Genomic DNA, 57,671 nt, shown 5'->3' on the forward strand with positions numbered 1-57,671 from the left:
TACCAACTCGTGGCTCCGAAGATCTCCCCAGGTAATGGCATCTTCTTTCACTCAATTCCTGCCGTATCTACATTTATGCACTTTTGTAATCTTAGGGCGTTACAATGATGTGCTTGCTTACCCATGCATAAATGCCTCTTATACGGTTCCTGTTCGTCAGTACCGAGTTTTGTAGTCTCGCTTCCTTCAGATGTAACCTCACGGTTACCACCCTTGCGACTTACTAATGGTTCAAGGCGTTACCCTCGCCCATAAGGGACTTGCACCCTCTAGATTAATTTCCTACTTTCGTAAGAGAAAGATGCCCATGCTGGGCACACACAAAGTATTTCTTCAAGCGGGTATGAAGTTATCATCGAAGATTTTAGTGATTAATTAAGTTTTTAGCAAGTAGAAAGTTTTCGTATTTTTATCCCGCCTGCAGAAATACCCAACCGTTATCGGCAATCCCCCCTATACCACCGAATTGACTTCTCAAGCTAACGTTTGGTAGTTATGAGAAATATTTTCTAATTTTATTATGCTCTTTGCAAGGCCGATTTTAAAACTGTTGCGTAATAGCACGGGTGCAATCCTGGTTGAGATGTATGTGATGACTTCAGTGGCGGTCTGATTGATCAGAACCCCGTTCAGAATATTTTTTTTAGCCTAAAGAACATCTCCTTAGAGTATTTTTAATCATTAATTTTTGAAAATATGAATGAGAACAAAATTTCAATGGAAATTGTCAATTCAAATGCAGCAGGAATTGATATTGGAAGTCGCTCACACTGGGTTGCGGTTGGCCAAAAAGAGGAAGATATTAAAGAGTTTGGTGTTTTCAATGAGGACTTGAAAAATTTGTCAAATTGGTTGAAAGATAAGAACATTCAAACAGTTGCAATGGAAAGCACAGGAACCTATTGGCAAGCACTTTATGCTATCTTATTGGCTGATGGATTCCAGGTTATTTTATGTAATGGTAAATTTACTAAAAACATAAAAGGCAGAAAAACAGACGTTCAAGACTGTCAATGGATTCAAAAACTACACAGTATTGGATTGTTAACAGGTAGTTTTCTGCCCGATGAAACTACCGAAAAACTCCGTACCTATTGTCGTCATCGAGCAAACTTATTAGATTCTGCAGCCAGCACTTCTAAAAAAATGCAAAAATACTTACGCCTACTCAACCTCCGATTGGATGTGGTGGTAAATGACATTTGTGGTTTAACCGGACTTCTCATTATTCATGCAATTTGCAACGGAGAAACAGATGCCTTAAAATTAGCAGAATTAAGACACGGTAATTGTAGAAAAACCGAAAAAGAAATTGCAAAAGCACTTCATACCAATGGAAGAGAAGATTATTTATTTGCCCTGAATCAAGAGCTTGAAATGTATGAAGTCTTGCAAAGTAAAATTGCACAATGCGATGTAGAAATTGAGAAAATATTAAATACAACAATTGATCAAGACAACAATAAAAAAGAACACCACATAGAACCTAAAAAGCACAAAAAAATCAATAAGAATACTCCTAAGAATATCGACTTAAATTTAATGGCCTATCAATATTTTGAAGGCGTAGATTTACTGGCAATAGAAGGAGTTTCCTATTCAACCGTACTTTCTATAATGAGTGAAGTTGGATTGGAAGGCATCAAGAAATTCCCGACGGCAAAACACTTTGCAAGTTGGCTAAGATTGACTCCAAACAATAAAATAAGCGGAGGTAAAATACTGTCCAATAGAATCCCAAAAGGAAGTAACCGTTTAAAAATCGCCTTAAGAAATGCAGCAAATGCGATTGGTAATTTAAAGGATTCGACACCATTATCGGATTTTATCAAGCGAATCAATTTTAGAAAAGGCAGAGTGTCTGCAATCTCAGCAACTGCAAGGAAATTAGCAATCATCATTTGGAATATGGTCGTTAAAAATCAATCCTACGTCAATCATGAAGGTTACTTATTTTTGGACGAAAAAAGAAAGCTAGGTTTAGTAAAAAGGATTCAAAAGCAAATCACTAAATTTGGTCTGACTAATGAAGATGTCAGTTTCGCAACTAGCTGATTGTAAGAAAGAAAGAAAAACGTTAGTCAGAATTTTAAGACAATTAATTTTTTTATTTAGTATTTTCAAAATTCCACTATTTTTATGAAACTAAAAATGCAATTTATTTTCTTCTTATTATTATCTTTCTTTTTAGCTAAATCTCAAACCATTATTCAGGGGGTCATAAAAAACGAGGAAAATAAAACTTTATCGTATTGTGCTATTGGAATTAAAGATACAAATGTAGGTACAATTACAGATGAAAAAGGATTTTACAAAATAATTATTCCAAATGAATTTCAAAATAAAAATGTTATCATTAATGCAGAAGGTTATTTGGAGCAAAGTTTTAATTTGTTAGAGTTAAAAGCAAATCCGAACGTTATTCTAAAATTTAAAACTGAGAATATTAAAGAAGTTATTTTAACGGCAAAAAAATTAAAAGAAAAAACGATTGGTCAGAAATCCCGTCCCATTATAACTTTTTCAAAAATGTTTGATAAGAATGTACCAACCATTGAACAGGGAAATATTTTTGAAATTTATAAAAAAACAAAATTAAATTATTTCAGTTTCCACATAATACCAAGTTCGAAGTATGAACAAATAACTTTAAAACTAAATATCTATAGCGTAAAAAACTCATTGCCAGATGAATCAATTTTGAATGAGAATATAATTTTTAAAACTTCATCAACAGGTTGGCAAATCATTGATTTATCAAAATATAAATTGATATTCAATAACTTAGATGAAATTGCAATAACTTTACAATTGGTAGATTACACCCCTTTAAAAGACACCGATTTTGTATTTGGAATTTCTGCTAAAAAGTCTCTTTCAAAAAATTTGATGTTCAGATTTCAGAGCCAATCCCAATGGAAAAAAAGTGAAGGTACATTTCTTACAAATATAAATGTCGGTTATGACAAGAAAGGAAAAACAAATATTGATCATAAAATAATGAATGATGAGCCAACAGAAAATCATATTGAAAAAGAACTAATTAGTTTTTATAAAGGCAGAGAAGAAGGCTTAAAAACAATTTATGGTAAAAACCCTAATGGAAAATACATTGATCTTGAGGACGCTAAAATTTATTTTGAAGAATACGGGAGCGGTGAACCATTAATTTTGTTAGAAGGAAACAATGGATTAATATCAGATTTTTATAATCAAATTTCATTTTTTTCTAAACAATTCCGTGTTATTGCTATAGATACTAGAGGACAAGGTAAAAGTTTGGACTTTGCCAAAAACGATTATGGCTATGAGAAATTGTCAGATGACTTGCAGCAAATTGTTAAGAGGTTAAAATTACAAAAAGTTAATATTATTGGTTGGAGCGACGGTGGAATTACAGGTTTAATATTCAATTCCAAAAATCCTAATCTCGTCAATAAATTAGTTACAATTGGCGCAAATACAAATCCTGAAGGCGTGAAAGATGCACTATTGCAATCAATCAAGCAAGGCTATGAGAATTCCAATGATGAAAGGGAAAAAAGAAGATTAAATTTAATGATCAACTATCCAAACATTACAATTGATGATTTAAGAAAAATTAAAAATCCAGTATTAATTGTTGCAGGTGACGAAGATGATATAAAACAAGAACACACTGCGCAAATCGCAGAAAGGATTGATAATGCAAAATTAGAAATAATTGAGAACAGCACACATAATATTCCTTTCGAGCAACCTAAAATTCTAAATAAAAAGATATTGGATTTCTTAAAAAAGTGAAAAACATCAGATAACAGCGGTTTTGCAATAGTGCAGAATTTTCGCTCATTTAAAGATTTTAGATATTCCGAAGTTTAGTTTATAATAGATAGATTTGGAATATTAAGCCGCACCATCGCAAAGCGGCAAAACATCCAATTTTTTGACTTTCCAATTTATTTTTAAAGAAAATATTTTCGTCGGTGATTTACCACTTTTCGTCGGTAAACTTTTTAGAAGAAGTGATGACAGAGTATTTTTGATAAAAATTAAAAGATATGTCATTATTAACACCCCTCATCTGGATCTTAGCGATCACACCTTTGGTCATTATTGCTTTGATTAACGCTAAAAAAGGAAATTTAAAATTTTTATTTTTTTTTATTCTCTATTTTCTTGCTGATAGTTATTTGCAATTTTTAAGTCATCACTTCTTCAGTTTGGAATTTATAGGATTAAAATTCGCCTGGCTCAGTAAATTTTTGAGTCTTCTGTTATCGCTGATTATCATTTTCACTATCAATAAAACAGATCGGGAAGAGATCGGTTTTACTACCAACACTAATAATAAGAAACATCTAAAATTAGGAGTTTTAATATTCCTAGGATTCTTGGTTTTCGATATTATATTTAAATTAATTCTTTTTCCGAAAGGAGGATTTTTCGACATCGAAACCTTTGCATTCCAAGCAACTCTTCCCGGTTTAACAGAGGAGATTGCTTACAGAGGAATTCAACTTTGGATGTTAGACAAGGTTTCTCCACCAAAATGGAATGTTAAAGGAATAAAATTTGGCTGGGGTTTCATTATTGTGACCATTCTTTTTGGTGTGGCACATGGCATGGCGTTGACAGCAGATTACGAATTCAAATTTGATATTATTACTATCATTTATCTAACCTTAATTTCATCTCTAAGTTTAGGACTGTTGAGGAAATTTTCGGGAAATCTTATCTATCCCGTGCTTGGTCATAATGTTATTAATATCCTTAACGCCATTATCAGAATACTATAGAATCACTTTTAAAAAGCAACTTTAAAAACTATCTTTGAGGTTGCTTTTCATATTAATGCTCATTAAATGCAAAATACAAATATCCCTTCAAGTTACTTCATCAATAAAATTATTAGATTTGATTTTGATCATTTTTTTACTCAACAAAATCGAATTTTCCTACACTTCTTGATGTGGATAAGCTTTTCAATTCTTTTATTTTTGAGTTACAAACTTGCTTATCACTTGTCGAATTTCAATTCATTTATCTTGACATTAAGAATGGCGTTAGTTAATGCGTCGGTCTTTTATCTTTTCTTCTACTTCCTTTTACCGAAAATTATTTCGGGTAAAAGGCTGCAAAGCATTGGCTTGTTTATTTTTAGTCTGCCATTTTGTATATTTATGTGGACACTTCTAACGTACGCCTTTTCTTTGCTTTATCATCAATTGGGATTTGAAATTCAAAACGGTGAATTGAAAGGGGCAATTTCGAATGCTGCTGCACAAACGATTTTTCAGACTATTTCTCTAAAAAGAATGTTATCTCAAACGATCATCATCATTTCACTTTTGTCTCCCTTTTTCTTTATTAAAATCCTCTACGAAATATCTAAACTTTATAGGAAAAATTTAAAGATCCAAAGTGAAAAATCAGCATTAGAAATTGAAAATATTAATATTGAGAGAGACTTTTTAAAGTCACAACTTAATCCACATTTTCTTTTTAATACCTTAAATAATCTTTATAGTTTGGCCCTTAAAAAAGATCATATGCTTCCAGAAGTAATCCTAAATCTTTCAGAAATAATGAGTTATACCTTGTATGAAAGTAACAGTGACAAGGTGTCAGTAGAAAAGGAATTCGCGTTTTTAAAAAACTATTTCGAACTTGAAAAAATGAGATATCCAAAAGGAAGTGAAATTCAGTACGAAATTGAAGGTGAAGCTCATTTTAAATCACTGAAGATTGCTCCCTTACTGACATTTATATTTATTGAAAATGCTTTTAAATATGGATTAAAAAGCAACCATAAACCGTATCTTAAAATGCATATTAATATTCATAACCGTATATTTGAGTTTAGCTTAATAAATGATTTTGAGCAAGTTCTTAAAACTGATAAAGTAGGCGGTATTGGAATAGAAAATATAAGGAAACGTCTTCAACTTTTGTATCCTGGTCAATATGAATTGCAAATAAAGAATGATGATTATAAATTTGAAGTTATTTTAAAAATAAATCTAGAAAACCAATGAAGCCGCTAAGTTGTATTATTATTGACGACGAACCACTGGCAAGAGAAGTTATTGAAACTTTTGTGAGAGACATTCCTTTTCTGCGACTTATTAATTCTTTCGGTGATTCTCTGGAAGCGCTATTATATATACAAGATAACGAAATAGATATTGTTTTAAGTGATATTCAAATGCCAAAGATTAATGGGATAGAATTAGTAGAATCTCTTTCAAATCCTCCAGTGATCATTTTTATTACCGCTCATCGCGACTTTGCAATTGATGGTTTTGAAAATGGTGTTACCGATTATTTGGTTAAACCTGTTCGTTTCGAAAGATTTTTAAAATCAGTAAATAAAGCAAAAAATTATATTGAATTAAAACGAGTTTCATCTAAGACTCAAATTAATTCTGACCGTTTATTTATAAAATCAGATGGAAAACTGATAAAGATCTTAAAAGACGAGATTGAGTTTGTAGAAGCTCAAGGTGATTATATAAATGTTGTGATTTCTGATGAAGTTTATATGACTCAAATGACTTTAAAATCAATGGAAGCAATTTTAAATCGTCCAAAATTTTTAAAAGTTCAACGATCATTTATTATTAATTTAGAAACAGTTAGAAGTGTAAAGGGTAATGTTGTGGAATTAAATTCTGGTAAAAAAATAACGATCTCTCCTGATAAAAAGGGAGAATTGTTTTCACTGTTAGGATATAGGGAAAAGTGAATTATATATGATCATAACGGAAAAATGAATTATACCAACCTATTACCTTCTAACAAAAAACCTATTTTTCTCATTATTGGAAATGCCTAATTTTATGTCAGTTAATACCTTCTCATGTTTAGGGTTACCTATTATATTATCAATAAATTTGATTTTAAACAAATTTTCATTTTCAAGGTTTCTATCTTTCACATAATCTATATCCTCATTCAGTTTCCGTCGCACTTTTTTTTCTTTTTCATATTTTTCAATTAAATCAATTTCTATTAAGGGCAATGCTTCTAATTTCGCCTCAATTGTAGAAATATTCTCTGCAGTTACTTTATGTTGCTTTTCTATCTCCGTTACATTCACTCCTTTCTCAGATAATTTTAAAATCGTCTTATGAACTTCTGCGTTGGCTAAATTTATACTTTTTTGGTAAGACACCAGTTGTGTTTCCCAATAAGTTGCATTTACGTCATCGCTATTTTTTGAATATTCTAAAATCCTCTGATAAGCATTTTGCGCTTTATGAACTTCAGACTGTACTTTTGTATATTCCTCATATTTACGCAAAACGAAAGCACTGTCAGCAAGAAATTTATTTTTCTCACTCTCTAATTTTTTTTTCAGCAACTCAATTTCAATTTTTGCTCTTGTTTCAGGATTGGTGATGATGGAAGTTTTCAATTCTTGAGTGCTTATATCCGAGATGTCTAAAACATCTGCACCTCTTTTCATTGCTTCCAAATATCTCGCTTGTTTAGCCTGCAATTTTTGCAACATGAAAACATCAATACTATCATTGGTCAGCATAAAATTGATGCGCACGTTTTCATTTTTGTTTCCCTGTCGCCATGCTCTCCCTTCAACTTGGCGCAAAGAAGTAAAATTGTAGGGCAATGTTAACAAATACACATCGGTCGTGTTTTCCTGCAAATTCATCCCTTCCTGAATGGCTTCACTACCAATTACTATTTTTATTTTACCAGAATTGAAATCATCCTGAATCGCAACACGGTGTTTTTTGGGAGTATTTCCTGTAATGATTCCTACTTCGTCAGGGTTATAATTCAATTCTTTTATTAAATATTCTTTCAACTTTGGAAATTGTGCAACGGCTAATTCAGAATAAATAATCTGTCCAGAATCTGGAAGGTCATTTTTATTTTGCCGAATTAGGTTCATTGTTTCTTTTAATTTCGGAGAGTTTTCAATAAATTCAGACAAAGGTGGTTCTTCTCCGTCATAATAAATTGATAGGTAAGGAGAAAATGCGATCAATCTGGCGTTGAGAATATGCGTTAATATCGCTCCCTTTTCTGTGTTATTAAAATTTTGAGTCAATAATTCATATTGCTCTTTCGTTAAGTCATTTTGCTCAATTTTATATTCTTTATTAATTTTGGTCGGACGAATTAATTCCAGATTATCCTCCCCTCCTTTTATATCAATGAATTCCGAAAGCAATTGCTGAAATAACTGATTGTTTTTAAATCGTCGCACATTTGGTTTGAATTTCACATCGCCTTTAGCATCAATCTCCATATCATTATCCGCTTCCATAAAAGTTTCGAAGAATGTATTCACGTTAAAATATCCCGAATCTTCCAATCTTTTGTTGGCTATTAATGATAATATGGAATAATACTCCAACGGTTTGTTAGTGAAAGGTGTGGCTGAAAGAAGCGTTACATTTCTACCGTTTTGTCTATCCTGAATATATTGTGCTGCCATCCAAGTATTGATTCCTAATTTAGAAGTCTGTTGATTTTGATTTCTGAAATCTGATGAAAACCTACGGTCTTCAATTTTTACTTTTCCTACAATATGATTGGCATTGTGAACTTCGTCGTACGTTAAATGGTCAAAACCAAAATCTTCCCAATCGTAAATTTTGCCGCGTTTCATTTTGCCTTCAACTTCTTTTTCTTTCTGGAGTTCAATCTGTAAATCCCTTTCTGTGTTGGTAATACTTTTCAGTTCATTAGCAGAAATGTAATTGAATTTTGAAGACAACTCTTCAGTAATTTCATTGGAGAAACCGATATTATTAAACCCTTCATAAGTAACAATTGTGATCTCACCGTTTTTATTATCAAACTTTGATAGGTCATAATCTCTTCCAAGATTACCTAAAACATTAACTCTAGCATTGGGAATGGTTTCAAATATTGTTTCTACCCATTGTTTCAAAATACTGTCATTAGGAACTACGATCAATGGTTTTATTGAATTTCCTCTGTGCATTGCTTCATGTAAGGATAGAATTCCGGATAATGTTTTTCCGAAACCCACTTCATGCGCCAAAAGCCCTACTCCTTTTGTCGTCTGCCGAGCAATGCCAGACTTCTGAACTTCTGTTAATCGAAGTTCTGTTCCTTTAAAGTTTTGATAGATTTTTGAGAAAAGTGGAAATTTTAAATAATCCGGAACGTAAATATGATTATAGTTTCGATTAAATTCCTTTACGAATCGATCTCTTAGATCATCAGACAATTCCTCTCTGATAAACTTGGAGAACAAATCATTTGCTGCCATTTTTCTCCTTTCACGAATTAGAGCGTTTCTTTCTTTGTCACTTCCAGTTACGGTTTCGTTATCTACAAAACTTCGAACTTCCCACGAAGATGAACCTCCAAAAGCCTCGCTCGGTAAATTACTGACAAAATCTTTGAATTTTTCTGCAAGATTATATTCAACAATTACCGTTTCGGTCCCTCTTTTTTCGTAATTATACTGTTCTTTTTCTATAGTACCTAATCTAAATTTATGCACGAATTCGTGGTTGGGATTGATAGAAATTTCATCTAATGTTTTTAGTTTGGGCAGTACATTTAATAAAAGAGTCTTCTGCTTTTCATAATATTTCTTTTCCAATCCCAAAATTCCCCAATCTTCTTTAAAATCCTTTTCCAGTTGATCTAATTTCTCATAAATATTTCCTTCTGCATAATAAAAATCGTGAACATATTTTCCGTTTTGATAGTTGGCGTAAGCAAAATGTCTGGAGTGATTAGGAATCGTTCCGTCATAGGAAGTGGCTTTAAATGCTGCTATTTGTTCCTCAGTAATGTCCGAACTATTCTGCAGTGATGCATTGACAACACGATCTTCTTTCGCAAATTGGTATTTCAAAATACCTTTTTTAATTACTGGCTGTGACTGAATTTCATATTCAAAATTTTTAATGTTCCCCGACTGAAGTATTTTATCTGCTTTCTTTAACAGATCTCTTAACTGTATATTAGAAATGTTCTCCTGTTTATCAGATATTTGACCTTTCGACTTTGCGAATTTTTCAATTTGTGCAAGAATTGAAGGAGATTTAAACTTGACGGTATTTAATATTAATAGGACTTTCTCTAAATTTTCTAAAACCGATTTTCTAAGCGTTTCATTTTCAATTTTAGATTTCTGACGAATATCTTTTTGTGAACTTTCAGGAATTATATTCTTTAGCGGAACGATCTTGTCAAAATCCTGGTCATTGATTTCCAGATCCTCGAAAAGATTGCCAATTCTTACCGTTTCTTTTTTATTTCGAAGATTATTAAGTAAGGTGATTGCTTCATCTAAATTGCCATGCACGTAAAACTCCAAACGTCCAAAGCGATTGGTTTTTTCTCTAATTTCTCCTAAGATATTTTGTGGATTTCTATCAAAATAATCAGAAATATTTTGATTGATAGAATTTTTATCTTTTTTAAGAATTATAATGTCCGTGCCGATTTGTGTTCCCGCAAAAGCACCATTTGGCAAACGGTAAGCACTTAACAATTCAGCATAGTTCAACTTTTTCTGGTGGTTTAACCAACTTGAAGGGACAACCATCGCTAAAATTCCAGCCTGTTTTAAAGAATCTATACCACGCTTTATAAAATAATCCTCGTATTTGGAAATTTTTCTTTCTTCACCTAAACCTTTGTATAAACCTCTATGCTCACCATAAGGCGGATTTCCAATTACCAGATCATATTTTTCAGAAAAATCTTTTGTATTTTTCTTGATGCCCTTTTCGTCAATAAATTCCGTTTCAAAAGACCGAAGATTGATTTCTGCTTCCGGATAAAAGATCTTCGCTATTTTTGCCGTGGTTGGATTTATTTCAAATCCTTTTACATCTGCTTTGATGCCTAACTCAGCAACAGCATTGATGAAATTACCTGTTCCAACACTTGGTTCTAAAACTGATATTTCCTTCTTATTTTTAAATTGTTCGGATATTAAATTACGAACTGCATCGACAATTTTGTGATCTGTGTAATATTCATCAAGAATTCCGCGTCCTTCTTTTGCAGTTCCACCGCTTTTAAATTGGTTACAAATATCTTTCAGTTCATTGGTAATGGTAACATTTTCCCTAATTAATATTTTGCCAGTTTCTGAAACAAAACAAGCCGCAGAAACTATTTCTGCGACTTGTCGATTGGTCAATTTTTGACCCTTATATTTTTCTATTAAGCTGTTTAATTCTATTAACTCTGCGGAAGTTGAAATTATTTTTCCGTCCAGGATAGTTTCTCCGCTTTCATTTTTTGAAGCATTTTCTTGTTGTGCATTTCTAATAGATTTTGCGACTGTTCTATCTGAGAAATTGATCCGCTTTGATTCTGCAAATCTATCTCCAGCATTTTCGCTGCCCAATTTGTGTCCGCTTGAGATATCTCTTTTTTGTTTGGATTCGAGAGTTTTGCTAAATTCTCCACTACTGTTTCCATTGATTTGGATTCTAAAGTTTTCATTTTCGACTGTATTTGCTTCTACTAAATTACCATTTTTATTTTGAAGTTTTAGTTTATGTTGCAAATACTCATTCAGGTCATTGTGCCCCTTTTCTGAAATATTATACAAGGCGCGAATGTCTTTAATACTACTGGTAGTGAACGAGTCTAAAATTTTTCTGGTCGCTTCGTTTCCGGCCTTATCGCCGTCCAGACATAAAAATATTTTACCATTGTAATCCGAATATTTATTTAAAAATTTGTCAAGATTTGTGATAGAATTAAGGGTGATGAGGGTTCTGTTATTTTTTTGATTATTAATTTTTAGAAGTTGTGCAAAGGATAACATATCGGTCATTCCTTCAAAAACGATCACCTCATTTTTTTCACCAATTATTTCTGAAATATTATTTTCCCCAACCTTCGATTTCATAAATGAGTTTCGAATTTCAAACCCGCCAGATATATTTTCGATTCCGATTCCGAAGTAATTTTTCCCTGCAAGTTCGTAGTGAATTTGCCTGGTGTGATCAACTAAAATCTGTTTTGATATACCGCGAGCCTCAAAATAGGATATCAATTTTTCGTTATTGGGTATTAGTGAATTTGTAATCTGAAAAGTTGCTGACTTACGCTCATTTTGCAACAAATTTGTTTGTTGATTTTTAATACTATTATCGTACAGCATAAAATTTTGATTAAAGTTTTTAACAAATTCCAGGGCATTTCTCCAATCTACATTTTCGAATTCCATTACTGCTTTTATAATTTGACCACCTTCACCAGTTTTAAAATCATAATAGCCATGGTCTGAAACTGAAAATTTATTATGGTCTGTTTTAAAATAATACTCGCTTCCGATTTTACGGTCGAAGTTCAATTCACCTTTCTTCTCGAGATAAAGAAAATAATCAAGTAGGGAAAGACCTTTAGAAATAGTTTCAATTTCAGAATTAGAATAGTAGAATGAATCTTCACGCATTATTTTTTCTTTTTTACAAATTCATTAAATTCAAATATTTCTTTGGCTTCATCGTCCCAATCCTTTCTGGGCAACAATTGAAGCGTCACGAAAATATCTTTGTCTTTATTGTAAGAATCAATTCTTTCAAGTCTTCCTCCATAATCAATCTCTGCATGTTTATAAATTGAATAAGGCAAAATGGTGTCGGTTGGATAAATGTAAAAGCGTGAAAAACTTTTTGCAGAATTTATTTCGAAGCGTTTATAATTTTTATTGAAAAGCACGGTGTCGCTAATGTTTTTTCGATGGAGGTAATTTGGAATCCACTCGTCAGAGAAAAGTGCACCTTCTTTCTTTTTAGAAACTAAAACTGACTTTTGATGTTTTGAAAGATCTGAAAGAATTTCACTGCCACTATTCTCCATTCCAACTTTAAAATAAATTGAATCCTTGATATAGTAAATTTTATCAGTTACCTCTGGAAAATTCAAATCCGGTATTAACTCTAACAGATAAGAATCAGAGTAATTCATTCTTGAGATGTGAAAATTCTGCACTTTATCCAATCCTTTTGAGGCATTTAAATAAACATTCGAGATAAGATCTATTCCTCCTTTATCAGGCCTAATTTCTTTTTTACACGAGTACGTTGTCAATAATAAAAATATTGCCGGTAGTAATACAGATTCGCTCCGGAACATGAATTTATTTCTACTAAAATTCCAATTTTCTTGTACCATATTCTTTACTTTTAAAAGAGAAAAAACGGTTAATTATAGTCAATCAACCGTTTTTAAAATTTATTGATTGACGTTTTTATCTTTTAATACTCTGTTCCTTGACGTTACTTTTATCGTGCTTATTGTCATTGTCCAGACCTTCTAAAGGCTTATTGGTATTAATTCGGTTCATATCCTGATCATAAATACTCAAGTTTTTGTATTGCGGATTGAGAACTGCTTTTCCTTCAACAACTTGGTCGTCGATTTCAAATTTAACTTTGACCACATTTCCTTTTTCCAGAGATTTGATCGTGCTTTCTCTGTACTCCGGCTTGTCGAAAATCAAATTAGATTTCTCTACAATTTGATTAGTATCCACTCCATAATTCTTGTAGAAATTTTGAAAATTATAATTCCCTTTTTCGGTTTTAGGTTCCGCAAAGTTCAGTTTCACAAAAGCCGGTTCTAGTTGTTCCGTTTTGGGATTAGTAAATTCAATTTTTACAGCTCTCCCTTCTAATAAATTAATTGCTTCCTTCGCAGTAAATGTGTTCTCTCTGTTTACCGGGAAATTCTGTGATATTTCTTCCGATTTATCGTTGTTCAAAACAGCCTTGTAGGAATTAAGAAAAACTCCTCCACTTTCTGTTTTATTAAATTTTAAAGTGAAATCCACCTCATTACCCGCTGATGCTTTGTCTGAACTGGTTTTAATTTCAAATTGCTGTTCTGCCGAATTAAGTCCAGTTTCTAAATCCTTGTGAAGTTTCTCACCTTCACCAAAACCAAGGTATTTCATTTGATTTCTTAAATAATCTTCTTGATTAAATTCTTTTTGTGTTTCCATAATTTTTGATTTTTGATTTTGTTTGTAATTAATAATATTTGAATATTCACGTACTTCACTATTCATTTCTTTTGGACTTTTCAACTCTCCACTATCAGCAAAAGATTCATATAATTTTCGTCCATTTCCACTGTTGAATCGAATTGCATCTAAAATTTCAATCCCGGAAAAATGAAGTTTTTTATTGTAGGTATTGACTTGCTCTGGAGTGATATTATTACCATATAAAATACATTTTGACCCACCGAACCTTGCAACTTTTCCAATGATAAAATCAAGTTGATTATCAGGAGGCATAATGAATTTCCCAACGATATTCAACTGATTGTTGAGTACCAATAATTCCGTCTTATCGGATATCCCAAATTTTTGAGAAGTAATAAATTTTGCGATATCTGTTGAACTCGTAATTTTAACGGGTTGATAATTTTCCACCAGAACCTGTTTACTAAAAGAATAGGGCTGTATTTCTTTGAAAGATTCTGGATTAGATTTCATGTAAATATGAGCGGTTTCATTTTCGTCAAAAACGACATACTTTCCACTTCTCAAATTGATAATGACTCCACTATTGACCTTTATATCTGAATCTTCCAATGCCATCTTCAACTTTATAATGCAATCCACATCTGCTTTTGAAACTTTCAAATTTCCGCTTGGATGATTATGTACCAAAGTAATTGCTGAAGGGTTTGCTTCAAGAACATTTCCTATCAAAAGCCGGTTATCTACAAATGCCGCATCAAATGTTCCGGTGGAAATATGCTGAACAAAATATCCTTTATCTTTAAAATCATAAACTAAAAAGGCATGCTCTACAGCTTCATCCTCTAGGGCTTTAAATAACCAGGCAACATCATCAATACTACCAATTTTTTCATTTCCAAAAAGCTGAATTGATTTGTTTTCAGCGAAACGTCTTTCCACTAATGCAAAATCGTCGGATTGCAAAGAATCTTGCGGTTCCCGTAGTAAATTGGATCCGGCACCAGTTTCATTGGGATTAAACAATTTAAAGGGTAATTTTTCACCTGACGATGTCTTTGCATACCTTGTTGTTTCATCTTCTTCAAAAGTAAAGTTTGAGTTTGCTGATATTTTCGTTTTTCCTTCTGCTGTAATCGATTCGATTTCTTTTTCATTTCGAGTTAATTTTGGATGGTATTTATCTTCGAGTTCTTTTCTAATTTCTTGGATCGGAATAACTGCATCGTAATCAATTAAATGTGACTTTTGTCTTTCATCTAATCTCACGACCAAAGATTCCCCCGTTTTAAAATAATTGAATCCCATTTTCATAAATTCCAGATTGGCAATCGCTTCATCAATATCAGAAAATTCCATTTTTTGAAAACCCGCAGATTCAATTTGTTCGTTGTACTTACCTATTTCTAATGTTATATTCATATTCAGTTTATAGTAATGGTGGGATTTTTAACTGATTATCGTCTGAAACCTCTTGATTTTTCAAAATTCTCATTTTGGTCAAGATTTTCCTCTTTGATCCGATTAGCATCTTGATATAAATCAGGATCATTTACAGTAAGTTGAACCTCTGACTGTTCTTGTTTCGTAGAATTATTTTGATTTTGAGCAATTGAGTTGATGCTGCTGATTTCTTTTGATACAATATTCAAATCGTTGGTTATTTCTTTTGCTATCTCTGGAAACTGATCAATTTTATCCTGCAGAAAACTTTTCAGTTTTAGCAATTCTGTTGTATATCTGTTCATTTCAGATACCTCTTTTTTATCTTCTATAATCGCAGTCAGTTCCTGTGCATTTTTCACTAAATCAAACTCTACCACAATATTGGTTTTCTTGTCATATACAAAGGCTTTCTTTTCAAAATTTAATTGGTTGTCGCCTTTCGACAGATCCTTTATTTCTGAATATTCTATCCTTTCTTTACTTTTTGCCAAGATGGTAGCAATATTTTTATCCCTTTCCAGAAAAATCACGTTTAAACGGCTATTATTTTCAACAAGTTGAAATGTTGCCCTGTTCTTTTTATTATCGACTACGATAGTGTAACCTTGCAGAAATTTCTGGATATCCTGAGCAGATAGTTTTTTTGAAAAAGAATTGTCAGGTTCTACAATTCCATATTTCTTTAATTCGTCTGTAGGTAAATTGTTAGTTTCCATAGTGTGTTGCTATTAAATTATTTGCTTTTATGAGATCATTTAAAAAATGAATTGGGTTGATGTAGTTTCCATTTTCACTTACAGAAAAATGGAGATGTGGACCAGTTGAATTTCCAGAATTACCACTTTTCGCAATTATAAATCCTGCCTTTACAAATTCGCCTACTCTATAATAGATTTCAGATAAATGCAGGTAGGAAGTGACAAATGAATCAGAATGTTTTATTTTTATATAATTTCCTCCACCTTTGGAATCCCAACCTGAAGCAGTTACAATGCCGTCCATTACAGAATACACCTTTTCGTAATTTGCTTTCAAATCTGCGCCGTTGTGCATTTTCGCAATTCCAAAGATTGGATGATTTCGCGATCCAAAAGGAGAGGTAATTGCTATTCCATTTTTTACAGGCATATGAATCTTGGATGTAAAGCTTACTTCTCTGTCATCTATAAAATTGAAGGTCTTCACAGATTTGTAATTTTCTTTCAGTGATGCGTTTGCTTTCAAAATGAGAATTAATGAATCTTCAATCCTTTTAAAATCAAAATCTTTATTATTTATTTTTGGAGAATTATTTTTCATTATTGCAGATTTCAGAGAATCAATTTCTCTTTTCAGTTCTGCTTTTGAAGTAGAACTAAATAGTTTTACCCCTCTCCTTTTCTTCATACTTTGATCTTCCTTCTGACTTTCAACTTTTTGAATTTTCAAATCCAAAGGTGCAACTGGCTCTTTTTTAATTGGCGTTCGCGTTAACGTATTGAATTGTGCATTCATCAATTGGCTGCAGAGGATGCTTAATACCAGAAGTGTCATTTTTAACGTTCCAGTCATAATTTTAATCTTTAGCAGTTTCATTTACAATTAATTCTACTTCTTTATTTATTTTCCGGAAGTTTGTCATAAGTACTTCTTCCTTTCGGTTATTTCCTTTCTTATCAAGGAATGAGTAATAATCGGGCATCGCCACATAGTGATCTTCTTCCTTTTTAATGGCCTTCATGTCAAGGTTAATCTTCCCACTTATAGCAGATGTTTTATATTCGTCCGTGTTATTTTCTTCGCCTTGGGCAATCATTCCGACCATTTCTCCCGTTTTAAGTGCTGCGATTTTACCTGCAGGAATCATAAAATCCATTTTTTCATTGATACTTGTAGAAGTGCCAGTTTGAGATATGGACTGCGAGTAAGATTTCTGCTTAATCTTTCCAAACATCTTCTCCATCCAATCCAGTGTATTTTTATCTCTGGCAGACCCTGAAATGATATTTCCAACAATCGCTGAAATGGTGTCTGCAACTTCCTTCTTATAGAATTGTCGCAGTTGTGGAATTTCCTGAAGACCCAAAAGCACGGCAATTTTATTGCTTCTGGCTGTTGCAACTACATTGTCAATTTTGTGAATGTAGATCGTAGGAAATTCGTCCGCAATAATCCCACCGGGTAAATTATGTTTGGAATTTATCAATCTTAACGTCCGGTTTAGAACTGAAGAATAAAGTGCCGAATTAATATCTTGTGTTCCCGGATCTGAAGCAAGTATTATGATTGAAGGATTCTCCTTATCTGTAATTTTCAATTCTACTTCATCACCTGAAAAAACCCAAAAACTTTCTTTCGTTGCCAATCTGGAAAGGAATATTTTTAAAGTTCCGACTTGTCCTTCTAACTGATCAAATGCTTTATTATCGTAGGCTGTTTTAAATGGGGAGAGCAACGAATATATTTCTTCGTTTGAAAAAAGGGTATCAAAAATATCTCTATAACTTCTGTTCATAAAAGATAGAATGTGTGGCAAATCCGAATATTTACCATTTTCAAATCGTGCAAAGAAATAAATACAGGAGGAGAGAAAATTGATGGCAGATTGAGTGAAAAATGCTTCCGACCCACCACCAGAACTTGATCCTCCTTTTTGCAGAGAAGAAACCATCGATTCTGCCATTTCCTGCGCTTCTGCTAATGTTTGTATGTATTCTTTTTTAAATGGATTTACTCTTTTTGATTTTTCCACTTCATTTAAATTAATGACATGAAATTCATGTCGATAGTCAGTATCTCTGTTTTTCTTCAATAAATAATGATAGTAGGCGATCTTTGCTAGGTCGGGGAATTTGAAATCATATATACAAAGACAAAAACCTTTATCTATCATCTGGCGAATGGCGGGATTAATGACCCCAAAGGACTTTCCGGAACCTGGTGTTCCAATGACCATCGTTCCCCTAAATGGGTTTATATTAATCCATCCTTTATTAATCTTTTTATTGAATCTAAACAAATAGGGAATATTCACAGACGTATCTGTTTTTACCAACTCCTGATTTTGCGCAAAACTTTCTTCTTCTATATTCCATCGATCCTTGCCCATTTTCTGCTGCATTAATTTTGAAATATTATCCGCACCAACCTGTGCCACTAATGCTCCCAAAAAAGATAAAAACGTATAGATGATTTGATAAAGATTTAATGGCGGAATTATCTTCGGCAATGCATTGTTCCCTGCCTCTGAAACAATTAACAGTGAACTGAACATCAAGGCTAAACCAACTATTATTGGAAGAATAATTTGCTTCCCGATATTGAGATCAATTTTTTTCTTGGCTCTCGTTCCTATCGCGACCAGTCCTATTAAAATTATTGTGCAAATCTTTGCATTCAGAGGTGGGTAAAATAGACCCATCGTAGAAAACTTTGTGAGGAGATCAGTGACAAAAGGAATCTTTGCAGAGATAAAAAATAATGAAGCACAGTCCAGCAAAACGATGAAATAAACCATCTTTTGGAAAAAACTGTAGATCTTAATTTGGTTTTGTTGCTCTTGCATTAGGAGTAATTTTCAAAATATTCACTCAGTAATTTTTGTTCTTCAAGTAAACTACTGTGTAGCTTCTTTTGCTGTTCCTGCAAATTTCTATGCTGATTCTGTATTTCAATAAGATTAGCATTCAACGCATTGAATTGCGCAATTACTTCATGACCTCTTTTTTCAACGCTGTCAATAATGTAGGAGCTACATGCCTCATCAGCTATTTTCTGATACCAATCTCTAAGATTTAATAGTTTTTCATAGTCATTGAGGCCTTTTCGCTTTTTATCAAGAGTGAGTACAAAAACAACCTGATATGCGATTATAAATAACATGAGTGAAACTATTAAAAGTGACAAATTTTCCATTGGTTTAATTATTAAAAAGTATCAGCATCTAAAATATCTGAATACTTGACTTTCATTTCTATGGCTCTGCCAGACAGTTGTTCTTCCAGCAAACGGATCTTCATCACCTTACTATTTGGATAGGTGAATTTTTTAAACACATAAATATTGCGGTAATTTTTCTTGAATTCCTTTTGACGGTATAATTGATAGACAGGCTCAAGTGCAATACTTTGGTTGTTTGTTGCTTTATATATTTTCTTGTCTTCCACAGAAAATTTTATTGCATCTATATCATATCCCAGATTGGTGGAATTTAAAAAAGTCATATCCAAAAAGATATAATCATTAACCACATACACGTTGTTAATTTGCATCTTCAATTTTAAATTTTTCACCTCACGAATCGGTTTACCTACCATTTTTTTTCGCAAAATATCTAGTGAAAACTTTTGCAATTCTGTAGTTGAAAATGCCAATTTTGGATATTCTAAAGGTTGCATATCTTCCGGCTGAATTTGAATGTTTGTAACTGCTTTCCTTTCAAAATCCAGATAGTTTATTTTGTATTGTGCCATAAAAGATTGGCAAACAATTGTAATCACACCCAAATCATTGAGATCGATAATTTTTTTGCTTGCAATTGAATCTGAATCTGACAACTCAGTTATTTTAATTCTTGCAATATTGTCTGCCGGTAAATCACCAGTTAAATTATTAGTGGACAGATCAACAAACTGTATTGATTCCGGTGAAATAATATGAAGACTAATTCCCTTTGAAATTTCCAGGTTGGTAAGATCTGTAACCCTTTTTTCCGGTGTTTCAGTTTGAGCAAAAGTTGATGCGGAAGAAAAAAGAAATATCCCGCAAATCATGTTATTTATTAAATTTTTAATCATCGTTATTTTTTTTAAGTTCTTTGTCATTGATCAGATAGATGTAAGAGTTGTATTTAAGTTTTGCTTTATTTTGGCGGATCATATTGGAAATCGTTTTCGAAGTAGAACTGAATAAACTGGAAAAAAGGCTCGTGAAAAAACTCTCTCCTCCACTATCCATTTGAGTTCCTTGGACAGAATTACTACCCATTTCACGAAGCATTTCCCGGAAGTCGCTTTGGGGCACATAAAGTCCCTGCATTCCATCCATATCAAAAACAGAAAGATTTACCGGTAAAATATTTCCGTCTTTCAAAATTGAAATCACATTTAGATTTACCCTTTGCATAGAAAAACCGGAAATCTGTCCGTACAGGATTGCTCCTTTATTTATTTTGTGCTTTCCTACATTTATTTCTTCAAGTAATCTAAATCGAATCCTACTTCCCAAATAGCCTTTGGTATTTTCATCTATAACTGCTTTAATAAAATTATCACCGTCTTTCTTTGCGATCGAATTGAAACTTGGATTAAGTGAAGATTTATCTACCCTTAATGTCGAATTAAGAAAGGCAGTCATTTTTTCTTTATTTCTTTTCAATTTATTCTCTGCAGCAAGGGCTGACTGATATTCCGGATTTTTTGCTTTCTCTAATGAATCCATCATGAGCATTTGCTTTTTCAACATTTTAACAGGATCATTTTCAACCTCGTTTTTGCCTGATCGGAAATCATTTTGAGTGGCTGAACTACTACTTCCATTAATATCATTTCCATTACTCTGATTGTTCAGCATTCGCATCATTTCCGCTGAACGTTGAAAATCTTTATCGTCTGAATTTCTTTGAGATTTTTGTCTGTAATAGGATTCATTTTCTGCATTCCCATTTGCACGGCTATTAAGACTTCGCACAATTTTCAGCGAATCGATATACCGCTTCTGGTCGCGATCCAGATTATCAGAATAATTCTGCAAACTGTCTTCGTCTTTATCAATGCCGTCTAGCATAGAGCGTCCGTCTCCTCTTTGAAATAAATCGTCGTAAGCGGCATTTTTAGAAAGAATAGAGTCCTGCGTTTCACCCAAATTTAGAGATAGGTCTTGCGATACTTTTTCTGGCTGTTTCTCTTTATCTATATATTTTGTAGTCTGAAACCCGAGAAATAAAATAACCGGCAAAAGTATCAGTGGAAAAATATATTTGGGTTGTTTAAAATTAATTTTCTTAAAATCCATTTTTTAAAGTTTGATATTGGTTGAACAAATATTCTATTCGAAGGCTGTCATTTTTTGACAATGGACCACTTTCTCTTTTCTTCTTTAATGACTGAAGTTCCTTTACAATCCCATTCATTTTTTGGTCGCTTTTATCCATTTCCGCTCTAACCTGATCACTTTCAGAATACATTGTTGGAATTTTATTACCTATCGATAGTTTGGGCGTTAAAAAGTGATATTGAATAAAAATCAACCCGAAAGAAATTACCAGTGTAACCATTACGTATCGGTACACTTTCTTTGGATGGTGATATATCCACTCTTTTAACCGAAGAAGATTTTTCTTCGTTAAATTATATTTTGCTGTAAACATTAGTAATTTGATTTTGCTTTGTTTGACAATTCACTGTTATCTAAAATCCTCCAGTTTCTTAATAATACTCCATGCGGATTATTAGGACTTCTGATCATATCTTCAAAATTTCCTTCCGTAATTAATTTTCTAATTATTAAAGTATTTTTTCTATTGATCATTTGAGTACCGTAATAGATGAATTTTTTGTTGGGTACATCCATTTTGATAGAATCATTACGCACTGTCACCAAAGAGTTTCCTGAGATGATCTGATTGTAAAAACCTTTCTCTCTCAAATTGGTGTATTCCTTCTTACCGCTGTCATCAATGAGATAAAGAGATTTTTCAACATTTTCTTTTATGTATCTGTCATCCGGTGCTAGCGTGAAAAATAATCGATGAAACAGTTCAATTTGAGATTTGTATTCAACTGGTCTATTTAAAAGGTCATCGGTCTGTTTCACTAAAATTGGGACCCCATTATCAAGTACATATAGTGATTTTCTGGAATCCTGGACGAGTTTATAGGCGAAAACAAATCCTGCAATTACAATCAATACCGCAAATAGAATCGATGCTATGGACACCACTTTATTGATTTTGATCTTTTGTTCTATATTTTTTACAAGCATTTTAAAGTGATTTCTGATTAGATAATAAGTTTGAAGAATTTGATTTTAATCCTATTTTTTATTCATTTTATTTACTGATTTTGCAATTTCTCTCGCAGCCGTTACGGCGCCCGCTGCTCCTCCTACTGCCGCCGCCGTTGCTGCTCTTCCGACGCTTGCAACCGTTCCTCCTGCTGCTTTACCTTTACTCATAATTCCAGCACCGCCTGCGGAAACAATTGAATCAGCAATAGATGGAACCATCAAAATTCCAATTCCGGTGATGATGTAAGCAACACATGGAAAAAGCGCGGTGTACATCATTCCACTATTTTGTACATAGACCCGAAGGGTGTTCATATCTGCAACACCTCCAGAATCGATAATAAGAGCATATCGATCCAATTCCATTTGATAGCCAGACATAATGAGTTGTTGACCAATATTAATTACGGTATAAGTGATAAAACTGTAAAGATTAATATTGATGAATTTGGTGACCCAATTATTAAATGAATTTTCAAATCCCGGAATTAGGGACATTCCGACCGCTATAGGCCCCAAAACTAGCAATACATAACTCCATATTTTCTGGATGAAGAAGATGAGATAGGTGCATACGCGAAGAATGGTTAAAGAAACCGCTTCGATAATTTCAGCCAATGTTTTTTGAATCTTAAATTCCATCTTCATGTACCATTCTTTTGCTGGTGCGAGCAATTTATCTACATCGATATCAAACCAACTGTCATCTCCTTTTTTCTCCAGTTTATCTAAAGTTTCCTGTTTCGCTTCTTCCTCTGCCTGTGTTTTGATTAATATTTCTAAAATTTGATTTTGCTTTTTAAACCGTTCAACTCGTAAATCATTTGCGTCTTTCTCTATATCTTGAAATAGCGCAATTCCAGGTTCTGCAAGAGATTGTAGCGGATATTGAATCATGCTGGTGAAAGCACCCCAATACATTAGAATAAAAGCGACGATGGTAGGACGAATCATTGGCGTCACTTCCCACGGTCTTGCACCTTCCTGCATTTGCCAACCGAGATAACCCATATAACACAATGCTCCAAAACCACCAATTGCCTGACCCAACATTACGGCACCCGCAGATTGTGCCGCCATTGTCGTGTCGAGTTTGGTGAAGGCTTCCATAAACCATTTTTCAAACGCACCGTCACCTTTTAAAAATTGCAGCAGTTTGCTGTAACTTTCAGTATCTCCAGTTTGTCCAAATGCAACCGTTGGCAAAAGAAATAAGACAAGACAGATTATTAAGGTTAAATATTTTTTCATGATTTAAAATTTATTATGGTATTCAATCATTATTTTTTGCGCAATTTGTAGATCTACCGGATTCCAATCAGATCCTAATTTTGTTCTTGATGTTGTCAAAAGTTTTTTATAGTCCAGAAATAAATTGTTTTTCTGGTCGAATACTCTTAACTGATTCGCAAACCTTCTCCAACCGATTAGAGTTTCATGGTACATCAGAAATCGTTTTCCACGAGGCATGTCCATCGTGCGTGAATTTTTGTAATGATCTTTTAGCAGTGCTAATTCTTTTTCGAGGTGTGCAATACCTCCGTTTGCCAACATATTCTGATAAGTTTTATCATCCTTTAAATGCCACTTAACATAATTTTGAGGATTCTCTGAAAAGTCAGTTAAAGGTTTTAGCATTTTTTTATAATAGAGCAACCAAAGAGGATCTGCAGCTACAGTTGCTGAAGTCCAGTGTGCTAAATCCTGAACATTTCTAGTGTACAAAGTATCTACCTGTACTTTAATTCTTGCCGCTTCCGCCCTTTGAAATTCTAATTCTACAAGTCTCTGAACTTCCAGTCCCGTTGGTTTCAAAGGACGAATATCGGCTCCGTTTTTATAATTTCTGTTTCTTGCAGGAGATAACCAGCCCCAGACAGTGGCATAGGCAAAATTGGTTTGAATCCCTAATGTATATTTCGGATACGGACGAAAATCCCCCCATGATTCGAAGACCATTCTCTTATTGTGTGCAACAATTGACGGATCGTTTAGTCTTTTTACCTGTCCGAAGACAGAACCTATACTGCCGGAAAAAATCATTAATAAAAGTGCCTGAATAAATTTTTTTTTCATCATCGTGTTTAGATTTTATATAAATTGCTGTGCATTTTTTAATCTACAGACAGAATAAATTTGTACTTTTCTATAATTCCTTTCACGATCATTCTATCTAAATTGACATAAGTATTGATGGTCGGAATTTGGTAGATGTAAGGCGTTTTTCTAGCATTTTTCAACCTGATTTTTATACATATCAAGTAGCCATTAATCATTTGTGCTTTCGTCGATAGGTTTTGAATCAATACTTGTCTGTCATAAGGATCCATTAAAAAATCATTTTCTTCATGCAGAATATCATTCGTTAGTTCTGATTGCATTTTCAAAAGCTCCTGCGCTGCACCGATGTAAAATCTATTCAATAATATGGCATATTCAGGATGTTGTGCAGTGAGAGACAAGACATCATTTGCATTGACGCCGATTTGGCCAAAGGTTTTTGACAAATAATACAATTGTTTTCCCTGCCTTATTGCAGCATTTACATTGGTAAGTTTGTCATAAATGAAATTTTGAATGGCAACGATTTGTGCTAACTTTTGATTGATTTCATCATACGTTTTCTTCTGTTTTTCATAGGAGTTTAAATAAGATTCATTGCTCGCCAAACGCACTGCTTGGTTTTTGGTTAATTGAATTAGTAGTTTATCATTATAGACAACAGTTTGAGCGTTCAACTTTAAAAAAGCAATGGAAACAATTATGGAAAAGAGTAATATTTTTTTCATAAAATCGATTTAAAAATGACTGATGATCTGTTCTACAATCTGCTTATCTTTATTAATGTAATTAAGGATTACAAATCTTGTCCATTCAACTTTGCGTTTAATATCTCTTACTTTCATTAACATAAAAAGAGCGTCTCTTCTCAAATTCGTTACTTCTGCCAAAGCGTATTCTAGTAAGATTTTTCTTTCTGCTTTTTCCATTTGATTGATCGCGCCGTACGAAATCACGATACCAGAAAGTAATCTTACCACCATTTGCATATCATCTATAAACCTGATTTCGGCAGGCAGAACAACAACTAACGAATAAGGCGCAGTTTGGATTTCTGTAATAATTTTTTCTTGGATGTCCTGAATTTTCTGACTTTCCAAAAAAATGGCATAACCTGTTGGAATGGCTTGCATGGCAAAATCTACCAATCGTAATCTCTCTTGAATTTTGGTCGTGGTTTCTTTAAATTTTTCCCACTCCTTTTTGTTAACCACTTCAGCGGCCAAATTGATATCCTGTCGATTTTTCATCGTTTTTTGTCGGTCGTTTTCTTCCATGGTGTGACGAATTTCTTGATTCATCATTGGAAACGACACATTCTCTTTTTGCCAGGGCGGAGTTGTGTTTCCACCGGAAGAAGTCAAAACCACATAAACTGCAGGTAAAAAAATGGAAAGGATCAATCTATTTTTCATGGCATGAGTTTTAATTTTAAAATCGATTCTTATACGTCCACATGATATTTTGCACGATGCTCATATCCGTATTGATGTAGCCTTGAAAAGGATTGATTGATTGAAACCAACCCAGTCTGATTGCCCGCTCAATATTTAGTTTTGTAGCAAGCAACCAGATTTTAAGCATCGTAACATTTTGTGAAACTGAAAAAAGTAATTTGTACCGATCACCTGCTGTCGCAAGATTTAATTCTCCAGGCTTTAATAAGTCCGTAACATCAGTCGACAGTTTTATCACTTGCTCATAAGCTTTTTGGGTTGCCTTAACACCAAAAACTGCGAATTGAGGTTTGTCACTTGTCAATTCTAAAATATCGCTTGAATATTGTAAACATCGGTCTAACTCATTATAGATACTCACCACCTGTACTCCATTTTTTAAAGTTCCGGATACTTCATTTAAACCTTTTAATACTTTATTTTGAATATTGTTTGCAACAGTCATTTGAGTACTAACCCAAGTTTGAGCCTGCTGTAATTTGGTCTGCTGCTCCAAGGTTTTTTCCTGCTGATTTTCTAAATTATCAGAATATAATTTGAGAGCGAGTGTGGTTGTTACGTCAATATAAATGTTTTGAGCAAGCGCAAAACTTCCCGCAAATAACAATACGGTGATACTAAACTTTTTCATATTCAAATTTTTTAGATTCAACGAGTTCTTTAAAATTGATTTGTCTGTCGATGAGTTCCTGATCTATTATTTTTAGAATATTTTGATCGTTATACTGGACCTTTAAGTTTTTGTAGTAATCAATTACTTCACGATCCAATGGCTGTTTGTAAAGATTAACCAAGCCGACCATATTTTCCATCTTATCATCAAGAATTGAAAAATCCTTTACAAATAATTGAAGTGCTTCATCATAATTATCAGAATGATCTGCGTAATATTCAATGGCGATTTTTTCGGGCTTTTCTGTGGTGTAGGTTAGATATTGCTCTAGTGAAACTTCATTTCCATACACTTCTCCTTTAGAACCTCGCTTGATGTAAAATTCTTTGAAACGACTTCTTCCGAATTTGTTATTCAAATTATTAATGGTGAAAATTTTATTTTGCTCCACTTTATTAAGGGAAAGAAGAGATGCGATTTTATCAAAATTATCTTTGAATTTAGTTTGATCGAGAAGGATAAACGTGTCAGAATTATTAATGATAGAATCTTTTACTACCGTATTTCCTATAATGTCATCTAGTTCCTGCGTAACCACAACGGCTTCTCCCCAGAATTTTCGCACCGTTTTGTACAGATATAAGATATATCCTCCCATTAATTTAGAAGCAATTGCTTTCCACGCTTCTTCAATAATTAATGCTTTCCTTCTGTCTTTCCGCAAACGCATTTTCTGGATGAAGGTATCCATGATGATGAGCGTTACGATTGGAAATAATTTTGGATTATCTTTTACATTGTCGATTTCAAAAACGATGAAAGGTTCATCAAACAAGGTACTGTCCGCATTTTCGTTCAATGTTGTTCCATATCTTCCACCTTTATAAAAGTCTTTTAAAACAAATAAAAATGTGCGAAGTTTAAATTCATTTTCATCAATTTTATGCTTTTTATTATTTAAATAAATTGGTAAGAATTGATCGCAATATTCATAAAAACTATTGAACGATAATTCCGAAACAGATAGTTTTTCCTCCAATTCTATGATTCTTTTTATTAATGCATTCCTAATTGCATATTGCCATTCATCACTGTTTTCAGGGCGTTTAATAATGGATTTTGTCTTGGTAATAATGAGTTGAGATTCGTCATAGATCTTTCTTCTCACTTCATCATTTAAAGTTTCATAAGCTTCAAAAACTTTAAAAAATTTTGATGAATCATAATCAGGATCATTGGAATTTTTATCTGGATGATACAACTGAATTAATTTCCGTCCTTTCTCTCGAATGTCTTTCGGACTTGCATCAAACATAATTTCCAAAATGTCGTAATAGGTTTGATTTTCTTTTACTTCATTTTCATATTCCGCCTGAATATCTTCTTCGTGAATATTATATTTTTTCAAATATTGAAACAGTTCATCAGAACTTTTATCTTTAAACCACTCACTTCCACCCTTAAAAAACTGATGGTAATAAGACATTAAAACATTATCTAAAATGGATTTTTGAGTGGAACTCATCGAAGCCTCTGCACCTTGCCAAATCAAGAAAATAAGGTTGGTTAGAAATTCTATTTTTTCAATGTTGAATTCTTCTTTATCCATTAAAAAAGGATTCATCGTGATTGGCTTTTCTTCGGTGTATTGAATGTATCTTCCCCCCTTATAAGCGCACAAACCAGAATAAGAATCTCCCGTATCTACAATGATGACATCATAATTATAAGTGAGGTATTGCTCCACGATATTATTCATCAGGAAAGATTTACCAGAACCGGACGGACCAAGTACAAACTTATTTCTGTTATTTATTCTGCCGGTTTTCATTGGTAAATCTGAAGGATCTATTTTTAGTGGAACGCCTTGTCTATCAGTAAATCGCAGATAGAAATTAGAATCTTCGTTCAAGGGATAACTTTCTTTAAAAAAAAAACAAAGCGCCGCTTCGCTTGTCGTTGTAAAAAGATCATAGGATTTTAATTCCACGGCATTTCCGGGAATACAACAGCGAAAAAGCTCTAATTGATTGTAGGAATTTTGCGAAACAATAATTCCTTTCATGAACAATTTATTCTCAATCAAGGATTGGGTTTCTTCCATTTTCTCCAAGGAATCTGTGGAATAGCATATTGAAAAATGAGCGTCTACGATGAGTTGACCGTCCATTGCAATATGGTGTAACAGTTCATCTATTTCTTCTGCAACAATGGCATTTGACGGGGAATTATTGGCTACACCTTCGTGTTTTTTCTTCTTTTTTTCTAATTCCCGTTGCTTCGGTGCTTGCTGTTGTATAGAAATAATTTGATTATAAATAACTGTTTTATAGTCTTCCAGTTCATTGATAAAAGAAAAATTATCTACCGCAGTTTCCGATGCAGAACCATTTCCACCTAAATAGGAATAAGTCTCAATTTCCGAAGGCAATTCAATTTTTTCTACATCTACAAAACTGATAGTTTTTACGAATTTATCTCCAATAATCAAATGTTCACTCGTTGCTTTGATATTATTAAATGAAGGTGTTTTGGTAAAGTTCATGGTAAGAACACCGTTGATGTAGTAATCTAAATCCTTCTCTTTCAGAAATTGCGGATCGCATTCGTTCTGAGATAGCAGCATGAATATCTTCAGACACTTATCACGCAGAACTTTGTAAGATTTTGCGGAATATTTATAAGTATTCTTCTTTGAATTTTGATCTACAATGTCTGTGAAAAGTAAAAGCGTGTCTATTGTTTTAAACAGTCTTCCATCAAAATGTTCTGAATATTTGTTCTGAAGAAATTCCGTAGATTTTTCAGCAACATATTCTTTTTTGCTAAAAATATCAATTTTCTGTACGATATGATTTTCACCAATGATTGAAACAACTTGGTTCAAAATAGTATGAAATTGAAGATAGGCATCTGGATCTGCCGAATATTGTTCCACATTATTTTTGATTTGAATTCCAATAATTGGATTTCCAAACTGTCCAATAAGCGCATCAAAATTCCATTTGTTATCTTTCCCATAATCGTAACCGATAAAAGGAATCTCAAATGTTTTTTTCTTTAGTTTCATAGGAAGATATTTATTTTTTTGAAAGGTCATATATTATCGTCTCAAGGTCAATCGGAGTTTGCATTCAAATTTGACAAGGGCGATTTCATATTCTACTTTTTAGCTAAAAGTTTTGCATTTTTGAATTTAATAGGCATGATGTGTAATTCTTCTTCATTTTTTGTTTTGTTGTAAAGCCCTTTAGAATCCTGTGTTTTATAACTCAGAAAAATACCGGTTCCGCCCATTGCTCCTCCGATGAGCATTCCAAAAAGCCCGAATAATGAAGACAGAATTGCGATAATGACCAGTCCGCCGACGGCTGAACCCATTGCATAGTAGATATACTTGTCTTTCAGACCGAAAAATATAAGGGGTTTTTTAAGCCCCTTATAAAGAAAGTACCCCACTAGAATATTGCCGCAATGAAGGTTGGAACTAACAGCAGGAAAATACAAGCGCCGCCCCAACCAACAATCTCTTTGTTGATGTCCTGGTCACCGTTCGTCCATTTGTTATAAATTCTGATTCCACCAACCGTTCCTACAATAGCACCAATAGCATAAATCAGTAATCCAAGGTCATTGATATATCCTGAAATTGTAGTTGCGGCTGCACCCAGTGCAGCACTTCCACCAGATTGCGCAAACGCAGTACTCAAGGAAAAGAGGACTACAAAAGCAGTCAAACTTCTTTTCATCATTTTGTGTTTTTTCAAATTTTGATTCATCTTTTTTAAAATATTTAAGGTTTAATTTTGTGTTTTTAAAATCCTGCTGCCTGATAGACTTTATGACCATTTGTATTCGAAATCATTTGCACTGTGCTTTCTGCATCATTCAACATTTGGTACCATTGCTTTTTGTTAATTTTGCGAAGAATCTGGTTTGGGTCTTCGGTACTTACTTGATCCATCAGCTCTGGCTCATTATTTTCTATCGGAGTTACATCATCAATAACATTGTGCACGACTTCGCTTTCTACAGCATCCAAATCAAAAGAATCTATATTCTGCTCCGATTCAAATCTTCGTCTCCAAACTTCTATATCTTCTCTTTCTTCTGAAATTTCAGTATCTATTGGAAACTCTTTTTTGTTAAATGATTTCGGCGTATTCAGATTTTCTACATCTTCTATTCCGACGGTTGTTACTGCATCTCTATTTTGTTCTTCAAATTCTACCAGCGAAAAGACATCAATTTCCTCAGTAACTAAAGTAGATTCCTTTTTCACGAAAAGATCGTACACCATATTTCCGATATAGTAGAGGATGTAGAGCGCGAGTAGGATGATTAGGAATTTTGTCATATTCAATAATTTTTCTAAAGATTGGAAGTGAATGATGGGATTAAATATTGGTATCCAGGGTTTCATTGATATAAGTAATTAGTTCATTAAATGAATTTCTAACCGCATATTTCTGTTCATAGTTCAGTTGTCTGGTATTGATGGTTTGCAGACAGTTTCTCTTAAACACCGGACTTTTGATGAGTGTTCCGTATTTTGTAATTTCAGCATCCATTCCTTCCTGATTAAGATATTTATAACCTTTATCATATTTTGAGCGAATGAAGACTCTTTCTGCCTGACTTTCCAGCATTCCTAAAAAATTGACAAACACCAACGTTGATTTTGCAGAAACATCGGAATACTCAAATGGAATGATGATAAAATCACTATAAATCAAGAGATCACTGTATTTTGCATCGAGCGTTCCGGCAAGATCAAATAGGTTGATATCATCATTATCTTTTAAATCCAGTATCGTTTCGAAATCTGAAAAAGGTTGCTCCACTTCATCGCCTATAATTTCAACATCATATAATTTGGGCAGATCCAATAATTCATCCTCTTTCCATTTCTGATAAAATGACTTTTGATAATCAAAATCGAAAACATTTATTTTCCTTTTAGAGATTGTCGAAATGTAATTTGCAAAAGTGATTGCAAGTGTCGTTTTTCCGGTACCTCCTTTTTGAGTTGCAAAAGTGATTATCATTGGTAGTTTTATTATTTCCGTTTTTTTCTTTTCCTTTTGAGTTCGTTTTCGCCGGGATCTTTTGCGGTTCCAGAATTCTTCATTATTTCAAATAGCATTTCATCTACTGCTTTCATCACCTCTCCTCTGGAATTTTTTTCGGATTGTAATCTTGATTTTTCACCGCATCCCATTTCTGAATTTAAAAATCCCCGATATTCTTTCTCTCCTATCAAACTCTGCAATTCACCAACAAAATGATGTTTTGTGCTAACAGCATAGATTTCACCACTCCCACTTTTTATAATCGAAACGCTATCTTCATCAATCTTTTTGTCTTTATTAATTCTTAAATGATCTCTAACTTCGCTCTTGATTTCTCTATAAGTTTCAAGATCTTTCTTAACTCTGTTTTCAAAAAGCATAAAATCTTGCAGCTTCGCTTCCGGATTATTTCTATTAAAAATTTCCAGTAAAATCAATTTTGATTCTTTGTTCGGAATCGTAAAATCTTTTAACACTTCGAAAAGTCGCTTATCAACTTTCTCTTCGGTAAACTCAAATAGTTCACTCATTTTTAATACCTCACTTCCTTTATAGACTTTCCTGGATTTATGATCGATCAACGAATATCCAAATGGTTGATGATTATCCTTATGATGAAACACGAGGTCTATTCCAAATAACTGTCTCAGTTTCTGCTGCAGTTCACTTTCAAATTCTAACTTTATTTTCAATTCACTATCTCCAAATATATTTTTTGTTGTAGGTAATACTGATTTTTGTTTTCTCCTGTCTTCAACCTTAAACACCTTGGTTGAATAGATATCTTTATACTTCAATAGGATTGCTGTTATCTGGTTTTTCCTGCTGTCATTCTTGTTCTTCCCAAAATTTATATTGTTGAAATTAATCGTCTTTCTGGTCACTCCGTTCTTTAAGACATCAAAGGAATTATCATCCTCCTTTTTAATCAAAATAAAATGACTTCTTTCAAGGAGCGTTTCCAGTTGCTTAATCGTGCTCACTTTATAGTTCAGTAATTTTTCAAGTTCTTCATCGGGTTTAAGATCGTACAGTTTTTCAAGTGTTCTACTTAATGCTTTCTGTGATTTTAGTTTTTCGAAACTATCGTTAATCTTTTTTCCACTTGTCTTATCCACTCTTGTCGAATTAATGTGAACATGGTTATGATCGGTATCATTGTGAAAAACGACTATGAAAGGCTGTTTTCCATATCCCATTTCGGTCATGAAGTTTTCTGCGATTTCGGTAAGTTCTCCTTTGGAATGTTCCTTAAATTTTGTCGAAATCATCGCATGAAATTGAGGTTTGATTATCTTTTTGTTACCTACTGAAATTGCTCTCAGATAATTTCTCACTTGCTGCTGACCGCTTGATCTATTAATGAAAGAAGGAAAGTTTTTCATCATCATCAATTCTCCTTTTCCACCCTTTATCTTTTTTTCGTTGTAATTTACTCCGGGAAAACTCGAACCTGCCGCCGGCATTATTTTAACGATCATTTCGCAAGCACTGAATAAATCTTTTCAAAAATTCTATTTTGCTCTTTTTTAAGTATTGTCAATTGTATTATCATACTCGTAAATTTTTCCAATTCGACATCACTTATAGATTTCTGTCCGTTTGCAATTCTGGCTACTTGGTTAATATTGGTCTGTATTTTTATAAATATATTATCTTGCTTTTCCATGAATGCCAGAACGTCTTTCCTTTCATTATCGAAAATCCTATTTTCTACAGAATCTATAATTAAATCGGTCATTGAAATATGTCTTTCGCGACATACCATTTTCCATTTTGACTTTTTAAGATTATCGATCCTAAATTTTATGTTAACATCCTTGCTCAATTTTTACATTATTTATTCTAGGAAAATCATTTATACATTTAAAAATTAAGAGCTCGGCTTCCTAATCCTAGCAAGTCCTTGCACTTCTCCCCGTGTATAATATTCTGTCGACATTTTGTCTAAAGATGCTTGCGAGATTTGAATGGTGTTATTTTCTAATAGTGCCGGAAAAAAATCCGTCGAGTTTTCAGTGTGGAGTAAAACAATTTGGTTCGGATAATAACCGATATCATTTAATATTGAAGTAATGTTGATCGTAATTTTTCCCGTTATTGTACTCGAATCAGTTGACCGGTGAATTTGAAAATTAACGTTAGTAAAACCTTTCATCTTACTAAAAATAATAGCTCCTTTAAGACCAGCATAATTTTTAGTGCCTAAACTATATGATTTTAGAGAAACCAAATATTCTCTATTATTGTTTCCGTAGTAATCTACTGGTTCATTCCAAGTTGAAGTGATTTTTAGCGAATCAGTGCTTTCAGCATTAAATATTAATGAAATTCGATATTCTACTGGATCTGCTTCCTTTGCTAACGGCTGCCACTCTCTACCATCAAAAAAATAAACACCTGGTAATACAACGTTACTAACTTGCTCGGTAATATTGCTGGGTGGTGAGGTAATAAAGACGATAGCTCCTTTCTTTGTAGATGTATATAATTTTGATGCTAGTTGATCACCAGTAATTCTTGGGGGAATAATGCCATCATAGTGGTTTAAGTCATCTGGTTTTCCGACAACTTCAAAAGTCGTTTCTGGGTTTTGTGTATTTACTCCTACCTGCCCTTTTAATGAAAGAGTTAGTAAGAAGAAAAGGAAATAAATTAGTCGATCCATATTTCTGATTTTTAATTACAGGACAAAATTGAGTAATCAAAACATACGAAACAACACTGTATCAATGGTTTGGGCTAAAAGCGATTAATCTGGATTCTGATTTGAAATAAAAAGGCTAAAAAAGAGTAATCTGGGTTATTCTGGCCTCTTCCTACATTTCCATTAAAAAAAACGAGTTCCGAAGTTTTTTCCCCTTTTGCAAAAAGGCAAGATTCGTCTTTGTACTTCAACTTGAAAAGTTGTGGGTACAAAGACACATCTTGCTATTCAAAACCGGTTTATTTTTAAGAGTTCTGAAAAACAATTTATATGATTGATAAATTATTGATTTATATAAAGTTAGAAAGTATTGCTTCTAAAAAAGAAAAGAAATTGGGATAGCCCTATTTTACGCAGGTTGTTTGCAAACCAGTACTTATTTTACGCAGGTGCTGTTACTATTTTACACAGGTTCTGGAATTGGTTTGTGTTTATTTTACCCAGGTACCTGGGTTCATTTTACACATGTCCTTTGGGAAGTACATCTTGCGATCATATACTAAAAAAGGAATCGCACCTTTCACTCTTAAAACTTGAACTATTAAAATCTTTATCAATGTTTGCAAAAAAAGAATTAAAAGCTATTCTTAAATTCTTCCCTTAAAATACTTAGATAATTTTAACTAATAATTAACGTATCCACCCTCTCTCACTATGTAACTTAGTCGTGTAAAAGCATACTTATGGTAGAATCTAAAAACAGAGGTAATAAAATTATACTTACTGCTGTCTTATAAAAACTATAACCTATTGCATGAAAAATCTACTTGTTACAGCACTTACTTTAAGCTCTTCCTATTATTTAGCTCAGACCGATAAAGATACCATGAAGGTGAAAAACATTGAAGCAGTTCAATTAATTGCGAGAAAACCTACGGTGGAAAACAAAGTAGACCGAACTATCTTTAATGTTGCGAACAGTTCAATTTTATCAGGAAATACGACTTGGGATGTTCTTAGAATGACACCACTAGTAAGCATTGACAATGATGATGTAGTTAAATCTGAAGGTCAAAGCGTTACCGTTTACATCAACGACCGTAAAACTGTTTTTACTGGGAAAGATTTAAAAGAGTATCTGAATACCATTCCCGCGGACAATCTCATGAAGATCGAGGTCATTACAAGTCCTTCTGCCAAATACGAAACGACCGGCCAAGTGATCAATATTGTATTAAAGAAATTAGAAAATGAGGGTCTCAAAGGAAGCGCTAGTTTTACAAGCAGTCAGGCGTCTAGGAATTCGCAATATTCTAACCTCAATATTAATTACCATAAAAAGAATTTTACGCAGAATTTAACTGGGGGTTATGGCGAAAATACCAGCACTTATAGCAGTGACGCTGAATACTTGTTTTATGACAACAATAAAATTGAGCTTTTTAATTCTAAAAGCATCTCCTTAAGCCGAAGTCCATCTCTGTCAAGCACTTCAGAAATAGAGATTGACGAAAAAAACAATGTCGGCTTAATTTTCGATTTTAGAAAATCGAAGCGTTTTACAGACAGCGATTCTTTTGGCAGTAATTACCTCAATGGAGCGTTTGAGGATTCGTATACAAAAACCAATAATGCAATTGGAGATTATCAAAATTTAGGAACTAACTTATTTTATAAGTATTATGATAAGGTAAAAAATAAAATTTTAGATGTTAACGTAGGTATCAATTACAGACAGTCGGATGACTTTAATGAACAATTATCAAATTTCTACACTACATCAATACCAGATGGCAGCAGAATATTGGCTAAGAAGCAGGATCGAGAATACTATTTGAAGATTGATTATTCACAACCTATTGGTGAAAACGGAGGTCAATTAGAATTTGGTGGAAAATCAAATTTTAAAAACAACGTAATCCCTTACCGATATTTAAGTCTTGCTGATGGTCAATGGATCAATGACGGATCAAGAACGAATGATTTTCAGTACACCGACAATTTGAATTCTTTGTACATCAATTTCAGCAAGACCTATTTTAAAAAACTGGAGACAAGAATAGGGCTTCGATTTGAGCACCTAGCATACAAAATCAGACAAGATGTTGGGAATGTCGAACGGACTGAGTCCTATAGTACATTGCTTCCGGATCTGCTTTTAAAATATGCATTTTCTGATAATTACAATTTGACTGCCACCTACAATCATTCTATTTGGAGACCCTATTTCGCAGAATTTAATCCATTTCTTTTACCAGGAGACGACGGCGTTTTTTACCGTGGCAATTTAGATTTACAGGCAAATCCGAGTGACCGTTTCGGACTAAAATTAGGAATCAAAAAGAAATATTTCCTATCGGCAAACTATTTTTTCAGCAATCATGATTATTGGTCTTCTTATTTTATTGAAGATGAGAAAACAATTAGAATGCCTACCAATTTTGATGGAAGGATTGAACGTCTGTCAGCGAGCTTCAGTACGAACCAGACTTTTTTGAAAAATAAGTTGAGTGTGAATTTAAATGTTGGAGTTGAATATGCAGACAGTAGCGATTTCAATAAAAAAAATGATCTGAAAAATGACAGCTATATTACCAATATAAGCGGTTCTACAAACATGTCATACACCAACTTGTTCGGCAAGAATATAAATCTCAATGCTTGGGTGGGAGTTTATAGTCAGAGCAATGGAAATTCTGTTTCCAATGGACAAAATGTTTTTCATAATGTGTCTGCCACTAAAATATTTCCATTGTTGCAAATGGAAGCTACAGTGCGGCTCAACAACTTCATCGTGAAACCTAATTTTGACAATACTACTTATACCCCGATCGGCCAGTTTCGAAACAATTACGCGTCCGACTGGTATGGAGTATCTTTCTCATTGGTAAAAAGATTTGGGAATCAAAAAGTAAAAGAAAATACTAAAACCAATATAGAGAAAGATTCAGGTGGTGCCAAATAAGATGATAACTACATCTCTAATTCTCTTATTGATCATTCAAATTGTGCATACACATTTTAGAGGAGAACTAAGTGTGCAAACCTTTAAAGAGTTTTGGGCTCTCCAATAAAGTAGTACTCCATTTTTCTATTGTAATTTTATAGAATTAGAAAAATAATAAAATCTGCACAACAGAAATAACTAAGGATGATCTGCCATTTTTATTTTTATTATTCGTCTACTCCCCGATTCGATGCACAAGAAAATCGTTCGTATAAATCAAGTCTGCAAATAAGATTTGACTACAGTTTTAGGCTGCGTAGGTATTTCAATTATCCATTTGATTAATAGTTCCCAGATGTCCAACTTTCTTATTTTGGTATAGTAAGGATCGAAATCATAGCAGAAAACTGTAAAGTTTGATCCTCTTTATCATCAACAAACTGAATGATTATGGATGATGCTGCATCGTCATTTTTTAGGCTTGCTGATTCTATTATTTTGGCGTGAGGTTTTATGCACAAATAGATAGGTTTTGTAGCAGAAATAAAATTCTATTGCTACAATTTGGCGCAAAATATTTTACTTTAAAATTATTGATTGTGATTTGAAATACTAAAATTCTAAATTTAAAATTATGCAAGTTAAAGTAATAAGTTATTTTCTGACATTTTAAATTTTTTAAAAAAAATTGTGAAATTAAAAATTGAAACCCATTTAAAGAAAATGATTAGAAGTTTTTAAATTGATTTTCAAAATGTCTTCTTAAAAGCAAAATTTGTAAGAACAGCGTACCTACTGCACTAATAGCTATATATACAATAATTTTTGAGAAACTAAATAACGGTTTAAAGTCAACTAGGTAATCTCTCGAAATATCTAAACTAGTTGTAAAGTTTTCCGACTTCACATTTCCATTTATATAAAAATAAATTATAAAAGCCATGACAGTGATAAAAATACCAGCAAATACAAATTTTGAAATCGGTGGTTTATATCTATAAATTTTTGCTTTTTTTGTTTCTAATATTTGAGACATTATTTGATCAGTAAAATCTAATGAAGTAATGCTAACAGCATCTCCGAGCAAACGATTTGCCGTTGTTTTATTTACAAAAAGCACAAAAGACATTAAGAAGCGGTAAAGCTTGCAATTGTGTAAGGCGCTTTTTTAATCAAATATATTTTTTTAAAAATAGTTTTAATTTTTCATTGCTTCCTCTACTTCTTGAATTCCTTTTTTAGCATATTTATTCGACGCATCTAATTCAAGTGCTTTCTTAAAATATTTCAGAGCTGAACTGTAATTTTTATCTTGTAGGTAGGCGGTACCCAAATAATCATGGGCGTAAGAGGAGTTTGGCTTTTTTTCAACGAGATCGGTAAATATGCTAATGGCGTCTTTTACTTTTTTTAAATCTAACAAGTCGCCACCCAAATTACTCAGTGCCTCTTCTTCATCAAAATTTTCTCCCTCAAGCTTTTTGAGTTCGTTACAAAGTTGTAAAGTAGGTATTACACCTCCCTTTTCGTAAGCAACTGAAAGCATTTCAAATGTGTTTGCTGTAGGGATTTTGTAGGGTTTATTGAGCATGATCGACGCTAAGTTTTTGGCTATTCTTCCGGCAGATGCTTTGTCGCTATTGCTCAACACTATTATGGTAATAGTATCTTCTGGTATAATTAAGAGCTGAGTCGAAAATCCGTTTTGACTTCCGGAATGTCCAACAGTACTTTTGTCAAACAATTTTCCCGTCTCAGTTCCATATCCATAATTGCTTTTAAAGGGTGTAAACATTTCGGATAAGTTTTTTTTTGATATTAATTTGTTAGTGAATAATGCCTGGCTCCAAAGCTGTAAATCTGATACTGTTGATATCATTGAACCAGATCCCATCACATAATCAAGGTTCTCGTAAGGGGCATTTACATATTTGTTCAACTTGGTATAATATCCTGACGCACGATGAAAAATTACAAGCCTTGGGTTTACAGGGCCAGTGTGCTTCATGCCCAACGGGTTGAAAATATTTTTTTCCAAGTAGATTCCAAATGGCATACTGGTTAATCTTTCTATTATTATTGCTAATAAATCAAAATTTGTATTTGAATAGTTAAACCTCTCGCCTGGCGCAAACAATAATGGCTCGTTTCGCACTAAATTTATTACATCTATAAGCGTATTAGGTTTTATGCTATGTACCTCGTCCCAATCGGCAAGCCTCGAATAATTCATAATACCCGACGTGTGTGTAAGGAGATTACGAATGGTGACCGGTTTCCATGCATTCGGACAATTAGTTATATACATAGTAAGTGAGTCGTCCAGGTTCAGTTTCCCTTGCTCAACAAGTTGCATTATTGACACAGCGGTAAATTGCTTCACAATTGATCCTATTAGAAATACCGTATTTATCTTATTGGGTACTTGGTGCTCAAAGTTAGCCATACCGTATCCTTTGCTGTAAACGGTTTTTCCATTTTTTGATATTAAAATAGAACCACTGAAATAGTCATGTTTTATGGCTGCAGCCATATACTGTTCCAGTTTATGAGTATTTAACGACTGACCTGATGTGGTTGCGGTTAAGCTTAATAAAATTAATATAACACAAACTATTTTGCATTTTGGTAGAGTTTTTGGAAGCATATTGTACAATAGATTTTTAATGTGCCTACAAAATTATATGCATGTTACTTCCTAAAATAGAATAAAATTAATGTAGGCTTAAATTAAAGTTTTCTAAATTCTTTTGGTAATAAACCTGTGCAATGTTTAAAACATCGTACAAAATGACTTTGATCAGCAAATCCACAACTATAGGCGATTTCAGTTAAAGAAATAGCTGAGTTTTTAATAAGTGAAAGACTATGTTCTATTTTTATCTTTCTCATGTATTCGCTCAATGTTTCCTCATGAAATTTTGAAAAATAAGTAGAAATAGTAACCGGGTGAACATTTGCAATGATTGCCAATTCTTCTAACGATACTGTATTATTCCAATTATCATGTAAATAAGCTTTCACTTTTAATAACCATTGAGGCGCAGTATTTAAAATCTTTGTCTGCGAGAATAAATTTAGTAATAGCATTTCAATAGATAAATTGGCATTGCAACTCTCGTTATATTCTAACTCTTTTAATGTTTTTAGCAAGGTAAACTTCAGCTTATGGGTATTTGTAATAGCAAGCTCCAACTGTGATTCTGTTAAATCATATTTATTTATAAATGAGCTGTCTAATTCAATTACAATGCTCTTAACGAGATGATTTCTTTCAACTGTTTCATGGGCTTCACCTGCCCGGTAAAAGAAAATATCTCCTCCATTTCGTGCATAAACTTTGCCATGTCTTTTTTCCTTGTCGCTTCCTAGGAGCAGAAAGCAAATATGCGGATTTAAATGATAGTGGTCGCCTGGGTTGGGATCCTCTAATGCGTACTGTACAGTATTAATAAAGATACCATTATTGCGCATCTGCCGCATTATTTTCCCTGTATAAAATCCCTTTTCTAAAACTTGCATATAGTTTTTATCCCGCTAAATTACTATTTAGTTGGCAATTTTAAGTTGTTTTCTGCAGTCATAACTATTTTTAAACTCCACTTTAATGCCGAGTTCTCGAGCCAACTCCGAGATATTGTTTCTTTCATTACTTAAAAGAATAGCTTTTGTCTTAAAAGCAGGATCATAAATTTTATGTTCTTGTTTCCTATGTTAAAATTAAGGTTTTGTGCTCTCTACTACAGGGCTTATTTATGGTTTTGAAGAAAAATTAAACTCTTATGTGCCAATTTAGTGTCGCAATCTATGTGAAATAAAAATTGTACAGTATGTTAATCCCTATTATTAAGTCAGTTTCCAAAATTCTTTTGTGCCGCTTATATGCCAAAAATTACAATATTTCCCAAAATCCTTCTTTTTTACTTCCAGACCTTTTTATAATATGGTCGTGTTTTAAACCAGTAAGAATTCGGTTCATCGTTCGGAGGGAAATATCAAGATTCTCTCCCATCTGCGCTATAGTAATTTTCGGATCTTCCTTAATCAAATCCAGAACTTGTTGTTGCACACTCACTTCCACAAAATTAAAAATCACATAAAATCCATTATCCTCATATCTGAAAATTGGAACAGGAATTTTCGCGGCTTTAGCTTCGTTGAAAATTTTAATTGTACCTCTTCCCCAGGATTCTATAAGTCCGCTACGGAAAAAAGCATTAGCAATGTCAGGATTGTAGGGTCGGGAAGGATGCTTCACTTTCAGTTTTGCCACCGTCCAATTTTCAGGTAATTCGCCCTCATTCCAAATAATAAGTTTGTCATCGTAAACGCTGATTTGAATTGGGATACCGCTGGAATAATCTTTATGAATAATAGCATTTAGAACGGCCTCTCGTAATGCTCCAACCGGAACTGGAAAAGTTTCTTTCCTCTGTAAACCTTCATAGGTGATTTGTGCTTTTAGATATTTGCTAACCAATAAATCCATCACTTTGTCCACCTGCTCAAAAAGAGAACCTCTTACTTCATCCTGGTAAGCCAAATCATCATCGGTATTGAAAAATCCGATCTTTATAGTTGCGCCGGTAAATATTTTTTCGGGTTTCGGATGAAAAAGTAAAACAGCCGCTTTTTTTAAGTATCCGTTTATATCGACAAGATTTAGTTTTTCAAGTAATTCATGCGGTGAATCACCCTGAACATCTTCGTCAAAGCGTTGTGTTTCAGATGCACGATCTTTAAACAACTTGAATGCAAGATCAGAAAGATCGGCTTCCTTACTATACGGTTCTGGCGTTCCATCCCATTTCTGACCTTGTTTTCCTAATAGAAATTTATCAAGTGCTGCACCTTTCAATTCTTGATTTGTGGCACCACTGCGGTAGTAATATTTACCTTTATAATTAACAGGATAAGGATAAGCATCTGTGATAATTTCCAAATATTCTTTATCTGAATCATTTTTAATATTCACATCTACTAGAACTCCTAAAATATCTTTTACCTTATTTGGTAAATCTTCCGCTAATTTTTTTGCTTCCGAAATTCCTTTAATATTTCCTTTATCATCAATCCCAATATACATCTTACCACCATTTGCATTCGCAAAACCACAGACCCACTTGATGTATTCATCACGCCAGCTTTCTTTATATTCCATATTCTGATTTTCCATTGATTAAGATATATTGCAAAAATAGGGATTCGCTTATTAACACTATTTTAATATTACATTTATTTAACTTATTTTTAAACGTTTTTACAATAGAATTGTAAAAACTTCTAAAAATATAACACCATATAAAGTAATTGTGAAAAATCAAAAGGCATTAATTGAACAGATAAAAGATGGTAAAGTAATCTTGTTTTTAGGAGCGGGGTCAGCATTTGATTCAGTTCATCCAACCGGTATTAAACCATTGACAGGGAAGCAATTAGCTCATAAAATTGCGGATAAATTTTTAGGCGAAGAATATTTGGAGTATGATCTTCAAAATGTCTCTGAATTAGCAATTAATGAAACTGATTTATATACGGTTCAGAAGTTTGTCGCAGATATTTTTAAAGATTTTAATCCTGGAAAACATCATTTAAGAATTCCTTTGTATAAATGGAATTCTATATATACTACAAATTATGATTTATTGATTGAAAGGTCTTACGAAAAAGTAAAAAATAGTGTTCAAACACTTTCGACTTTTATTAAAAACGGCGAGAGGATTCAAGATAAATCAACTTCAGGATTTTCCGTATTTTATAATAAACTGCACGGATCTATAAGTGAAATAAATGATGTTAATCTACCACTTATTCTTACCCCTGATCAATATGTGGATCATAGAAAAAACAGATCTAGATTATTTGAAAGACTTAAAGAACAAGCATATGAATATCCAATTTTATTTGTTGGATTTAGTTTTGCCGATTATGATATAAGACAAACATTAAAAGAACTTTCTGAATTAGGAACTGCTAGACCACGGTCATATATGATAGGTCCTAATATTACAGACAAAGAAGCTAGTTTGTGGGAAACTAAAAAAGTAACCTCCATAAAAATGTCTTTTAAGGAATTCATGGAAGGATTGGAAACTGAAATTTCTGAAAATGATCGAATTTTGAGTAGTATAATTTCTGAAAAAGTTCAACATCCTATAATGAGTAAGTTTAACTCAGAATCTTTACCATTACCAACTCGTCTTTTAGAATTTTTAAATCAAGATGTTGATTATATCCATCCAAATATTGCAGAGAAAGATACAGATCCAACAATGTTTTATAAAGGATATTTTGAAGGATGGGATCCTATTATCAAAAATTTTGATGTCCAAAGAGGCATTACAGATATTATCCTATCTGAAGTGTTTTTAATAGAGGAGGAAGACAGAATAAAAAGTCAGGAATTGTTTCTAATAAATGGAAATGCGGGTTCAGGTAAAACAGTTTTTTTACATAGACTTGCGTGGGAAGCGGGTAATAATTATGAAAAATTATGCTTGTTTTATAAATCCGACTCTTCAATAGAATATAATAGATTATCTGAAATATTTCAATTATCTAAAGAAAGAATCTTTCTTTTTGTAGATGGAAGCACTGATAAAGTTGACGATCTTGAGTATATTTTAAATAAATCCAAAAAAGACAATATACTAATAACAATAATTTGTTCGGAGAGAACAAATGTATGGAATGTTGTGGGAGAAAAATTGCAGATATTTTTAGATAGAGTTTATACACTTGGTTACTTAAATGATGTAGAAATAGAAGATTTAATTACTTTATTATCTAAATATAAATCTTTGGGTTATTTAACAGATAAAAGTGAAGTAGAGAAAAAAAAGGCACTTTCTGAAAAATCTGGAAGGGAATTATTAGTTGCTTTATATGAAGCCACTGCAGGAAAACCATTTCCTGATATCGTAATGGACGAGTATAATTCAATTCCAAATGAAGATGCACAGAAATTGTATTTGGCGATTTCGATGTTTCATAGAATCGGTACGTACGCTAGAGCAGGTAATATTGCAAGACTTTATGATATAAGTTTCAATTATTTTCGCGATAAATTATTTCGGCCGTTAGAATCTGTCGTCTATTATTCCAGAAATTATTCTATAAATGACTACGTTTTTACAACAAGGCATCAACATATTGCGGAATTAGTATTTGAGCAAGTACTTATAAATCAGGATGATAGATTTCAAATGTATATTTCGGTAATATCTAAATTAGACGTAGATTATGACAGCGATCGACAACTTTTTATGGAAATTACGAATGCAAGAAAATTGATGAGTGCTTTTAAAGATGTAGAAATGATACGAAATATTTACGAAGTTGCGTATGATAATATTGGAAGAGAAGCAAAACTAATACAACAAGAATCTATTTTTGAAATGATTGCGGATGGAGGGAACATAGAAAAAGCAAATATGCTACTAAATGAAGCCATAAATATAGATCCAGAGAATTTAGTTATTTTACATTCTAAAGCTGAATTTTTATTGAAAAAAGCTGAAAGATCAAGTCAAAAGTTAGTCATAAAAAAATATGTAGAAGCTTCTAAAGAAATATGTAGAGAACTCATTGGGAATCGGAAAAATAAAAATAATGTACACCCATATCATACTTTACTTAAAGTTTATTTATTAGAAATTAAAAATTCATTAGAAGAAGGTAATAGCAGTTTGGTTGAAACTAAAGTTAATGAATTTGAAAGAACAATAACTAAAGCTTTACAAACTTTTCCAAATGAAAGTTTCTTTTTAGATGCAGAATCGAACTTTAATAGTTTAATTAATGATACACCAAAAGCATTAGAATCATTAGAGAAGGCATTTGATTTAAATAAAAGAAGCCCTTATTTGGCAACGAGGCTATCTAACTACTATTTGAACAATGAAAGGTTAGACGATGCTATTAAAGTTATTGAAGATGCGATCCAATTTAATATAAATGACAAAGAACTAAATTATAAATTTTCGGTATTGTTAGCTTTAAGAGCTCCGGAATCATATACTGATTTAAGACATTATTTAAGAAAATCATTTACAAAAAATGATAAGCGTTATGAAGCGCAATTTTGGTATGCTCGGATCCTATACCTACTTAATGATGATGAAAACAAAGAGTATTTTGAATATTTAAAAAATGTTCCGTTGGATGTAAGAGTTAAAAAGCATACAAAAGGCTTTGTTACTGAAAAAGGTGATAAGATAATATATGAAGGTAGAATTATAAAACTTGAAGCATCATATGGCTTTATTAAGCAAGATTTAAGTGGTGAAACTATATATTTTTACAGGGATAGTAAATCAGATTATAAAGATTTAAGAATAAACGAATCTGTAAAATTTCATAAAGCATTCAATTATAACGGCCCTGTTTCAATACTAATCTAGTAGAAAAATTATTTTTTGATTACTAAAATTTTACAGATATCTCGATTATGTCCCAAAATCTCCTCTCTCCCCGACAATCCCTCAATAAATCTTTCCTGAAGTTAAAACCTAGCAGAAAAGATATTGAACATTTCAAATCAAATCTAATTGGTTTTCTAGATGGGATCAATGAAAAGGAATCTGAAGAGTTTCAGAAAAACCTTATATCAGATTTCTTAAAGAAAATTGCATTTGAACCTAATTTTTATATCAATACAAAAGGTAGAAACGATCTTGTAATTCATACCGATAAAAGCCATTCCAGTCCTGTAGGTGTAATCATTGAAACGAAACAGTCGGCGAATAGTGCTGAAATGATGACAGTAAATAAACTCAATACTAAATCTTTTCAGGAACTGGTTTTGTATTATTTACGGGAACGTTTTACTCTTAAAAATCTGGAAGTAAAACATCTTATTGCTACCAATACTTACGAGTGGTTCATTTTTGATGCTGTTCTTTTTGAAACGCTCTTCGCAAAAAATAAAGTGCTGGTTAAAAAATTTGAAGATTTTGAAGCCGGGCGACTTTCTGGTACAACCACAGATTTTTTCTACACTCAGATTGCAAAACCTTTTATTGATGAAGTCGCAGCACAAATCGTATTCACTCATTTTAATTTGAGGGACTACGATAAAGTTGCAAGGAACGCAGATAAGAAAGATGATAACAAATTGATTAGTCTAGTTAAAATTTTCTCTCCACAACACTTATTGAAACTTCCTTTTGTAAATGATAGTAATACTTTAGATAAAGGGTTCTACAATGAACTACTCCATATAATCGGACTTACCGAAATCAAAGAAGGTGGAAAAAGATTGATTGACAGAAATAAATCGGGAGAGAGAAATTCCGGTTCTTTGTTAGAAGATACTGTAATTCAACTCGACAGTTTAGATAAGGTGAGTCGAGCAAAAAGAATTTTTCTGCAAGGCGAAACTTATGATGAAAAATTATTTAATATCGCATTGGAACTGAATATTACTTGGATCAATCGTATCCTGTTTCTTAAGTTATTGGAAGGACAATTGATCAGCTACCATGAAGGAGATCGATCTTATGCGTTTTTGAATATTAGTAAAATAAAACATTTTGATGATCTCAATACCTTATTTTTTCAAGTTTTAGCAAAGAAATTTGAGGATAGAAATTCAGATGTTTATGAGCTCTTTAAAAAAGTTCCTTATCTGAATAGTTCGCTGTTTGAACCTACGGAACTAGAGCACAATACATTGATGTTGAGTAACCTTCGGGATGAGAAGAAAATTCCGATTCTAGGTTCTACCGTTTTGAAAGATTCTCAAGGAAGGAAGAGAACCGGAGAGATATCTACATTGCAATATGTTTTTGAGTTTTTAGATGCGTATGATTTTGCCAGTGAAGGTTCGGAAGAAATTCAAGAAGACAATAAAACTATCATCAATGCGTCAGTTTTAGGGCTGATCTTTGAAAAAATTAACGGCTACAAGGATGGATCGTTCTATACACCAGGTTCCATTACGATGTATATGAGCAGGGAGGTTTTACGGAAATCTTGCGTAGATAAATTCAATGAAGCTAAAAATTGGGAATGCAGTAATTTCGAAGATTTAACAGAAGACATTAATTCTTATATTAAGGATTTTCCGACGGGTAGAAAAGATGCTAGAAAAGAGTTAAATCAAATTTTTAATTCTTTACGAATTTGTGATCCGGCTGTAGGTTCGGGACACTTTCTGGTTTCAGTACTTAATGAACTCATTTCCATCAAACATGATTTGAATATTTTATGTGATAAAAATTTTGAGGTTTTAAATTCCTATGAAATCACCGTTCAAAATGATGAACTAATTATCGAAGCGGATAAAGTTTTCTTCAAATACAATCCTAAAAACAAGGAGAGTCAACGTGTTCAAGAAACTCTTTTTCATGAAAAGGAAACATTAATTGAAAATTGTCTTTTCGGAGTAGATTTAAATCCAAATTCAGTGAAAATATGCCGTTTACGACTTTGGATTGAGTTGCTTAAAAACGCTTATTATAAAACAGAAACGGAACTGGAAACGTTACCGAACATTGACATTAATATTAAAAATGGAAATTCTTTGGTCAGTCGTTTCGCTTTAGACACCGATTTAAAATCTGCTTTTAAAAAATCGAAAATTACCGTAGACGATTATAAAAATGCAGTTCGCGATTATAAAGATGCTGAAAGCAAAGAGAAAAAGCGAAATCTTGAGCAGTTCTTAGAAGAATTGAAATCTAGTTTCCGTACAGAAATCAGTTTAAACAGTAAAGAAGTTAGAAGCTTAAATGTATTACGTGCTGAGTATTTTACAAAATATGGAAGTGAACAACTTTTTGGTGAAAGTTTAAGTAAAGCTCAACAAAAGGATAAAAAGGAAATAGAAGGTAAAATTACTAAACTGGAAGACGTTTTAGCTGAAATTAAAGATAATAGAATCTATCAAAATGCTTTTGAATGGCGTTTTGAATTCCCAGAGATCCTAAATAGTGATGGTGATTTTGTAGGTTTTGATGTGATCATAGGTAATCCACCTTACATACAGCTTCAAAAAATGAGGGAGGATAGTGAAATACTAGAAAAAAGAGGTTTTGAAACTTTTGCAAAAACGGGAGATATCTACAGTTTATTCTATGAGCAGGGTTTTAACGTTTTGAAGAAAAACGGTCTCTTAATGTACATCACTTCAAATAAATGGATGCGCGCAGCTTATGGTGAAAGTCTGCGAAAATTCTTTGCAGAAAAAACCAATCCACTTACACTGATCGATTTTTCAGGCAATCAAATCTTTGATACCGCTACTGTTGACACCAATATTTTAATGTTTGCGAAGCAAGAAAATCAGTTAAAAACAAAAGCTTGTATTATCAAAGAAAAGCTGTTAATTAATTTGAGCGTTTTTGTTAGTCAGAATTCTGAAAAAAGTAAATTTTCAACAAGTGATAGTTGGGTTATATTAAGTGAGATAGAGCAGAGTATTAAACGTAAAGTTGAAGCAGTGGGAACGCCGTTAAAGGATTGGGACATCAGTATCAATCGTGGTATTCTTACAGGTTATAATGAGGCTTTTATTATTGATGGTAAGAAAAGAGAGGAGTTAATCGCCGAAGATCCAAAATCTGCCGAAATTATACGACCGATTTTACGCGGCAGAGACATCAAACGATATTCTTACGAATTTGCAAATCTATGGCTCATTAACACCCATAATGGAATAAAAGAAAAGGGGATAAAACCTGTAGATACTAGCGACTTCCCAGCTATTAAAAAACATTTAGATCAATATTCTACACAACTTCAAAAACGATACGACAAAGGAGATTCTTCATACAATTTAAGAAACTGTGCATATATGGACGATTTTTCTAAACAGAAAATCATCTGGAAGAGAGTTGGTTCGTTATTAAAATTCTGTTATGATGAATCAGGAGTTATTACTTTGGATAGTACTTGTTTCGCTACAGGGAAATTTATCAAATATTTAATTGCTTTTTTGAATTCATCTATTGGGAACTATTTACTACAAGATTCCCCAAAAACAGGTACGGGCGATTTGCTTGTGAGTGTACAAGCCATAAATCCGATTGTTGTTCCTATTCCGAAAGAGATATTTGAAAACAAAATAAACCTCTTAATTGATCAATTATTACAAAATTCAGATAAAAAAATTGAAGATTTAATTAATTCATCTTTTTACGATTTATTTAATTTTTCTCTGGATGAAATTGAATTTATTGAAATTCAATAAACTTAATTTCTTCGCTTGATAGCCCAATAATATCTATTACTATTTTATCGATTTGTTCTTCAAAATTTTCGGATTTATTGTTGACTAAATTCACAATATTTTGGCGAGATTTAAAATCAAAGGATGGAATTAAAATTTTTTCCAAATACACTTTCTGCATTAAAAAGCCTCCATCATCCAAAATAGAAACATATTGGTAACAGAGATATTTTCCTATTATGGAATTTAGAATTGCAGTTATAAATTTTATATCCTTACCTGTACCGATGAAACAAGTCTTATCGGTTACAAATTGACCCTTCTCTTCAATGCCAAAACGAGGAAATCGTTCATTTTTGTTCTTATGTACTCTCATAGTTTCTGCCCAAAGCATTTTCTGTTTAGAAAAATCGTCCCAATAACCTATCGCATCTTGCGTTTCAAACCACTTGTTATTAGTCTTTTTTCTCGCTCCTTTGTCACCCGTTTGTTTTATTCGATCATAGCCAAATGACAGAAGGTGTTGTTTTACAGCAGGGTAAATTTCAATGTCAACTTTTAAACTAGGAAAAGTAGATATTAAATATAAATCTGCAAATTCATAAGAATATCGCTTGATATCGCGACCTCTTAATAATGGTCGTTTTTTATAATCATATTTGGATAAATTACATTTACTCAAATAAGATTTGCAATAAAAAAAGGTCTGATATAAAATCATCAATTTTGGTTTATTTTAAATGCCATTAACAATTTAAATTGAACAATTATGATTTATGGTTACATCCGCGTAAGCACAGATAAACAAACATTAGAGAATCAACGCTATGACATCAACCAATTTTGCGAGCGCAATGTTTTTGTCATTGATAAATGGATTGAAGAAACGATCTCGGGAGCAAAGGATCTTAACGATCGTAAACTCGGTAAACTGCTCAAGAAAATGAAAAAGGATGATGTTCTCATCTGCTCCGAACTTTCTCGACTTGGCAGAAATCTCCTTATGATTATGGGAATTCTTAATGAATGCATGAATCGGGATATTCAAGTCTGGACGATAAAAGATAATTACCGATTAGGAAGCGATATTAATTCTAAAGTCCTGGCTTTTGCTTTTGGTCTCTCTGCAGAAATAGAACGCAATCTCATTTCACAAAGAACCAAAGAGGCTTTGGCCAGAAAAAAAGCAGAAGGTGTTATTCTCGGTCGTCCAAAAGGAAGAAAATCCACGAAAACAAAACTGACTGGACAGGAGAAAAAAATAAAAGAACTTCTAGATAAGAATGTTTCTTTTTCTGCCATTGGTAGAATTTTAAATGTCCACAGATTGACGGTTTCCAAATTTGTGAAGGAAAGGTTGGATTAATTATTTTAATTTTAATGGTTATATTTGAGACTGTTAGGAAAGTTAATGTACACATTAGCGAAATCAATACTTACATGAAATTAAATACCAACCCAACTTCTAAACAACTTGCCGAAATCAAATCTTGGCTTGTGGAAGAAAAGAAAAATTTTAATGAAGGTTTTTACTGCAATTGGAACATTATTGAAAATTCATTTAATGAAAATAAACTGTTTGTTCTCGAATTTGATAAAAAGATTGTTGGATTTATTACCTGGACTAATCATCAGAAAAAATATGTTGACATTGATATTATGGAAATCAATCGAAGTTTTAGAAAGAGAGGCTTTGGAAGGATTTTATATAAAAAAACAGAAGAATTTTTCGCTGAACACAAATATATAGCGATCAAACTTTTTTGTGCACCAGAAAATTCTGAATCATTTTGGAAAAAAATGGAATTTATAAAGTTTCCTTATAGAGGTTATTCCGAATCAGAACTAATTTATTATAAGCCTCTGATAAATGCGAAAGAACTTTCGGTTGGTAAATTTTTAGCAAATAAAATTGAATTGTGGAATGTTGAACCGTACGAATTAAAAGAGCAAGAACCCAAATGGACTTGGGAGATTTACAATAATAATTATCCGATACTTCAACCATGCAATCCTAATTGGAATTTAAGACTAACTAAAAATGGACAAATAGTGAAAGAAGACAAAATAAAATATTTTGACAGTGAGAAAGAAATTGAATTTGGACCATTTTTATATTTAACATTGACGGAATAAAAAGAAAACACACTAAAAATAAAATGTCTTTTCCTACTGATGATGCCGTTTTAAAGTCTGTTTTCCTCGCCTTGAGAGAAGCTACCAAAAAATGGACAATGCCGATCCGGGATTGGGGAATTGTATTAAATCAATTTATGATTATTTTTGCAGAAAGGCTCAAATTATAAAAATTCAAGCCTCAAACTTTTCAACTTACACACTTTACGGGACAGCGTCTGTCTTTATCAATTTTTTACTCATATTTTGTTCGCAATCTACTACACATTCTGCAGCGTTACGCAAATGGAATTATACTGTTAAAAATTAAAAATCATTAAGTAAAACACACCCATTCAAACACTTAAATACCACTCATTCAAATCCTTAAAGCCCTCATACAAAACCGAACAATCCTCCACATTTTCATATTTGCCAATTATCATATCTGTCAAACTTTTTCCATTGAAATCGGTATCCAAAAAAAGCACGATTTTACGATAATCCTTTAGTATTTCTTCAACTTTAAAAAACATTGCGGTAGAATTTAATATCAGGAAATCAGAATTTGAAATCTGAACATTTGGTAAATTCAGGTAGGTTAAATAATCAAAAAAACCTTCGAAAATGCAAATTTCCTTTTTTTCATTTTGGGGATTTTCAATTAAGGTTACATGCTTTTTGCCCAGACATATTTTGGAATATTTATTTCGGATTTCAACTCCTCCGGAATTATTAAAAAAACCAATTCCAAAGTAATTCTTTCCGTTCATTTGATAGAGAATTTCTTTAACCAAATATCGCTGCTCATATACTTTTCTTGATTTTAGATATTGAATTAATGCCAAATGTTCAATTTCTTTTATTTCTTGAATTTGGTAATTTTTGTCAGGATCTATAATGTTTAATTTTAGTGATTGAAATGAAGTATCAAACCTTTGCAGATATCTTAATGCGTCAGAAACCGAACATTGATTCAGTCGCTGAACAATTGAAACTACATCGTAACTTTTTCCGGTTCCGAAATCAAACGCTTTGTTTTTTGCAAAATCAACGCAAAGACTTGGCGTTTTCTCCTCTCTATCAATCGCGAAATAAAAAGCAGTTTTAGAATTTTGTTTGACAGGAAATAGATTAAACGATTCTAAAACCCTCCTAATGCTTAGCATTTCTTTGATTTGTTCGCAATTCATTTTTTTCTTTTTTAAAGTAAATTTTTATGATTGAAATGCTTTTTAGATAAAAAAAACTTTTATTAACTTTTAATTCTCTTTTAATAAATCATTGTATTGCCTTATAGTAAGGAGTTTGCATTATTTTTGAAATGAGTCCAATTCCGAAAGTGGCATGAGTCCAATTCCGAAAAAGAGATGAGTTCAATTCCGAATAAAAGACCTTTTTCACATGAGTCCCATTCCGAAAGCATAGATAATTGTCTATAAACTTATCAACAATATCATTTCTAATCTGCAATGAATGAGTGCAAATCCGAAAAGCGGCCTTCCTACTTTGTAATTTTAACATTTCTTTAACTTCAGTGAGTCCAATTCCGAAATGCAGATCAGTCCAATTCCGAAATTAAATGAGTTCAATTCCGAATTCAAATAATGACCGGATAACCGTTCGGAAACAATTCTCCCATTTTTGTATCTGCATAATTAGCTTTGATAATCTTCTGTAGTTCGTGGAGAAAAGAACGACCTTGATAATCCGTTGATTTTTTTCTTAGCATTCTAGTTGTCCGTACAAATTCAACGAATGCTTTTTCAATTAAATCTCTATTTTGAGAAATATTTCTGTAATGGTAAAAGAACTGAACCATTTCATCTTCCTGCAAACCATATCTCTCTTTAAAATAATTCAACCTTCTACTAATTTTTAAATCGACCTTTGAAACCTTTGTAACTTCCCTACTATCTTCCTGGCTGTTGTTGTATGGATAAATGGTAATCAAATCTCCTTCGCATTTAAAATTGAAAGACAAACTGTTGTATTTATTTAGATTTAATCTGGCTGGTTTTAAAAATTTGAAACAAAAATCATTGGCTGTTTTATAATTCAATCCAAATTTTTTATTGAACGTATAAAGTTTTACCGACGTTCCCATTTCAGGTATTTTAGAGAGCCATATTGCAAAGATGACGTGCTTATTGTTGCGGATATTATAAACCAAGTTGTATAGAACATAATTATATTCAGGAATGACCATTAGTTTTTTTAGCCAATAACTACTTATTAGAAATGTAGTATACCCTCTAACATCGTAACTCGGAAGTGAAATCAGCCCACCATAAGTTTTAATTTCCTTTCCTTTTGAGTTTTCAGAATTGTACCAACCCATTTTAAATTTTGTAAGAAATTCGTAAGCTGCAACTACTTGTTTGGTAGAGCCACTGGGAGAAATTTTACTGTTTCTAATTTTTATAGAAGCGAAAATATTGTTGTCTGTTTGAAATTCCGCCTCAAATAACGAAAGTTGGTGCGGACGATCATCTGGACGAAACTGATTATTCCCAATGATAGAAATAATATTAAAAATCACGCGAAGGGCGTTGATTGGAATGTCAGCTGCGTCGCTATTTTCAAAAATAAAATCGTCCACGAAATTATTTCCTAATCGAATTTTATCGGGGACCTTTTCGCTGCTACATTCAAATTCTTTCCGGATAATTCTCAGATCCTTATTGGGAGTCACCATAGTACATGATAATTTAAAACTTATTCCTAATATTTTTAATGAATTGGATCTATATTAAATACCTCCGCTTACCAACCAACCTTTAAGTCGAATATTCTAACGACACTCTTCTCAAAATTAGCAAGAATGCATTAAAATTGATTTCAAGTTTTTCCATTATCAATATTGACTCTTGTAATATTTGGAATTTTGGGATTCAATTTTTGATCATCTTGAACATCCTTTTTTAAATATGGTATCGCATTTTTCAACGCTGATTTCCAATTGGTGATTGGCCGATCAAAATTATTTTTCCAACCATTATTTACCCAATTCTCGTATTTAATCTTTACTTCAAAAATTAAATGGTCATTATAACTATCAAGCGACTTTGCATGTTTTAAAAAGTCTTCAAGTGTTGGGATGTCATTGATTCTTTCATTTTGAACTGTGCTTTGCTTTGCTTTCAGTTCAGGTTGAACTTTATTTGGCGCAGATTCTGTCGAAAGATCCTTGGTCTTTTTAAATGTTAAAGGCTTCAGATCAATTTTCATCTCATTAAGAGCGTCATTAAATATTGTAGGATAATCAGTATTTAATTGAAAATCAGATGACACCCCATTTCTAGATTGATAGGAAATAATTTCGAAGTGACGGAGCTTTTCTTTGCAAACTTTCACCGTCTTTCTTGTCATTTTAAGTTCTCTACTCATTTTACTATCAGAAACACTAAACTTATTATACCCTCTTTCAAATCCAATTTTCAGCAAATAAAAGTAAACGGCCAACGTTGATAAACCTAATGACCTATTCTCATTAAATTCCCAAATGCGATTTACCAATTCAGTATAATTAAATTTCATTTTTTCCGAATAACTGTAAGGCTTTATCTTTATCTACAATAATGATATTACCATTCTGTATTATTGCCTCATCTAATATGCCAGATGATTTAATTTCCGATGCTTTAGACAATGAACAACCCAGCATTTTCGCAATACCCTTCAAGCCATATTCGTATTTCTTCTCTGTATTCACAGTTTTCGCAATTTCCAGAAATTCCTCCACTGTTAACATACAGATTGGTGTTTTAGGATCCATACTATTCATTTTAGACTACTATTCTTAAATTTGCTGGTTGATCAATTTATTTTGAATGACCATGTTGTCTGTTTTTTTTTGCTTTATAAATCCAGTTCCTTGCAGCGGATTGCCAACATTTCATGGGTTTATTATTACTCAGTTTCCAATTCACAGATTGATATAAAGAGTAAAACTGATCAGCTTCATTACAATTCACATTTCGTTCTGTAAAGTACAATTCGACTTCAGATCGCGCTGGTATGGAAAATAAGTTCTCTGCTGTCAGTAGAAATCTTCTGTTCGAAAACGACTGTTTTTTTTCTACATTTCTACTTTCAAAGTCAATAATGTCGATCCAACTTCCTTTGTACGAGTCGTAACTGGGTAAGTAAATAATAAATCCAGCATCACAAAGCTCTTTAATGCATTTGTGGTAAGTCGCAATTGATTTTATTTTACTTAATTTCATCACTTCTTCTCGGCTAATCCGAAAAGAATTCTGAAAATGATTTGAACTCCATAATTGGAAAAGAGCAACATACATGCTGATATGAGATGGGTACAGTCGATCATCCTCCACAACCCGTTCAAAAAACCTGACGATATTTTTAGACCTTTTCATAATCAATCAATGACTATTAATGTTTGAAACTCGTAAGTAATTTCTCGATATCCTTTTTATTGTAAAATAGTGACCCTCCAATTTTACTGTAGGGTAAAGTTCCATTAATTCTCAGGTTTTGTAGGGTTCCGGAAGAAATATTTAAGAGTTTTCTAACCTCCGAGGTTCTAAGCCACAATTTTTCTTCTGTGTTCTTCCCTTGAAGTAAGTTTTCAATACTTTCGAGCAGTTCCACTTTAAACTGTTGAAGATCTTCTTTGGTTATAATCGCTATTGCCATAATTTGAAAATTATTTTATAGGACAAATTTTGGTAATATTGATGGATTAAATCCCCAAGGTGTACCCAAGTTGGGTATTGATATTTTAAAAAATGCTGAATTAAAAGGAATTACTGCAGATCATTTTCTTTAAACATCAGAAATTTCCAACAAAAATCAATAAAATATTTTCCGAAGACATTAAGTTTATTGAGTTGCTACAAGGTGGCTGTTAAAATCAGAAAAACTGCTTATTCATCCTGCGAATCCATTTTGTTGTTCAGCAAATTCTGGAGATTATTTAAGAATTTTGTACGGGACGTTCTGTTTTTTATTTCCAAGTAGGTCCGATAAACATCACCAAGTTCTATATTGAATATTGCCTCAAAATAAGCGCTGATTTCCTTGATATCCGCATTACCATTATTGAATGATCCTTTGCAGTGTAAGGCATAAATTAATTCAATCAATGACGTTTTATTATCTGTCCAGGCTAGTTTTGTTTTGGGTGTAGCTACTCGGTAATGCTCCTGCCCCTGCCTATTTAATTTCAGCAGTTCATCATTCAGGTAAACTTCGAGAAGGTCATTTGCCATAATTTTCGCGACCTTATAGTCGTGCGAAGTACTGAATCTTACATCTGATTCAAAAACAAAAGAGTCTAAACTCAATTTAACGTCGAGTTTTTTGCGGATAAAATATTTATGATCAAGGTAGGTACTGCACGTTCTGTAATATCCATAAAAATCGACATTTTCCTCAAAAAACTCTTTCAGTTTTATAAGTTCTGTCTGATAGTATTTCCGAATCATCTTTTCACCCCCACTTGGCTTGCGTGTTTCGATTCTATAGACTTCATTATGATATATTAATTTTGATAATATCATAGGTTTACGGTTTTTAAAGAAATCTATTTCTTCAGTGTCTGAAGGAAACTTAGTGCGAAGAACAAAAGATTTCAGTTTTTTTAGTGCATTATTAATTTCCAGCATTGAATCTTCTGCTCTTTTTAGAGGTTTGTCAGATTCTAAACTTAGAAAAAGTAATCTGCTTTCCAATTCACTTTCGAGATTTCCAATGAACTTAACCATAGATATTTCATTTATACTCAAATGTATTGCCCATCATTAATTCATTTGCTACACTTTAGATTAAGAAACGCCATAAGTCCAAAAAACTACACTAAAGTGTAGGTAGGTGAATATTCAAAAAAAGTAGATTTGACAAACTTTTTACCATGGACCGCTATTCAAGAAACCGCATTTACCTCAGTAACTGCGAACAACAAAAATTAAAAAATTTCTCGATCGTTATTGCCGGCAGTGGAATCGGAAGCAATATCGCAGAATGTGCACTGCGTACCGGATTTGAAAAAATATGCGTGATTGATGGTGACCTCATCGAAAACTCTAATCTCAACAGACAAAATTACACTGAAGATCAGATCGGAACTTCAAAAGCCGCTGCACTCTACGAAAGACTAAAAAGCATCAATTCGAATGCGGAAATCAGTTTTATAAATGAGTTTATTAGTAGCGACAATATTCCAGAAACAGGGAGATATC

At 32.7% G+C, this 57,671-nt stretch carries 47 protein-coding genes and 1 pseudogene (1 of these 48 running past the window's edge); 12 read left to right on the plus strand and 36 right to left on the minus strand.

From position 1 onward, the window contains the following. The first annotated feature begins 696 nt into the window (after positions 1-696). The 5 genes from PUH65_RS13625 to PUH65_RS13645 all read left to right on the plus strand — a co-directional run bounded on the left by PUH65_RS13625 (position 697) and on the right by PUH65_RS13645 (position 6,727). Positions 697-2,055 (plus strand): IS110 family transposase, encoded by a 1,359-nt coding sequence (locus tag PUH65_RS13625; RefSeq protein ID WP_305520747.1) that lies wholly within the window; start codon positions 697-699, stop codon positions 2,053-2,055. 84 nt (positions 2,056-2,139) lie between these two features. Continuing rightward, positions 2,140-3,783: an alpha/beta fold hydrolase gene (locus PUH65_RS13630; protein WP_305520748.1), complete on the plus strand. Its 1,644-nt coding sequence runs from the start codon at positions 2,140-2,142 to the stop codon at positions 3,781-3,783. Between the two features lie 257 nt (positions 3,784-4,040). After that, a complete protein-coding gene (locus tag PUH65_RS13635) occupies positions 4,041-4,778 on the plus strand; it encodes a type II CAAX prenyl endopeptidase Rce1 family protein (RefSeq protein WP_305520749.1) in 738 nt (245 codons plus the stop codon). A 384-nt stretch (positions 4,779-5,162) separates the two neighbouring features. Further along, entirely contained in the window at positions 5,163-6,017 is an 855-nt protein-coding gene (locus tag PUH65_RS13640) for a sensor histidine kinase (RefSeq protein WP_305520750.1), read from the plus strand. Further along, complete coding sequence (locus tag PUH65_RS13645) at positions 6,014-6,727, plus strand: LytTR family DNA-binding domain-containing protein (RefSeq protein WP_305520751.1); 714 nt, start codon at positions 6,014-6,016, stop codon at positions 6,725-6,727. Before PUH65_RS13640 ends, PUH65_RS13645 begins: the two co-directional genes overlap by 4 nt. 42 nt (positions 6,728-6,769) lie before the next feature. Here PUH65_RS13645 and PUH65_RS13650 read toward each other — a convergent pair whose 3' ends face one another. The 24 genes from PUH65_RS13650 to PUH65_RS13765 all read right to left on the minus strand — a co-directional run bounded on the left by PUH65_RS13650 (position 6,770) and on the right by PUH65_RS13765 (position 34,252). Further along, complete coding sequence (locus tag PUH65_RS13650) at positions 6,770-12,415, minus strand: helicase-related protein (protein WP_305520752.1); 5,646 nt, start codon at positions 12,413-12,415, stop codon at positions 6,770-6,772. Continuing rightward, on the minus strand, positions 12,415-13,137 hold the full coding sequence (locus tag PUH65_RS13655; RefSeq protein WP_370692047.1) for a hypothetical protein: 723 nt from the start codon (positions 13,135-13,137) through the stop codon (positions 12,415-12,417). Before PUH65_RS13655 ends, PUH65_RS13650 begins: the two co-directional genes overlap by 1 nt. A 76-nt stretch (positions 13,138-13,213) precedes the next feature. Next, the gene (locus tag PUH65_RS13660; RefSeq protein WP_305520753.1) at positions 13,214-15,373 is read right to left on the minus strand and encodes a JAB domain-containing protein; all 2,160 of its coding nucleotides are present in this window, start codon (positions 15,371-15,373) and stop codon (positions 13,214-13,216) included. Between the two features lie 35 nt (positions 15,374-15,408). Beyond that, the gene (locus PUH65_RS13665; protein WP_305520754.1) at positions 15,409-16,113 is read right to left on the minus strand and encodes a hypothetical protein; all 705 of its coding nucleotides are present in this window, start codon (positions 16,111-16,113) and stop codon (positions 15,409-15,411) included. Continuing rightward, complete coding sequence (locus PUH65_RS13670; protein WP_305520755.1) at positions 16,103-16,972, minus strand: M23 family metallopeptidase; 870 nt, start codon at positions 16,970-16,972, stop codon at positions 16,103-16,105. The genes PUH65_RS13665 and PUH65_RS13670 overlap by 11 nt, the downstream gene beginning before the upstream one ends. After that, positions 16,953-18,941 carry a type IV secretion system DNA-binding domain-containing protein gene (locus PUH65_RS13675; protein ID WP_305520756.1) on the minus strand — a complete coding sequence of 663 codons (1,989 nt, stop codon included), beginning with the start codon at positions 18,939-18,941 and terminating at the stop codon, positions 16,953-16,955. Before PUH65_RS13675 ends, PUH65_RS13670 begins: the two co-directional genes overlap by 20 nt. After that, the gene (locus tag PUH65_RS13680) at positions 18,941-19,291 is read right to left on the minus strand and encodes a hypothetical protein (protein WP_305520757.1); all 351 of its coding nucleotides are present in this window, start codon (positions 19,289-19,291) and stop codon (positions 18,941-18,943) included. The genes PUH65_RS13675 and PUH65_RS13680 overlap by 1 nt, the downstream gene beginning before the upstream one ends. Positions 19,292-19,302: 11 nt before the next feature. Next, complete coding sequence (gene traN, locus PUH65_RS13685) at positions 19,303-20,172, minus strand: conjugative transposon protein TraN (protein WP_305520758.1); 870 nt, start codon at positions 20,170-20,172, stop codon at positions 19,303-19,305. Further along, the gene (gene traM / locus PUH65_RS13690; protein WP_305520759.1) at positions 20,165-21,388 is read right to left on the minus strand and encodes a conjugative transposon protein TraM; all 1,224 of its coding nucleotides are present in this window, start codon (positions 21,386-21,388) and stop codon (positions 20,165-20,167) included. Before traM ends, traN begins: the two co-directional genes overlap by 8 nt. Next, positions 21,378-21,743 (minus strand): hypothetical protein, encoded by a 366-nt coding sequence (locus tag PUH65_RS13695; RefSeq protein WP_305520760.1) that lies wholly within the window; start codon positions 21,741-21,743, stop codon positions 21,378-21,380. The genes traM and PUH65_RS13695 overlap by 11 nt, the downstream gene beginning before the upstream one ends. Further along, the gene (traK, locus tag PUH65_RS13700; RefSeq protein ID WP_305520761.1) at positions 21,743-22,357 is read right to left on the minus strand and encodes a conjugative transposon protein TraK; all 615 of its coding nucleotides are present in this window, start codon (positions 22,355-22,357) and stop codon (positions 21,743-21,745) included. Before traK ends, PUH65_RS13695 begins: the two co-directional genes overlap by 1 nt. A gap of 51 nt (positions 22,358-22,408) precedes the next feature. Beyond that, positions 22,409-23,632 carry a type IV secretion system protein gene (locus PUH65_RS13705; protein WP_305520762.1) on the minus strand — a complete coding sequence of 408 codons (1,224 nt, stop codon included), beginning with the start codon at positions 23,630-23,632 and terminating at the stop codon, positions 22,409-22,411. 3 nt (positions 23,633-23,635) lie between these two features. After that, a complete protein-coding gene (locus tag PUH65_RS13710) occupies positions 23,636-24,460 on the minus strand; it encodes a hypothetical protein (RefSeq protein WP_305520763.1) in 825 nt (274 codons plus the stop codon). 35 nt (positions 24,461-24,495) lie between these two features. After that, positions 24,496-25,170: a hypothetical protein gene (locus PUH65_RS13715; protein ID WP_305520764.1), complete on the minus strand. Its 675-nt coding sequence runs from the start codon at positions 25,168-25,170 to the stop codon at positions 24,496-24,498. Positions 25,171-25,179: 9 nt separating this feature from the next. Next, positions 25,180-25,857, minus strand: coding sequence for a hypothetical protein (locus PUH65_RS13720; protein ID WP_305520765.1), 678 nt, complete (start codon positions 25,855-25,857; stop codon positions 25,180-25,182). Between the two features lie 16 nt (positions 25,858-25,873). Next, positions 25,874-26,530 carry a hypothetical protein gene (locus tag PUH65_RS13725; protein WP_305520766.1) on the minus strand — a complete coding sequence of 219 codons (657 nt, stop codon included), beginning with the start codon at positions 26,528-26,530 and terminating at the stop codon, positions 25,874-25,876. Then, positions 26,517-29,582 carry a TraG family conjugative transposon ATPase gene (locus PUH65_RS13730; RefSeq protein ID WP_305520767.1) on the minus strand — a complete coding sequence of 1,022 codons (3,066 nt, stop codon included), beginning with the start codon at positions 29,580-29,582 and terminating at the stop codon, positions 26,517-26,519. Before PUH65_RS13730 ends, PUH65_RS13725 begins: the two co-directional genes overlap by 14 nt. Positions 29,583-29,674: 92 nt before the next feature. Then, positions 29,675-29,893: a hypothetical protein gene (locus PUH65_RS13735; protein WP_370692048.1), complete on the minus strand. Its 219-nt coding sequence runs from the start codon at positions 29,891-29,893 to the stop codon at positions 29,675-29,677. A 77-nt stretch (positions 29,894-29,970) separates the two neighbouring features. Beyond that, entirely contained in the window at positions 29,971-30,264 is a 294-nt protein-coding gene (locus PUH65_RS13740) for a DUF4134 family protein (protein WP_305520769.1), read from the minus strand. Positions 30,265-30,326: 62 nt separating this feature from the next. Further along, positions 30,327-30,869, minus strand: a complete 543-nt coding sequence (locus PUH65_RS13745) for a hypothetical protein (RefSeq protein WP_305520770.1) — start codon at positions 30,867-30,869, stop codon at positions 30,327-30,329. 40 nt (positions 30,870-30,909) lie between these two features. After that, on the minus strand, positions 30,910-31,560 hold the full coding sequence (locus PUH65_RS13750; protein WP_305520771.1) for a ParA family protein: 651 nt from the start codon (positions 31,558-31,560) through the stop codon (positions 30,910-30,912). A gap of 11 nt (positions 31,561-31,571) precedes the next feature. After that, the gene (locus tag PUH65_RS13755) at positions 31,572-33,065 is read right to left on the minus strand and encodes a relaxase/mobilization nuclease domain-containing protein (protein ID WP_305520772.1); all 1,494 of its coding nucleotides are present in this window, start codon (positions 33,063-33,065) and stop codon (positions 31,572-31,574) included. Then, a complete protein-coding gene (locus tag PUH65_RS13760) occupies positions 33,062-33,325 on the minus strand; it encodes a hypothetical protein (RefSeq protein WP_305520773.1) in 264 nt (87 codons plus the stop codon). The genes PUH65_RS13755 and PUH65_RS13760 overlap by 4 nt, the downstream gene beginning before the upstream one ends. Before the next feature lie 132 nt (positions 33,326-33,457). Further along, entirely contained in the window at positions 33,458-34,252 is a 795-nt protein-coding gene (locus PUH65_RS13765) for a hypothetical protein (RefSeq protein ID WP_305520774.1), read from the minus strand. 793 nt (positions 34,253-35,045) lie between these two features. On the opposite strand from PUH65_RS13765, the gene PUH65_RS13770 reads away from it, so the two are divergent. Then, complete coding sequence (locus tag PUH65_RS13770) at positions 35,046-37,196, plus strand: outer membrane beta-barrel protein (RefSeq protein ID WP_305520775.1); 2,151 nt, start codon at positions 35,046-35,048, stop codon at positions 37,194-37,196. A 709-nt stretch (positions 37,197-37,905) separates the two neighbouring features. Here the strand turns inward: PUH65_RS13770 and PUH65_RS13775 are convergent. The 4 genes from PUH65_RS13775 to PUH65_RS13790 form a co-directional block, all read right to left on the minus strand. Further along, positions 37,906-38,307 carry a hypothetical protein gene (locus tag PUH65_RS13775; RefSeq protein WP_305520776.1) on the minus strand — a complete coding sequence of 134 codons (402 nt, stop codon included), beginning with the start codon at positions 38,305-38,307 and terminating at the stop codon, positions 37,906-37,908. Between the two features lie 69 nt (positions 38,308-38,376). Beyond that, positions 38,377-39,825: a serine hydrolase gene (locus tag PUH65_RS13780; protein ID WP_305520777.1), complete on the minus strand. Its 1,449-nt coding sequence runs from the start codon at positions 39,823-39,825 to the stop codon at positions 38,377-38,379. A gap of 83 nt (positions 39,826-39,908) precedes the next feature. Next, the gene (locus PUH65_RS13785) at positions 39,909-40,700 is read right to left on the minus strand and encodes an AraC family transcriptional regulator (RefSeq protein ID WP_305520778.1); all 792 of its coding nucleotides are present in this window, start codon (positions 40,698-40,700) and stop codon (positions 39,909-39,911) included. Between the two features lie 370 nt (positions 40,701-41,070). Next, positions 41,071-42,354, minus strand: coding sequence for an ATP-binding protein (locus tag PUH65_RS13790; RefSeq protein WP_305520779.1), 1,284 nt, complete (start codon positions 42,352-42,354; stop codon positions 41,071-41,073). 136 nt (positions 42,355-42,490) lie between these two features. On the opposite strand from PUH65_RS13790, the gene PUH65_RS13795 reads away from it, so the two are divergent. Together PUH65_RS13795 and PUH65_RS13800 are read left to right on the plus strand one after the other, a co-directional pair. Continuing rightward, complete coding sequence (locus PUH65_RS13795; protein WP_305520780.1) at positions 42,491-45,580, plus strand: SIR2 family protein; 3,090 nt, start codon at positions 42,491-42,493, stop codon at positions 45,578-45,580. 47 nt (positions 45,581-45,627) lie between these two features. Then, the gene (locus tag PUH65_RS13800) at positions 45,628-49,371 is read left to right on the plus strand and encodes an Eco57I restriction-modification methylase domain-containing protein (protein ID WP_305520781.1); all 3,744 of its coding nucleotides are present in this window, start codon (positions 45,628-45,630) and stop codon (positions 49,369-49,371) included. On the opposite strand, the gene PUH65_RS13805 is transcribed toward PUH65_RS13800, so the two are convergent. Continuing rightward, positions 49,355-50,071 (minus strand): TaqI-like C-terminal specificity domain-containing protein, encoded by a 717-nt coding sequence (locus PUH65_RS13805; RefSeq protein ID WP_305520782.1) that lies wholly within the window; start codon positions 50,069-50,071, stop codon positions 49,355-49,357. The two genes, PUH65_RS13800 and PUH65_RS13805, sit on opposite strands and share 17 nt — an antisense overlap. A 48-nt stretch (positions 50,072-50,119) precedes the next feature. On the opposite strand from PUH65_RS13805, the gene PUH65_RS13810 reads away from it, so the two are divergent. The 3 genes and pseudogenes from PUH65_RS13810 to PUH65_RS13820 all read left to right on the plus strand — a co-directional run. Further along, entirely contained in the window at positions 50,120-50,716 is a 597-nt protein-coding gene (locus PUH65_RS13810; RefSeq protein ID WP_305520783.1) for a master DNA invertase Mpi family serine-type recombinase, read from the plus strand. Positions 50,717-50,790: 74 nt separating this feature from the next. Further along, positions 50,791-51,486, plus strand: coding sequence for a GNAT family N-acetyltransferase (locus PUH65_RS13815; RefSeq protein WP_305532491.1), 696 nt, complete (start codon positions 50,791-50,793; stop codon positions 51,484-51,486). Beyond that, positions 51,480-51,656: pseudogene (locus PUH65_RS13820) on the plus strand (IS256 family transposase); the annotation flags it as partial. The gene PUH65_RS13815 and the pseudogene PUH65_RS13820, both read left to right, overlap by 7 nt. A gap of 165 nt (positions 51,657-51,821) precedes the next feature. Here PUH65_RS13820 and PUH65_RS13825 read toward each other — a convergent pair. From PUH65_RS13825 to PUH65_RS13855, 7 genes are all read right to left on the minus strand, one after another. Further along, entirely contained in the window at positions 51,822-52,658 is an 837-nt protein-coding gene (locus tag PUH65_RS13825; RefSeq protein ID WP_305520846.1) for a toprim domain-containing protein, read from the minus strand. A gap of 407 nt (positions 52,659-53,065) precedes the next feature. Then, positions 53,066-54,163 (minus strand): hypothetical protein, encoded by a 1,098-nt coding sequence (locus PUH65_RS13830; RefSeq protein ID WP_305520845.1) that lies wholly within the window; start codon positions 54,161-54,163, stop codon positions 53,066-53,068. A gap of 143 nt (positions 54,164-54,306) precedes the next feature. Further along, a complete protein-coding gene (locus PUH65_RS13835) occupies positions 54,307-55,005 on the minus strand; it encodes a hypothetical protein (RefSeq protein WP_305520844.1) in 699 nt (232 codons plus the stop codon). Beyond that, positions 54,995-55,252 carry a DUF3853 family protein gene (locus tag PUH65_RS13840; protein WP_305520843.1) on the minus strand — a complete coding sequence of 86 codons (258 nt, stop codon included), beginning with the start codon at positions 55,250-55,252 and terminating at the stop codon, positions 54,995-54,997. Before PUH65_RS13840 ends, PUH65_RS13835 begins: the two co-directional genes overlap by 11 nt. Before the next feature lie 37 nt (positions 55,253-55,289). Continuing rightward, on the minus strand, positions 55,290-55,847 hold the full coding sequence (locus tag PUH65_RS13845) for a hypothetical protein (RefSeq protein WP_305520842.1): 558 nt from the start codon (positions 55,845-55,847) through the stop codon (positions 55,290-55,292). Between the two features lie 16 nt (positions 55,848-55,863). Next, positions 55,864-56,127 (minus strand): helix-turn-helix domain-containing protein, encoded by a 264-nt coding sequence (locus tag PUH65_RS13850; RefSeq protein ID WP_305520841.1) that lies wholly within the window; start codon positions 56,125-56,127, stop codon positions 55,864-55,866. 230 nt (positions 56,128-56,357) lie between these two features. After that, entirely contained in the window at positions 56,358-57,197 is an 840-nt protein-coding gene (locus PUH65_RS13855) for an RteC domain-containing protein (protein WP_305520840.1), read from the minus strand. A gap of 146 nt (positions 57,198-57,343) precedes the next feature. Between PUH65_RS13855 and PUH65_RS13860 the strand changes: the two genes are divergently transcribed. Then, positions 57,344-57,671, plus strand: the beginning of a protein-coding gene (locus PUH65_RS13860) for a ThiF family adenylyltransferase (protein WP_305520839.1). Its footprint extends 425 nt past the window's final position; 328 of the gene's 753 nt are visible here — the first part of the coding sequence; its start codon is at positions 57,344-57,346; the stop codon falls past the right edge of the window.

It is taken from the genome of Kaistella sp. SH40-3, from assembly GCF_030686865.1.
In the GTDB taxonomy this organism is placed as follows: Bacteria; Bacteroidota; Bacteroidia; order Flavobacteriales; family Weeksellaceae; genus Kaistella.

Excerpts from the sequence above, each read along its gene's own strand:
- PUH65_RS13625 (WP_305520747.1), top strand. The coding sequence starts at position 697 with ATGAATGAGAACAAAATTTCAATGGAAATTGTCAATTCAAATGCAGCA.
- PUH65_RS13630 (WP_305520748.1), top strand. The coding sequence starts at position 2,140 with ATGAAACTAAAAATGCAATTTATTTTCTTCTTATTATTATCTTTCTTT.
- PUH65_RS13635 (WP_305520749.1), top strand. The coding sequence starts at position 4,041 with ATGTCATTATTAACACCCCTCATCTGGATCTTAGCGATCACACCTTTG.
- PUH65_RS13640 (WP_305520750.1), top strand. The coding sequence starts at position 5,163 with ATGTGGACACTTCTAACGTACGCCTTTTCTTTGCTTTATCATCAATTG.
- PUH65_RS13645 (WP_305520751.1), top strand. The coding sequence starts at position 6,014 with ATGAAGCCGCTAAGTTGTATTATTATTGACGACGAACCACTGGCAAGA.
- PUH65_RS13650 (WP_305520752.1), bottom strand. The coding sequence starts at position 12,415 with ATGCGTGAAGATTCATTCTACTATTCTAATTCTGAAATTGAAACTATT.
- PUH65_RS13655 (WP_370692047.1), bottom strand. The coding sequence starts at position 13,137 with ATGGTACAAGAAAATTGGAATTTTAGTAGAAATAAATTCATGTTCCGG.
- PUH65_RS13660 (WP_305520753.1), bottom strand. The coding sequence starts at position 15,373 with ATGAATATAACATTAGAAATAGGTAAGTACAACGAACAAATTGAATCT.
- PUH65_RS13665 (WP_305520754.1), bottom strand. The coding sequence starts at position 16,113 with ATGGAAACTAACAATTTACCTACAGACGAATTAAAGAAATATGGAATT.
- PUH65_RS13670 (WP_305520755.1), bottom strand. The coding sequence starts at position 16,972 with ATGAAACTGCTAAAGATTAAAATTATGACTGGAACGTTAAAAATGACA.
- PUH65_RS13675 (WP_305520756.1), bottom strand. The coding sequence starts at position 18,941 with ATGCAAGAGCAACAAAACCAAATTAAGATCTACAGTTTTTTCCAAAAG.
- PUH65_RS13680 (WP_305520757.1), bottom strand. The coding sequence starts at position 19,291 with ATGGAAAATTTGTCACTTTTAATAGTTTCACTCATGTTATTTATAATC.
- traN (WP_305520758.1), bottom strand. The coding sequence starts at position 20,172 with ATGATTAAAAATTTAATAAATAACATGATTTGCGGGATATTTCTTTTT.
- traM (WP_305520759.1), bottom strand. The coding sequence starts at position 21,388 with ATGGATTTTAAGAAAATTAATTTTAAACAACCCAAATATATTTTTCCA.
- PUH65_RS13695 (WP_305520760.1), bottom strand. The coding sequence starts at position 21,743 with ATGTTTACAGCAAAATATAATTTAACGAAGAAAAATCTTCTTCGGTTA.
- traK (WP_305520761.1), bottom strand. The coding sequence starts at position 22,357 with ATGCTTGTAAAAAATATAGAACAAAAGATCAAAATCAATAAAGTGGTG.
- PUH65_RS13705 (WP_305520762.1), bottom strand. The coding sequence starts at position 23,632 with ATGAAAAAATATTTAACCTTAATAATCTGTCTTGTCTTATTTCTTTTG.
- PUH65_RS13710 (WP_305520763.1), bottom strand. The coding sequence starts at position 24,460 with ATGATGAAAAAAAAATTTATTCAGGCACTTTTATTAATGATTTTTTCC.
- PUH65_RS13715 (WP_305520764.1), bottom strand. The coding sequence starts at position 25,170 with ATGAAAAAAATATTACTCTTTTCCATAATTGTTTCCATTGCTTTTTTA.
- PUH65_RS13720 (WP_305520765.1), bottom strand. The coding sequence starts at position 25,857 with ATGAAAAATAGATTGATCCTTTCCATTTTTTTACCTGCAGTTTATGTG.
- PUH65_RS13725 (WP_305520766.1), bottom strand. The coding sequence starts at position 26,530 with ATGAAAAAGTTTAGTATCACCGTATTGTTATTTGCGGGAAGTTTTGCG.
- PUH65_RS13730 (WP_305520767.1), bottom strand. The coding sequence starts at position 29,582 with ATGAAACTAAAGAAAAAAACATTTGAGATTCCTTTTATCGGTTACGAT.
- PUH65_RS13735 (WP_370692048.1), bottom strand. The coding sequence starts at position 29,893 with ATGGGTTCAGCCGTCGGCGGACTGGTCATTATCGCAATTCTGTCTTCA.
- PUH65_RS13740 (WP_305520769.1), bottom strand. The coding sequence starts at position 30,264 with ATGATGAAAAGAAGTTTGACTGCTTTTGTAGTCCTCTTTTCCTTGAGT.
- PUH65_RS13745 (WP_305520770.1), bottom strand. The coding sequence starts at position 30,869 with ATGACAAAATTCCTAATCATCCTACTCGCGCTCTACATCCTCTACTAT.
- PUH65_RS13750 (WP_305520771.1), bottom strand. The coding sequence starts at position 31,560 with ATGATAATCACTTTTGCAACTCAAAAAGGAGGTACCGGAAAAACGACA.
- PUH65_RS13755 (WP_305520772.1), bottom strand. The coding sequence starts at position 33,065 with ATGATCGTTAAAATAATGCCGGCGGCAGGTTCGAGTTTTCCCGGAGTA.
- PUH65_RS13760 (WP_305520773.1), bottom strand. The coding sequence starts at position 33,325 with ATGACCGATTTAATTATAGATTCTGTAGAAAATAGGATTTTCGATAAT.
- PUH65_RS13765 (WP_305520774.1), bottom strand. The coding sequence starts at position 34,252 with ATGGATCGACTAATTTATTTCCTTTTCTTCTTACTAACTCTTTCATTA.
- PUH65_RS13770 (WP_305520775.1), top strand. The coding sequence starts at position 35,046 with ATGAAAAATCTACTTGTTACAGCACTTACTTTAAGCTCTTCCTATTAT.
- PUH65_RS13775 (WP_305520776.1), bottom strand. The coding sequence starts at position 38,307 with ATGTCTTTTGTGCTTTTTGTAAATAAAACAACGGCAAATCGTTTGCTC.
- PUH65_RS13780 (WP_305520777.1), bottom strand. The coding sequence starts at position 39,825 with ATGCTTCCAAAAACTCTACCAAAATGCAAAATAGTTTGTGTTATATTA.
- PUH65_RS13785 (WP_305520778.1), bottom strand. The coding sequence starts at position 40,700 with ATGCAAGTTTTAGAAAAGGGATTTTATACAGGGAAAATAATGCGGCAG.
- PUH65_RS13790 (WP_305520779.1), bottom strand. The coding sequence starts at position 42,354 with ATGGAAAATCAGAATATGGAATATAAAGAAAGCTGGCGTGATGAATAC.
- PUH65_RS13800 (WP_305520781.1), top strand. The coding sequence starts at position 45,628 with ATGTCCCAAAATCTCCTCTCTCCCCGACAATCCCTCAATAAATCTTTC.
- PUH65_RS13805 (WP_305520782.1), bottom strand. The coding sequence starts at position 50,071 with ATGATTTTATATCAGACCTTTTTTTATTGCAAATCTTATTTGAGTAAA.
- PUH65_RS13810 (WP_305520783.1), top strand. The coding sequence starts at position 50,120 with ATGATTTATGGTTACATCCGCGTAAGCACAGATAAACAAACATTAGAG.
- PUH65_RS13815 (WP_305532491.1), top strand. The coding sequence starts at position 50,791 with ATGAAATTAAATACCAACCCAACTTCTAAACAACTTGCCGAAATCAAA.
- PUH65_RS13825 (WP_305520846.1), bottom strand. The coding sequence starts at position 52,658 with ATGAATTGCGAACAAATCAAAGAAATGCTAAGCATTAGGAGGGTTTTA.
- PUH65_RS13830 (WP_305520845.1), bottom strand. The coding sequence starts at position 54,163 with ATGGTGACTCCCAATAAGGATCTGAGAATTATCCGGAAAGAATTTGAA.
- PUH65_RS13835 (WP_305520844.1), bottom strand. The coding sequence starts at position 55,005 with ATGAAATTTAATTATACTGAATTGGTAAATCGCATTTGGGAATTTAAT.
- PUH65_RS13840 (WP_305520843.1), bottom strand. The coding sequence starts at position 55,252 with ATGAATAGTATGGATCCTAAAACACCAATCTGTATGTTAACAGTGGAG.
- PUH65_RS13845 (WP_305520842.1), bottom strand. The coding sequence starts at position 55,847 with ATGAAAAGGTCTAAAAATATCGTCAGGTTTTTTGAACGGGTTGTGGAG.
- PUH65_RS13850 (WP_305520841.1), bottom strand. The coding sequence starts at position 56,127 with ATGGCAATAGCGATTATAACCAAAGAAGATCTTCAACAGTTTAAAGTG.
- PUH65_RS13855 (WP_305520840.1), bottom strand. The coding sequence starts at position 57,197 with ATGGTTAAGTTCATTGGAAATCTCGAAAGTGAATTGGAAAGCAGATTA.